The organism is Micromonospora sp. M51, assembly GCF_018070305.1.
Lineage (GTDB): Bacteria > Actinomycetota > Actinomycetes > Mycobacteriales > Micromonosporaceae > Micromonospora > Micromonospora parva.
Genome location: NZ_JAGPXZ010000001.1, coordinates 1 through 48,547, shown reverse-complemented (window position 1 = coordinate 48,547; position 48,547 = coordinate 1). Strand labels below are relative to the sequence as shown.

Sequence of the window (48,547 nt, the reverse complement as noted above, 5' to 3'; positions counted from 1 at the left end):
TATCGTTGGCCGCCGCCACCGCCGCGGCGCTGCCACTGCTACTGCTGGCAGACGCAGGGCCGCGGTGGCTTCTCCTGGCTCTGCTCCTCCTGCCCCTGGCCATAGTCGCACTTGTGTTTTCCGGGCGTCGGCTGTTAGATGACCCCGACTTCGAGCTGTCCTACTTTGTCCTCGCGGTCACGATCGGCCTCACCGCCCTGCAGGTGGCCGCTGCCGCGGTGAGCATCTACCGCGACGACAGGGGCCCGCACGCCATGATTCGCGAGGTCAAGCCCGTGAAGTACCAGGCGCGTGCGTCACTCGACGGGTCGCAGCTGCGGATTACCGAGGAGGTGACGCTCGACCCCGACCCGCCCAACAACCCGGTGCGGGCCATGGCCAAGGGGTGGCAGCTCACGCACGCCTTCGAGGGCAAGCTCGTCTACCGACGTGAACGGGTGGAGACGGTGGAGCGTCTCAATTTCGCCGAGTCCGAGGTTCGGCTAACCATGGACCTCGGCGTGACCACCAGAAACAGGGAGCTCGTGCCGGCCGACGGATCCACCCTCGAGATCACCGCACCCAAGGGTGCACTCGGGACGATGGAGCCGCCGGCGTCCCAGGTGGTCGACGTTCCACAGCGCCGGGAGATGGCGACGGTGCAGCTCGAACCGTCTGACGACCAGCTGGTGATCAGCGTGCGGCCATCCTGGCTGCGGAATCCAGCCGGGCGTTACGTCGACCCCATCCTGTCCTGGGGCCCCTGGGCCTGGCTCTTCGGAATTCTCGTCGTACTGGTGGTAACCGTCGTGGTTGGCAAGCTGACCACCGGCGCGGACAGCGCCCTAGGGCGTCTCCTGCGGCGTCGTCGCACGCCCCCGCCGGGCCCGCCTAGCGGTGGGCAAGCTGGCCCCGACCCGGCGCCAAGGCGCCTGCCGGGTGGCGGTGCCGGGCTTCTCGTCCGGAGGCCTCGCCGGGGCCCTTAGCGTCGTCCGCGATGCTGCTACACCCGTGCAGGTACGCCATCGTCGCCCTCGCCCGTGCCGGGCAGCCCGGCGAGCGGGTCGGCCAGGACGTCGGTCGGGGTGGGCAGCTGCGGCAGCGGGCTCTCCGGCTGGGCCGCGGGCTGCGCGGCCGGGTTCGTCGGCGCCCCCTGCTGGATGCCCGGCGGGAGGTTCGGATCCATGCCGAGACCGGCGGTCGCGGCAGCGATCTACGCGGCGAGCAGCTGGTCGTCGGCCCACTCGGTCATCATCAGGTTCGCGTCGCCCGGGCTGAATCCCCAGATGTGGATCAGTCGCGACCGCCGCGGGATGTCGTTGAGGGCCTTGCTCGCCGCGTCGGCGCGCTCGGCGAGGCTGAGCCGCTCCGGCGACGCCCACAGGGTGCGCAGCCTGGACAGGTCGGCCCGGTCGGGCTGGCCCATCTGCAGGAACGCGAGGCTCATCACCCGGGCCCAGGCGTGGCTGGTCCGGTCGATGCGGTCGCGGGTCTTGAAGACCAGGCCCTCCCTGGAGAGCGAGGCGCCCTCGGCGGACTGGTTGACGCCGGCCGGCATCAGCAGGTGCATCGGCGTGCGGGTCACCGCCGCGAGGTGCTGGACGTCGTCCTTGACCCCGTTGAGGATGCCGGACAGGTCGACGATGCCGGACTCCCACATCTTCGCGGTCTCCGGCAGCTGCCAGAGCGCGGCGGGGTCCGCCGTGAAGACGTCGGTGTAGTCGATCTCGTTGCCGTCTTCGTCCTCGAGAGGAAGACCCCGTTGAGCGGCTACTTCGACGAGCCGCTCTGCCAGAATCATCCGATGGCTAGCGACCTGGACATCGGCATGCTTTGTGAGCTCGTTGACGTCGTCGCCAAAACGATCGCCCATGCTGGCCGACACCAAGATCTGCCGGATCAGTTCACCCGTGTAGGTTTACCCGTACCAACTCAGGACGGCACCAAGACCGAGCGGGCGCAGCGTAGCGTCGCAGCGGTTTCCGACGAGCGGCTGCCAGAAATAGCGCGCCTGATGCTTGCCCACGGCTTGCTAAGCGCCGGCACCCGCAACGCGATCCAGGATGTGCTGTGGGCGGTCGAGGCGACCCCGGACATCCCGAAGCGGACCCGGCGCGAGATTGCCCGCAGTCTCGATATAGGTACTTTCCTTCCGGCCTACCCGCAGTTCAGGCGCATGCTCGAGGACCTGTGGGACCTAGATGCCAATCCGCTTGCCGGTTTTCTCCTCAACGACACAAGCCTCGGCGGGCAGATCGACCAGCACGTGCAACGAAACCCCGGTGACTGGACGGCCGAGGTACTGTTCGAGAATCTCGGCGCATTCGACTCGTTCAACAAGCGGTTCGCGTTGCTGCTGGAGGGGCTGGTCTCTGGTGAGACACTGCTCGACGAGGCGGCGCAGCGCGCACCGTGTCCCTTCTCAACCGGCATCTGCATGGCGCGGGGTTGCAACTACGTGAGACCGGGGAGGCTGACGGCTACCCGGTGTTCCATTTGACGTCGACCCGGGCGCATGCCGGCCGGGTCAAGAATCTGATTTTCGCGTCGTTGGGCAAGCCGGATCTGCGTCTCAGCGACGCGATAGACAACGAGATCGAGATCGTTGCTGGTGCCGACAAGGTCCTTATCTACGACCGGCGTGTCATTTCCGACGGCCTGCGCTGGCGGGATCTGCAGAGTTGGTGGAAGGACGCGCAGTCCCTCAATAGCGAAGAGGACCCGGTGGCGAAGGCTGCGGGATAGCTTGCCCCCTTCGTCCCCACCGCAGCAGAGGCTGTTCGACCTGTTCCACGAAATTCACGCCGACCGGGTATACAACCTGCCGGCGCTATTGCCGGAGGTGTGGCTGCACTGGGATCCGCAAACGGTACAAGCCCGCAGGGCGGCGGCAATGATTAACTTGCGCATGGACTTCCTCATGCTGTTGCCAGGCGGCCACCGGATCGTCCTCGAGGTTGACGGCAAGCACCATTATGCAACCGGCACGCTGGCAGACCCTTTCGTGTACTCAGCGACGATGCGCGGGGACCGAGACCTCAAGCTCGCGCGCTACGACGTGTTCCGCTTCGGCGCGGCGGAGCTTGAGGAGCAGGAGCCGGCCCGGGAGATGCTGCGTGCCTTCTTCGCGGACTTGTTCCGCACGTACCAAGTGGCCTGACATCAAGGTTGCTCGTCCGTCGAGTCCGCCACACGACGCCCGTACTATCCCCCGTGCGCTGCTGATATCCCTGCGGATGGGTTGACGCGTTTCCTACGCAGCTCCGTCGTCGAGCGGCATGCTCAGGCGCAGAACGGGCAAGTCCGCCGGGTGATCGAGTTCCAGGGTTAGATCGAGTCCTGTGTCGAGGATGGCTCGGACGTCCGCGTGATCCTGTGGCGGGATTGTGGCGACCATCTCGTCGGCTACGTACAACGCCAGCGGCTCGGGTGGCGCGTGGTCGCGGGCAGGTGCGAGATTCAGCTGAGCGTGTGGCGGTGCGATCCCGGCGGTGAGACCGGGCAATGTGACGGCAACAGTCCCGGTCTCCAGGAGAGTCTTGAGCAGGCTGCGACTACGAAGTCTTGTGATGTCCAGCAGGTCGAGAACCTCTGACGAGGATGCGTCGAAGCGCTCTCGCCATTCAGCGATGCCCATGCCGGCCAACCACAGGCGCATGTCCTCGTGAGTGGCTTGAAGATCAGACGGCAACGCGGCGACGATGGCGTGCGCCAGGCGCCGTGACCGGATACCGGACGTCATCAGCAGGAGGGCATGCGGCGTGTTGACGCCGTAGCGGATGTACCCGCCGAGTTCCGGGCACAGTCGCGCCTCACTGTCGGCATCGATGAGACGGGCGTTCACGAGTTCGACCATCGTGCTGACGGTCCACGCGAGGTAATGCTCGAAGTGCGCGGTCACCGCGCTCACCATCTGTGCGATGCGCGACGCCGGGTTCGTTGCCGCCGCAAGGTGTGTGTTAGCGAGGTCAGCTAGGGGCTGTCCGGAGATCCAGTCCCTAAGCAAGGCCGTGGGCTGGACGTCAATGTCGGCGCCTTGAGGGCTGACTCGGAACCGCCATTCTGGGGCTTCGGGGCGCTGAAGGAGTTCGGCGAACATGGTGGGCAGCTGGATGATGGCCTGCTCGGGGTCCCGCATGTCCGGCAGGCGCCCGTTCGCATCGGCGCGCAGTATCACCGCGGCAATGCGGGATGCCAGGTCGTCCATGCTGCGAGCCGTCCCGATCGAGGTACCCGTCCTAGGCCACCGGAGCCGAGCGTCCGGGGCGCTAGCCGCGTACGTGCGGCGCGTGGCTTCCGAGACGCGCGTCAAGGTAGTGCGGGCGTCAGCCGAGTGCGTGGCCGCGAGGGTGCAGCCGACGAGGGCGTCGATGTCCACTGCGGCCGGGTCTGTGCCGCGGCCTTCCTCGATGGCTAACAGCAGCCAGACGAAGCTGATGAAGTCGCCGACGATGTCGATGGCGGAGAACACGGCGTCGGCGTCGTCACGCAGCCGTCCTTCCATCTCCGCGAAGGACTGGAGCGCGATGTCCGTCGTGAGTGACGATGTGACGGCGAGCGCCTCTGGGCCGGGATCAAGGTCGCGGAAGTCCTGCTCTGTGGGCTCCGCGGCGCGAACCAGCACGATCCAGCCTTCGGTCTCCTTGCCTGCGCGTCCCGCACGGCCCATAGCGTTGACAAGGCGCGCGCCACGTAGCCGGCTCTCCTCGGCTTGATCTTGATACGTCTGGTCGTAGATGACCACGGTGCGAACCGGAAGGTTCACCCCATCGGTAAGCGTAGAAGTGCACGTCAAGTAGGGCAGGCTATCGCCGCGGACAGCTTCCTCGAGTGCTTCCAGCACCTCAATAGGCAGGCCGGCATGGTGAAAACCCACTCCATGCCGGAGGGCATCGACGAGGGGATGGTCGGCGCCGAGTTGCTGCCGTACGAAGTCCACGAGCGGTGCCAGTGTGGGCTGCTCGTCGCACTCGGCGGCCAGGCCCTTAGCGAGCAGTTCGGCTTGCTTTCGGGTGGTGGCCACGACGAGAACTGATCCGGCATGGCCCAGCGCGGTGATCATCTGGCTAGCGATGACGTACTGCTTTGTGGAGCGTGTCGCGTCGGTCGGTAGGCCGGTTTGGCGGCTGATGCCATCCTTGGACTTACGGACCAGGCGCCAGCCCGTGTCGCCCTGGGTGGAGAGCTCGGTGGTGTGGCCGTCCGCCAGGCGCAGCCGAATGCGGCCCTGGAGTTCAGTGGTGTGCCGGTACGACCACGTAGGCCCCGCGCCCCCCTGCGTCCGGGTTTCGTGCCAGATAGCCTTGGTATTGAAGGCAGCATGCAGGCGTCGCGGACCTCTCCATTGGGACTCGTGGCGCAGGCACTGCCCGTCAGGGCTGAGCCATTGCGCGATGGCCCCAGCGTTGCCCATAGCTGCCGAAATCAGCACGATTTGATGACCGGTGTCTCGCGTGAGGTAGTCCAGCACAGCGATCACCGACTCCAGTACGAAGCCGCGGCCGGACTCCTTGAGCAGCTGCGCCTCATCGAAGATGAACATGCCGAAGCGGTCGAGAGCCGCTGCCGAGTCATGGCGCAGTAGGTGACCAAGCCGTTCCGGAGTCATAACCTCGACATCGGCGGGCGCCGCCGGTTCAGCCGTTGCGAAAATGTCCCACGCGCTCGGGTAGTCGGGCTGCTCCGCGCCGGTCTCCTTCTGCAGGATGCGTACTCTGCTGGTCATCGCTCGGCGAACCTCGCGCCCCAGGCTGCGGGTCGGTGCGACATAGCAGACGCTGCGGTCGGTACGGGAGAGGTGCTCAACGGCGAGCATCTGCGCGACGAGGGACTTGCCGCCGCTTGTCGGCACGGCCAACACCGTCCGACGGACGCTGGGGTCGAAAGGTGATGGGCTACCGGTGACCAGGTCCCGTTGCGGCTCCCACAGCGTCAGCACCGGCGGGCTTCCGACGGTGAAGGCCTGTCTCACGAGCGCCGACACGGTGGGTGGCAGGACCTTTGGGTTCCAGAGCGACCCAAGCTCCGCCTCGCCTGCGAAGTTGAGGAGGTGAGCGGCGACCCACTCGGAGTGCAGGTCGCTGGGGCCGGCTTCGCCTGCCGCCACTCGGCGCAGGCGGGCGAGACCACTTTGCAATCGGCCGGTGTTGCCGCGGGCGAAGTATTGCAGGAGGTCCTCGGCCCCAAGGATCACCAGGTGGGTCGGTCCAAGGGCTGTGCTGCTGAGGTCGGCCAGCGCGGATTGCCGTGCCAGAGCGGAAAGTTGCCGTCGCCAGATGCCGAACCAGCTAAACAGCGTCTTGGTCTCGAAACCGAGGAACGCGAGGCCTGCCTGCAGCGAGAGCGTGCCGAGGTGCTCGGCGACGGCTGTCTGCACGTGGATATCGGCTCGCAACCTGTTGAATATCGCCGTGGCGTTCGGGTCGCGGCCACCGCGTCGGTAGCCGACCGCGGCTGCGAAGCCGAAGGACAGGCGCTCGGCAGGGGTCCAGTTGACCTGATTGAGGGCCAGGTCGAAGATGTGGGCACTGACGAGGAACGCTTGACGCTGTCGCGCAAGGGAGTAGAGCTCGCGTGCTCCATTGACTGAGGCGACCCCGTGCAGGTACCAGGCGGTCTGGAACAACTCCGGCGGCAGTTCGGGGCGCTGTAGGAAAAGTTGGGCTTCTACCCGGCCCATTAGCCTTTGGAGTTCTTCCGCCGCTGGTAGTCCGGTGCGTTCACTGAGGGCGCCTCGTAGCAGGTCAAGGTTCAGAGACCGCTCCACACGATCTCCCTCACTCGCTTAACGAAATCCGGGAAGTCGGGCACGGCAACAACGATGCCTTCGAGCTGGCCGGCGGTCTTGAAGTCGGGGAATGCGCTGCTAAGGGAGTGGAACGTGGCTGCGTCGGCGGGCGTGTGACAGTGGCACGTACCGACCGACACGCCGGCGCCGGCGCAAGGGTCCCGGTCGAACCACCGCTCCACCATGGTCTCGTAGAGCTGACCCAAAGGCCCGGTATGGGTGGTCGTTGCCGGAGCAGCGAGCTTGGCGAGGTACACGTGGCCACGCTCGCTCAACTGCTGGCTGGCTCTGTTGATCGTGCTGGACAAGACCTGTCCGGGCTTGTTGGGCGCAAACTTCTTCATCTCCCACAGCCTGAACACCAAGGTTCCGCCACGGTCCTCGTACACCACAAGTCCGTCGCCGCCCGGCTCCTTCGGATCCGGTTTCACAGGATGCGCTTGCACCAGTTGACGACCGTCGCGGCACGTCGTTCTCTCCTGGATGATCCGATTCCAGAGCAGTTCGGCCACGTGTCCTTGCACGTGGTTGTCGTGAGAGGGGGCACCCGGCACACCAAATGCCAGAGCTACGAACGTCTTGACAGCGGCCAGCCTGCTGCCCGTTTGGGCGGGACCGCCGTCACGACGGGCCCGCCAGTCCTGCAGCAGGGCCGAAGCGCCCATCGCGATGGTCATCGCATCGTCAGCAAGGATCTGGGCGGCTTCTTCGCGTGCCTGAACGTCGATCGTCGTGCCGCCGACGACGTACTCGACCTTCGAGTTCGAGGGGTTGTTGACGAGAGCCAGCAGAGGCGTCAAAGCAGAAGGGATCGTCACTGTTTACGCGGTCTCCCACGAGCTGGCTAAGCACGAAGATCGAGTCGTCGCGGTGACGATACCCCTTGGACCCCGGGCCGAGCTAGGTCTCGAGCGACCTCTCGCGCTACACACCGGCTTCGCCCTGACCAGTCGAGGTGCGGTCTAAGCCGACTACTCCCCCACCTTGGCGGTATTGCCGGCGGCGCCCTGACAGCTCCCGCCGGGCTCGGTGCGCCGAGCCCGCCGGTGGCCGCCAGGGTGGCGGAGGGAGGAGGCCGGAATATCCGGCGCAGAGCAGCACAAGGACTGGTGCGAGGAGCACGAAGAGGGGGAGGGGTGCGCCACCGACTGGGCGCCCCGAGCGGGGCACCCAGCTCCTACACCGGGTCTTGCAGCGGCCCGCGGAGGAGCCCGTGGTGCAGATCAACCTCCACGGCCCAGACGGGCAGGCGGTCGCCGAGTTCACCCCCTCGGCGCTGCGGAAGATCGCCGAGACCCTCGGCGGGGACGTGGAGATGGCTCGGGCACTCACCTGACCGCTTCCGCCGGGCTCGGTACGCCGAGCCCCGCGAGAACATCATCGTGATCGTCGCGGACTGGAACGAGCGGACGTCCCAGGTGGGGTTCCGCCGGGACGTCGTCATCGAGTTCAACGCGACGGTCATCCCGGGCGCGGACACGGTCGAGCTGGAGTTCGTCTCGGCCACCGCCGACGAACTGCCGGTGGACCCGCACAGCATCGTCGGGTAACCGGCCCGGAAACGACGAAAGAGGCCGCCGCTCCGCCCGCCCGAAGGCAGGTGGAGGCGGCCGCCTCGTCGCGGGTGCAGCTGTCAGAGCCGGTTCTTGACCGTGGTGCGTACGCCGTTGTCCGTGGCTTCGGCCTCGCAGGTGAGGCCGACCGACGTCGGGGTCTGACCGATGACCGCGGTGGTCATGGTGATGTTGGCGGTGCCGTTGACCGACCAGCCCTTGTCCGTCTCCCAGGTGTCATGGAGCTCGTGCGGCTCGTTTGGGGCATCATGTCCGGATGTACACACACCGATTCGTAGCTGCTGCCATGCTGGTCGCCCTGGCGAGCGGGTGCTCGTCGGCGGAACCCGAGCCCGCGGTCGCGCCGTCGCCGTCCGCGGCGCCGAACGGGGATGCGGTCGAGCCGACCGGCACTCCCCCGGTGACCGAGGGCCCGGCCACGGCCGGCGCGTCCTGGCCCGACGGAGTGAGCGCCCGACTGGTCGCCGTCCAGCGGGTGCCGAACGCCTGGGGCGTGGACGTGGCGAAGTCCCAGGCAATCGTCCGGCTGACGCTGGAGGTGACCAACGGCAGCCAGGCGACCCTGCCGGTCACGCCGGCGACCCGGGAGATGACGCTGCTGTACGGGCCGAACCGCGAGGAGGCGGACTCGGTGACCAGCTACTCGTACACAGAGCCGGCCGAGGAGCGCAAGAAGGCGCTGAACCTGGACGGCGGGACGCAGATCCCGGTATCCGGCGAGGCGACCTTCGTCGAGTCCGGCCTGGTGCCGGTCGACGAGCTGGACGAGTTGGCCGTGGTGGTCGAGGTGCCCACCACCGACGGCATCCGGGAGCCGTTCACGCTGACCGGCGTGGGCGCCCTGGTCAAGCAGGTGAAGTAGACGAGCTCGCACACCACGAAACCCCGGCGTCGCAGCCGGGGCTTTGTGGTGTGGTGGTCACAGGGTCTCGTCGGTCACCTCGATGCCGTTCGCCTCGGCCCACTTCACGATCTCTGGGTGGCGGCTGGAGCTCCAGTACCGCCGCCGGACCCGGCCGTCCCGTGACAGCTGGCCCATCTCGATCACGCCGAACGCGTGGCCCAGCTCGTCGAGCAGGAGCGCCGCGGCTTCGATAAGACCCGGGCCGGCCTGCGCTAGGTCGTCGACGGAGGCCGCGGCTTCGGCCGGGTCGGCCCTGACCTGGTACTGCTCGCCAGTGCGGGTCTCCCCCATGCCGTAGAACCGGGTGTGGCCGATCGTGGTCGGCCGCGATTCTGCAACCAGGTGCAGCTGGGCCCGGATCAGGGCGGTGCCGCCGGCCGCCGCCCGGTCGCGAGCGTGCTGACCGAGCTGGAGAAGTCCGGAGACGATACCCGTGGCGATCCCCTCGTCGGTGACCACCTGGCGCCCAGAGTCGTCAGGCTCGCCCCCGCGCTGCGCCGTAGCTCTCCGCGACCCCAGGTTGGAGACCGCCAACGCGAAGACCCCGGAGCCGTCCGTGTGCAGCTCCAGAGAGATGAACCGGGACTCTGCCGCGTAATTGCTCGTCCCGTCCGCCAGCAGTCGCCGGCGCCCGACACGCGTCCGGTTGATCCCGACGCCCTCGTTGGTGACGGTCGGCCGCCCGCGCCTGACCTCCATCTCCCAGTCCCTGGAGGCGTTCTGCAGGATCATGTCGCCGGGCAGGTCGGGCACCAGCGACACGACCACCCAGGCGTAGTCGTCGTCCATGGCGAGCCTGCTGATCGCCTCGCGCTCGATCTCGACGATCCGCTGGCCCTGCCGCTGCGCACTGGCGAACCGGTTGCGGTAGGCAGTAGCGATCTCGGGCTCGGAGAGGTAGCGAGTCGTGGCACCGTTGCGCACGGGGAAGCGCAGGCCGTCGTTGATCAGGACGGCGTGCGGCGTCCCCGGGCTGCGGGGTACTGCCACGACGATGAAGCCCTGCTGGATACCGTCCTCGCCGGCGTCGGTCGCCGGCTCGGGCACGGTGAGGATGTCGACCACGGGCATCGGCGCGACGAGTGACGCGATCACCTGGCGCATCCGGGCCACCTCGACATCGGAGATGGCGACGCCCGGCGCCTTCGTGGCGCGCGCCTGGTCGTCTTCCTCGACCCCCAGGACGATCACCCCTCCCCCGGTGTTCGCCAGGGCGGCGACGTCGCCGGCCAGCGCCCGCTTCTCCTGGTCCTTGCCGCCGTACAGGGTCTGCTTGTAGTCCAGGTCGAAGGCCTCTTGCACACCCGCGGTCACCAGTGCGTGGATGTGGTGTGAGGCGAGGGTGTCCAGCGGGGTACCGAAGACCGATTCCAGGCATCGAGATCGAAGGGCAACCATGTGCACTCCCTGCCGGGGAGGGGGTTAGTACTGCAACGGCAGTTGGTCATGGGTAGCCGTGTCGTCGGTAGTGGCAGGTTCGGGCTTGGTGTTGGCGTCGTCTGCGCCATCGGGACCAGGCCCAGACGTGCTCTGGTGGGTGGGTTGATCGGACTGCGAGTGCGGTGAGCAGTCTTCGGATCTCCGGTACCGTGTAGCCGATCATCATGTCGTCACCGAGGCTGGTTCCCCCTTTGCGGTGAGGGATCGGGCCACGGACAGCCAGGCGTGGGCGGCCATGGACAGGGTGATGTGGGCGTACCAGGCTCGCCAGTCGCGGACCTGGTATTCGTCGAGGCCGGCTTCGTTCTTGGCCTGCTGGAAGCACTCCTCGATCGCCCACCGGGCCCCCGCGATGCGGGCCAGGTCGAGCAGGCGGGTGCGGCGGGGTCCGTAGCAGACGTAGTAAGCGATCTCCCCGGTCGTCATGCTGCGACGGGCGAGCAGCCAGTGCCCTCGGCCGGGCTGCCAGCAGATCCGCACGGGCACCCGCGCCCACCAGTACTCGCGCGGTCCGTGGGCCCCGGCGCCGGCGGACAACCGGCACCACGCCCGGGCCGGCAGCGCGGCGATGAGTTGGTCGGCGCGGGCGGCGCCCATGCTGGTGGTGATCATGTCGTCGTTGCGGCGGGTCGCGACCACATAACCCACATCCCGGTGTTCCAACCAGACACGCAGGGATTTCGACTGCCCGTAAGCCTCGTCCATCGTCACCCACCCCACCGGCACCCCCGCATCCAACGCCCGGGCCAGCATCTCCCGCGCCATCTGGACCTTCGTGGCGAACTGCACCTCGTCCGGAATCCCCGCGGCCCGGCACCGATCCCGGTCATCGGTCCACGACGCCGGCAGGTAGAGCTGCCGGTCGATCAGCGCGTGTCCCTTCGCCGATCGGTAGGCCAGGAACGTCCCGACCTGGCAGTTCTCCGTCCGACCAGCGGTGCCCGAATACTGACGCTGCACCCCCGCCGACCGGGTGCCCTTCTTCAGGAACCCGGTGTCGTCGACGATCAACACACCGCTCGGATCGCCGAGGTGCTCGACGACGTAGTCCCGCACATCGTCACGGACCGCGTCGACGTCCCAGTCCGCCCACCGCAGCAACCGCTGCATCCCGTCCGGCGACACATCCCCAGCCTGCTCAGCCAGCGTCCAGCCGTTCTTCCGCCCCAGACCCGACACCAGCCCACACAGGTACTGACGCGCCCGCAGCCGCGGCTCCGATCGCCGAAACCGAGGCCCGATCCGGGCATGCAACCGGTCCGACTCCCCATGCCAACGATCGACATCAACGTCCGTCACAGGCAGACCAACGAACGCGAGCCGAACTCGATTCGCCTACTGCCGTTGCAGTACTAATCCGGTTCGGACGGTAGGCGAGACCCGAGGAGTGCGTGATGACCGAACCGGAGAGCCGGGACAAGGGCGCACGGGAGTCGCCGGCGCAACCGCGGGAGCGGGTTGACGGGCAACGCGACGCCGAGGAAGGCGCGGAATCCGCCAGGCCGGGTGAGAGCCGCAGTATCGGCACCGGGCCGACGGGTGAGAAGCCCGGCGAAAATCCCCTCGTCCGGGAGAGTGGTGCGCACGGCCTTCCTCAGCCGGCTGGTGTGCGCAGCAGCAAGACGATGTCAGACCCGGACGTCGTCCTCCAGATCCCGCAGGTCAAGGTTGAGCAGATCTACGTCGAGGTAGACGATCTGGACACCTCTGTCTCTCTGCGAGCACGGCTGGGCAGCCTGCTTCAGCTGGACGTGGGCGTTCAGGCGCATCTCGGCACGGTGAAGGTCGACATCAAGGGCGTCGAGGCCGAGGCGATGCTCGAGGTTCGGCTCGATGAGCTCCGGGGCATTCTCGACAGCGCCCTCCGCACAATCGAGCGGAACCCCCAGATCATCGAGTCACTGGCGAAGACGGTGGACAATGCCGTGAACCAGGTTGGGCAGACGGCGCAGGAGGCGCTGGGACCCGATGGGCCGCTGTCGCAGACGCTGCAGCAGGCAACCCAGCAGGTCGGCCAACAACTCGGGCAGGCGACCCAGCAGCTCGGACAGAGCACCCAGCAATTTGCGCAGAGCAGCGGGACGGTGGCTGGTAGTGGCATGGGGGGTCTCGGCAGCGTGCTGGGCGGGTCTCCGGCCCACGCCGCGTGGCAACGGATGAAGAAGATCGTCAACAGCAGCCAGCCGCTGAGGCAGGTCACGACGTGGCTGGCCGGACCGCAGGGGCAACAGCCGCCGAGCTGATCAACGTCCGCCGTGGTGGTGGCAGAGCAACTGACCAAGTCACGCCACTGCCCGCTGCCCGGGGGTCACGACTGGCCCAGATTGGTGACCAGGTTGACCGCGACGGCCAGGATGCCGGTTCCGAAGGTGTAGGAGAGCAGCGCGTGCCCGAGCGCGATCCGGCGCACGCGGTTGCTTGTCGGTTCGTTCTCGCCCGGGGCGTAGGACATGCCCACCGTGAAGGCGACGTACGCGAAGTCGGCGTACGCCGGTGGATCCTCTTGCTTGAAGTCGATGCCGCCATCGTGGCGGTAGTACAGCCGGGCGTATTTCAGTGCGAAGACCGTATTCACCAGCGCCCACGCCAGGACCACCGCGATGACGCTGAGGATCACCAGCGTGACAGCCACCACGTCCTGCTGGTCCGAGGCGCGGATGAGCGCCTCGGCCACAGCGGCGAGGCTGATGGCGGACGCGATCAGGATCGCCGCATCGGTGGACCGGGACTGCTGCTCGGCTTCGGCAAGCTGCTCGGTACGCCGTGGGCTCGCCGACCAGCACGCCCGCCACACCCAGACGAGGATGGTGCCGGCCGCGATCGTCCACATCACCAGCGGCGTCAACTCCGGTGCCCCGACCAGCGCGGTGGCGGCCCCTGCGACGACACCGACGGCTAACGACCACAGGGCACGCCTGACCGACAGCAGCCGTCCCCGCGCCGGTCGTCCCGATTGCTGCTCCACCCGCTCAGCGTTCCAGCTCGAACGGATCATATGGAACATACCCGACGGGATTACCGGTTCAGGTTGTCAATATGCCTGAACCGTGGAGGCACTCCTGGCGGACTGACCATCACCGTCAGAAGCTGCTCAGCCTCGCGACGCGGCTATGAGGGCTGCGGCGCTCGGCGGTCCACTCCGTTGGAGGTGTGCGCCGCGTCAACCGGCTTGGACTGCGAGGACCCCCCATGTCGCAGATAGATCGACAGGACGACCATCGAGGAGACGGCCAGTAGCTCCGACTGCCAGTTCTCCAGTGGGCGGTTCCAGAAGTCGGGCTGGAGGAGGTACCGACCCCAGGACACCGGGTCTTGGAGATTGCCGAGCCGATGCTCGTTGTAGGCGGCGACCCCGGTGATGGACTGGGCCAACCACGACAGCATGAAGATCGCGCCGAGAACCAGACCCAGCGAACGGGAGAACAGCGCCCGTCGTAGGCCACCGACCCGGGCCCACATCGGCGCGGGGGCGGGAGCGTGAGCGCCGACCATCTGCTCCTCGTCCGATTCGCGGCCTGCCTTGTCGAGCTCTTCGGATTCCGGTGACCCCTTCTGCAGCAGCCAGACGGTCAGGAGGATGTAGAGGAAAAACTGCAGGTACTCCGATTGCCAGTTCTCGGTGACGTCGACGGCGAAACTCGCCGACGCGAGGCAACGGCCGAGCGATATCAGTTGCAAGCCTTTGCTGAGTTGCTGCTGGTTGAAGTCGGCATGTCCGGCGAACGCCTGGCCAACCAGAGCGGTGAGGAACAGTAGACCGAACACCAGACCGAGGGAGTTCTCGTACAGGAATCTCTTCACCGGTGCAGCACCCCCAGCGCGCAGAAGTAGACCAGACCCACCGCCACCACGAGCAGCAACAGCACGAATTGGGCGCGCATGACTCAACCACCCTGCAGCACGCAGTCGTATGGCTTGTCGCCTCGAGCGGTGCACCCAGCGGCGACCACGCGCCAGCCCCCCGAGGAAGACGGCAAGGAAGACGCTGTCGCCGTCGAGTCGCACCTGATCCGTCACGGAAGACGGGGGCACTTCGAGGGCAACTTGGTCTGGGCGGGGCACCGTCCGCGGCGCCTTGAGCAGAGCCGCCGCAATCAGGAGATCACCGCCGACCTTGCTCGCCTGGACATCGCGGATTGGCTTGCCGAGCCCACCACTTCATGGGAGGAACGGAGACGGTGAGCCCTACCCGTCGCCCGCCGAGCAGGTGACAGCGCTTGCCGAAGAGATGACGCGCGGAGCCTGGCGGGAGATCACTACCGAACTCGACCGCGCCACCCCGGACGCCACCAGCGTAAAGCGCGACCTCACCAACCACGGATGGTGCGATCTCTTTATCGGGCTGGTCCACGCGATCGAGATGACTCGACGAGGTTTCGACAGCATCCCCAACAAGGCCAAAGCCCTGATCCTGGGCTCGGCACTACAAGGCAACCGACCGCACGTCACCGAAGCCGTTGCCAGTCTGATCGTTGACAAAGCATGGCACGGATTCCAGGCCGCAGCGTTCGCGGGCGCACCGCTGCTCGACCTCATCTCACAAGACGAAGCCTTGCGTGCACTACGGATCCTCGCCGTGTTCATCTGCCCCGCACCAGCACAACACCCCGCAGTACGGCAACACGCCCTGAACCCACTCGGAGAAGACGCCACCAAGATCCTCACCGACCAGACCAAGACCAGACTCGCCGAACTGTTCACCGACTGGCGCCATGACGGCCTTGCCCCGCCAACCGGATAGCTGCCCAAGGGCATGCTTCCCGCGACCGACTGCGCCCCATCAAAGCAACACACCACTCCCCTTCGACGAATCGGCAGACACCCGGGGCAGCATCAGGATGACCTGCCCGATCGTCATATCAGGTAGAGCGCGAGGTCGTCCCTCCGGCACGATGCCCGGATGATGTTGCTGGTCCCTGCGAACCCCCTACGGCCACGCAGGCCCGACGACCACTTCGCGCCCGAAGCCCACGCGGCCCGTGCCGCCGGGATCGACGTCGCGGTGATCGACCACGACGCGCTAACCCGCGACGACCCGCACCGCGCGATCACGGCCGTACCCGCCGGCGGCGTCGCGGTCTACCGCGGGTGGATGCTCCGCAGCGACCAGTACGCGGCCTTCGCCGACGCCCTCGCCGCTCGTGGCGTAACCCTGCTCACCAGCGGCGATCAATACCGCCGCGCCCACGAACTTCCCGGCTGGTACCACCAACTCGCCCCGGTCACCCCAACCTCCACCTGGACCACCAGCGCGGAACGGACCGTGTTCGACCAGGCACGCATCCGGCTCGGTACCGGCGCCGCAGTGCTGCGCGACTACACCGAGTCGATGAAACACCACTGGCACGACGCCACGTACATCCCCGACCTCACCGACCCGACCACCGCCTGGCAAGTCGCCGCCCGCTTCCTGGAACTCCGCGCCGACGACTTCACCGGCGGCCTCGTCCTACGCGCCTTCGAACACTTCACCACCGCCGAGGTACGCACCTGGTGGATCGCAGACACCTGCGCACTCGTCGGCGCGCACCCCGACACCCCCAACGACCTCCCACCCACCAACCTCGACCTCAGCACGCTCACACCGCTGGTTGCCGCCCTCGACCTGCCCTTCATCACCGTCGACCTCGCCCAACGCGACGACGGCATCTGGCGCGTCATCGAACTCGGCGATGCTCAGGTCAGCGACCGCCCCACCACCATCAGCCCCCACGACTTCGTCGCTGCACTACGTACGGGCGTCCAATGAACAAACGCAGCACCAGCCCACGGACCCGGTTGTCGACCGGCAGCCGGCCCGGCCGGGCATACGGGTAGGTCCATCGTCGGGCGACCAACTCCCGATGCCACCGAAGCAATGTCGCTGGGGTGACGAAGAACGCCGACCAGCGCGGGCAGGGCAGCAGCCGCGACAACACCTCCAACACCACCCGGTCGGCGGGTTGGAGATTTGGGCGGTGCACCTGTCGGCGCAGCAGCCCCACTTGATGCCGGAGCACCAGGATTTCCACGTCCTCGGCCCCACCATCGCGGGCGAGCTGGGACAACATCTGTAGAACCTGGCGAAGCAGCAGGTACATCAGCGATGTGCTCATGGCCTTCATCGTGTCGGCCAGGTCGATGTCGAGCGACCTGCAACTCAGCCGGCGAAACCCCATTCGCAAGCCCCACAGGCCCATCCGACGTGATCAGCTCGCTACAGGTTTCGATGGGTTTCGGTAACAAGCTGAGCTACATCAGTATGAAGAACATGCAGCTCACCCGGCTGCTGATCTAGCCGGCGAGGATCCGGGCGACGGCGGTGCTCAGCACGCGTACGCCGCGGGTCGAGCCCGCCTCCAGCCCGGTCAGGTCGCGCACCCGGGTCAGCCGGTAGTCGAGCGTGCGCGGGTGGATGCACAGCGCGGCCGCGGTGTCGAGCCGGTTCATGTCGTGCTGGTAGTAGGCGTCCAGCGTGGCGACCAGGTCGGGGCCTGCGTCGAGTTGCGCCGCCACCACCTGAAGCCACTGCCCGACCTCCGCCAGCCGGGCGGCGCCCAGCTCGGCGAAGACGTCGGTGACCGTGTACGCGTGGCGCGGCACGGCCCGCACCGGTGCGACCTCGCTGACCTGCCGGGCCAGCGCCACGGCGTCGCCGAACGCGCGCACCCGCCCAGGCGCGGTGCCGGCCGCGCACGGCCGGCCGGTCATCGAGGCCACGTCGCGGGCCAGCGCGAGCCCGCGCTCGAGCGCCGGCTGCCGGCCGCCCGGCGAGCTGGGGATCAGCGCGACCACCTCGTGCGGCTCCGGCCAGCTCAGCGGCATCCAGTGCGTCTTCAGCAGCGCGCCGGCGAACTCGTCCCGCGCCGCCTGGTCCGGCCCGGGCGACCCGCCGGCCACCCGGACCACCGTCGCGACGACGTGCTCGGGGACCGGCATGTGCAGACCGCGCGCCAGGTCGGTCGCGCTGTCGTCGCCGGCCAGCAGCATCACCGTCAGCAGCCGCACCTGGGCGACGGTCGCCAGCGTGCGCCGCTGCCCCTCGATCCAGCCCCGGGTGTACGCGCCCTGAGCGGCCAGTCCCGCGGGAGCCAGCCAGGCGAGCGTGTGCATCGTCGCGGCGATGTCGTTCGGGCCGGCCGCCTCGTACACCTCGCGCAACGTCAGCCGGGTGTGCACGAGCAGCACCTGCCGCTGCGCGGTCAGGGTGAGTCCCTTCTCGCCGCGCTGGCGGCCCATCGCGGCCATCAGGTCCAGATCCTGCACGTGGAACGGCGCGCTGTCCGCCGCGAGGTCGACCGTGCGCTGACGGAGGAAGACCGCGAAATCGAGCATCTCCGACCGCACCCGCGGCATGGCCGCGAGGTTGCGGTATTCCAGCAGCTCCTCCTGGTAGGCGTCCACCGCCCGGCGGGCGTTGTCGGCCACTCGCTGCCGCCACAGGCTGAACAGACCGCCCATGCCAATCAACGGTAATCGATGCGCTCCGGCCACACCGGCCGGTTGACGCGCACCGGACAGCCTTGCGGACATTCGCAAGAACCGGGGTACGCCGGCGGCCCAGTTCTCGCAATGTCACGAAGACCCGGCCACCGGCACCCTGGAACGCTTCGCCATGGACGTCAGACGACGGCCCGGCCGGGTCGGACGCGACCAGGTACGCGCCCCGGTATCCGCAGATCGCACAGCACTCGAGAGGTGGTTCTGGTCATGACATGGCGTAATCGGCCCTCCGCCGGAGCACGATCCGGCATTCTCCGCGCATCCAGTCTGCTGTTGGCCGCGACGGCGATGCTCGCCGCGTTCATGACCGCACCGTCCGCGGCGGTCGCGGCACCCGCGCCGAGCGGCGACGCGGCTGTCGCCGCCATCGGAGCCGAGCGGGCATCGGCGAGCTCCGCCGGCACGTTGAGCGTCACGACGTCGACGGCGGCCGCCGCCTCACCGGCGAAGGGCGGCGGTTTCTCGGTGATGTCGGGCTCCTGCCCGTACGCCGGGCAGTACATCGACCCGTGGCTGATCGTGTTCCAGGGCTGCACCCTCACCGGCCAGCCGACGACCGCAGTCAGCGCCCGGTGCTCCAACGGGGCCACCCTGGGCCCCGTGCACGTGCCGCCCGGCGTCTACGACATCTATGTCGACTGCTACCCGGCGTTCTTCAGCTCGCTCGCGTTCATCTGATCGGCCCACCCGGCACGGATCCCGTTGCGGGATCCGTGCCGGCGGCGCCGGTCTCAGGGCAGCGCGTCCAGGTGCGGGCCGACCGTGTTGGCGAAGCGGTTGCCGCTCGTCACGTCCCAGTTGACCGACCAGGTCATCGCGCCGCAGGGACCGACAACGGTCGGCCGCGTCCGTCGACCGCGAGGTGGATCTTCGTGCTCGGCCCGACGCGGGATCGACCGATGCCCTAAAGAACCGGGTGGACACGGTGTCGTAGTAGCCGACGGGTTACGCTGCCGCGGCACCGGCGCACCCTTCAGCGCATAGTGCACCGGGTCGCCGGCCGCGGAACGTCGCCGGACAACCGCCACCTCAGCCTGTCGCCATCATCGCAGCGCTCCGTCCATTGATCCCCGCGACCACCTGAACACGGCCATCGAACGACAGCGTGGCGAACCGCTCGTGGCCGAGCCGGCCAGCCAGGGTCTACCGCATCCGGTTGAGCTCCCACAACTCGTCGTCCGTCGAGGTCTCCCCGCCAGCCGGCCCCAAACACGTCCGAGCGGATCTCCAGGCGGCAGTTGGCGAGCAGGGGGCTTAAAGTTCACGGCCGTCCGCGCACCCTGCCGCTCGGTTCCCGACCACGCCAGAACGGGTCAGCTAGCCGACTCGGTACGCCGCATGGATTGGTCTCCCGGCTTCGGGCGTTGGTGGGAGCCCGTGCGCTGGCCTCGCCGCCCTGGAATGACCAATCCTCCAGGATCCAATATCACCTGGGAGCCATCATCCAAGCTTTACCGACCGGATTCCGCCTTTACTAACGCCCTCGCGACCCGTCCCCGCCTCATCGCCGTGGCCGTCGGGCCTGCGCCATCGCCCGCCGCCAGCGCCGCCGCGACCGCACCCGCCCGGCCGCTGCGGCCAGCGCCCGCCACGGCCCGAACTCGACGATCCACAGAATCAGCGACGCGCTAACGCCGGCACCCACACCGGCCGCGAACATCCGGTTCTCGATGTCGGCCGCCTTGTTGTCGTCCACGTACGTCACGCTGGGTGCCAGCGTCGCCGTGAAGTCCTGGTCCATCGTCCAGGACAGAGCCAGCGGGTTGTCCCTTGGCGGGCTGGCGTACTCCTCACGGGCGCCCTCCGGCGGCGCCCCGAGGATCTCGATCCGGTACGCGAGTTCGGGCCGCTCGACCGGACCGCCGTTCGCCTTGAGTACGTTGCCGAAGTCGTCGAGCGTCAGAACAATCGGAGGCCCAGCAAAGCGCACTTGGGGTATCAGCAGCTGCGGCGTCCGGACGAACGTACGCTCGCCGCGCTGGAAGTAGACCGGCAAGTCCGTGTCACCGAAGAGACGAGTCGCGTAGCGGTGACCCTCGCCCCGGGCCAAGACCTTTGTCATCGGCGCGGTCGTCAAGGTCTGAAAGCCGTTGAGGCCAGTCAGTACATCGGCAAGCGGACCGTCCCAGACGATCGCACTTTCCGGCGAGACCTCGACGGTGACGCTTCGGTCGACGAGCTCCCGCGCCGAATCGACGATGACGGTCAGAGCGTAGGAGACGCCGGTGAAAAAGCTATGGTCCAGTGACGGCATGACCAACAACGTCACCTCGACCTTGGACACGCCCTCCGGGGCGACGACCCGGATGTAGCTCTGTTTTGCTGGCCCGGAACCAGGGCGCGCCGTGTCGTACACGTACCAACTGCCGTACCCCGCGACCGCGGCGAGGGCTACGACGATCAGGAACGGGATCAGGCTGGCGCGACGAAACGGCTTCGGTCGCCTGCGAGATCGGGTCACGGCTGCCCATCGTCGCAGACGGGCGCAAGCCGTGCCATTGTCCAAAAGATCAACTAGCCAGACATGTGACGTATCTTCCGGTGGTAGCCGGTCTTGAGGATCTTCCAGTTCTTGACTCGATGGCGGGTCCGACGGCGGCGCGGAGCCGCTCCACAGCGACGTCCCGCCCAGCGCCGGGGGTCCCCGGATCTTGGTCATTCACGTACCGTGGTCCTACCTCGCCGTGGCGGGCGCATCACGGAGGGCGTTGACCGAGCAGGAAGCCGGGGGCGAATGCAGCAGGGCAGCAGGCATGAGCGGCTCGAACTGGCGAGTCTGGACTTCCTGGGCGACGAGTCCGTCTTACGCGAGCAAGCCGATCGTGCGCTACGCGAAACGGGACGTGACCTTCGACCCGAGGAGTGCTCCGGAACGGACCGCTCCGGCTCCGTCCGGGTCATGGTCGACACCCGACGAGAGGTCACTGATGTCACGGTCGCTCGCGACTGGCGCAACCAGCTCGGCCCCAGCGGCTTCGCCGATGCACTCTTCGAGGCATACAGCGCCGCCGTGCAGGCTGCCCTCGAACTGCCGGCTCTCCTTCATCTGCAGACGGAGCAGCGAGGTCCTGCCGCGCCGGAACGGGAGCCGCTCGGCACGAGACCCTATCGGGACGTTGACGAGCACACCTGGCTGCGCGACACCTGGCGGACGCTCGACGACCTCGACGCCGATTTGAACGTTGCCGCTCGCCTCACGACGCGGACAGATGAGTCGAGCATGTCGAGCCCCACCGGCTGCCTGACCTTGCGCGTCCGCGGAGGCGGCATCACCGGCATCACGGGCGACGTCCGGCGAATCGCACGAGTCGACACGGGTCAGCTGCAGTTCGAAGCCCGCTCCCTCTTCCGCGCGTTCGCCCTGGCCCGCTCCCGACGGACTGGATCGTGAGGCAGTGACATGGCTGACCTGAACGTCATCACCGACTCGCTCCGCGATGAAGGAAGTAAATGGCTGACGCTGTCGGACCGGATCGCCGCCATCAAGGTCGCCGCGGAACAGCTCCACCTCGACCCGTCGGCCTTCTTCATCGGTGACGCGAACGTCGTCATCCACTGGCTGGCATACAACGACTTCCACACCTTCATGATCGGCGTCCTGAACGGGGCGGTGACCGAATTCGAACAGGTGGGCAAGGCCCTGCGGCACATTGCCGACGAGTACGACCGGGCCGACGAGGTCGTCTCACTGGACCTCAACAAGATCTACAAGGCCTAGCGACCCACCGCGCGACGTTCGGAGAGGACACGGAGCACCCCATGCAGCCAGGCACCGCTGATCTCGAGTACGGGGAACCGTTCAACAAGGCGTTCGACCACATCCGCGCCGGCATCGACACGGCGATCGCCACGTTCAACGAGATCGTCGAGCAGGTACAGCAGTGGAAGTGGCTCCTCGGACCGGCAGCACTCTTGTGGATCAAGCACAGCTTGGAGAGCACCAAAACGGCACTGAAGGCCGTCCTCGACCGCGTCGAGCAGGCCCTGGAGCATCAACTGCCGGTGCTCTCGCTGATCGAGGTCAGCTTCCGCTGGGTCAACGACGTGAAGACCCCGGTCTCCGAGCTGTCCTCCGCCACCACCGACCCCGCTAACGAGAACCTGCCCAAGTGGACCGGCGACGCCGCGAGTGCCTACAACGCCAAGGCTCTCAAGCAGAAGGCCGCGGTCGACGAGTCCGTCGTCAAGTCGGAGTTCATCAGCCAGTGGCTGTTCACGATTGCCAAGGCGAACGTCGACTACGCCGTCGAACTCGCGAAGATCGTCACGGGCCTGGTCGGCAAACTGGTGCAGGCAGCCGGTGAAGGGGGAACGGTCATCGACCTACCGTGGGCCATCTCCACCCTCGCCGAGTCGGTCGGAGAGCTGGTCGCCGCCGGCCTGGACGTTCTGCTCACCATCGGCCAGCGTTTCGTCGACGCGGTGGGCAACGTCCGGGACATCGCCACGCAGGTCGGCGACCACTCGAAGCTACCCGGTGGGCGGTGGCCCGAGGCGGTCCGCGGATGACCGACGGGCGCATCACACCGCGGGTACGGCCGCCTGGGTCGCCTTGAGCAACGTCAGCGCCTTTGACGCGAGTGTTTCGGTGGCGGCGTATGAGGCACCGCCGACGGCCAGCCAGACCTTCACCACCAGGTTGCCCGTGCGCGCGCGGACCATGTACTCGGCGTACTTGAAGCCGGGCTCGGAGCGCCTGGTGAAGGCTTCGGCCTCGTCGCCCACGCCGCTGATGGCGCCGGCTGGAGTCATCACCGTCACCTGCGCCGTGGCCCGGTAGAGTAGCCGAGCCTCCTGCTCGCTGACTGGCGTGGCCGCCTCCACCCGCAGATTCGCCTGATGCCCGTCCTTCGTCCGCATCTCGAACAGACACGCCGCACCCGGCTGCCCCAGCGGCGGCTTCGGATCGGTGCGGGTCACTGTCAGGGACAGTTCCGCCAACGGCCGTAGATCAGTACGCTTGCACAGCTCCAGATCCTGAGCGCGATAGATGGGGCCGGCCGAGGCGGTGGGCGCGGTGGAGGCAGTGCTGCTCGTGGCCGGCCCGGCGGTCGGCGCATTCACCGGGGCCGAGGCACCGTCGCAGGCGGCAGTGGCGAGCACCGCAACGAGCGCCACGACAAGACGAGAAACATCGGCCAGCGCAGACACGTCTCGAACATACCGGCTGCGGAGCTGGCAGACTGCCCGAGCGACGAGCCACTATGGTGCCGGGTATGACCGCCGCAGAGTCCCCGGAGCACATCGCCCGGACCCGCATGGTCACCGCCCGCGCGGTCCTGCAGGGCCAAGCCGATCTTCGTACGTACCCCTATCGCCTCTTGGCGGTGGTCTCCCATCACGGCGTCAGCGGCGAGAAGGTCAGCGAAGCGGTTGCTGCCGCCGAGGTCCTCGGCCAGTTCGGCTGGGACCTCGTCAACATCTCGGAATTCGCCTCCAACAAGATCGTCTACGCCTTCCTGCGGCGACGGTGACGATGAGACCGACGCTTGCCCCTGCAGACGGGCGTTGACCTGTTCGACGGGCGGGAGCCGTCGAACAGGTTCGTCACCGATGGAGTAGACCTCCAGCCAGCACAGATAGCCCTCACCATCGACGAGTAGCACGATGCCGGCGGAGAACCGTCGCCGCTGATGTCAGCCGACACTGGTGCACCAGACAACACCGGAGCCGGCGTTGCGGCACGGTCCACAGCAAGGTTGACGGTCACACAGCCGCACCCGCACCGGCCCTCGACACTGGCGAACGGCAACTGCACGCGCAGCTCATCGCGCCCACGGAATGGCACGGACAGCAGCCGCGCGATGACGTCGCTGAGGAGGGCGAGTCGGACGTTCGTACGATGCGCTGGTGGCGGACGTGGCGGGGCGCTGGTGGAGCGGGATTTGGGGGCGTCTGGGCCGCCGGGATGTGTGGTTGACCCGCCAGGTCAGGTGAAAGGTCACCGCCAGCGCCGGAGATAGCGAAAGCGGCCCGGCACTGCGGTGGGAGTTCGACACCGAGGACGAGGCCCTCGCTATGGTCAAGCGCCTTCTCGCCGCCGGCGCGGGCGGCCAGTGGCGCAAGCAGCCCGCCCGCCGCCTCAGCAGGCGTAGCGTCCGGCTTGCGGTCTGCGACCCCGAAGGGGTGCGAACCGCAAGCCGGGCATCGTGGTCAGGAGGCGCAGGTGTTGAGCATGCTCTGCAGGGCAGACTTCTCTGACGTCTGCAGGGTGAGGCTCCAGTTGTACTTCACGGTGATCCACATTTTGCTGTAGGTGCACCGGTACGACGACAGGGGCGGCTGCCAGGTCGAGGGGTCCTGGTCGCCCTTGGACTGGTTGACGTTGTCCGTCACGGCAATCAGCTGCGGGCGGGTGAGGTCGTTGGCGAAGCTCTGCCGGCGGCTGGTCGTCCACGAGTTGGCGCCGGAGCGCCATGCCTCGGCGAGGGGGACGACGTGGTCGATGTCGACGTCGGAGGCGGCCGTCCAGGTGGCGCCGTCGTACGGGCTGTACCAGCGGCCTGATGTGGCCGCGCAGGCGCTGTCGACGACGACGGAGGTGCCGTCGCGTTTGAGGACCTGTTCGCGGGTGTTGCAGCTTCCGCTGATGGTGATCCAGTGCGGGAACAGGTCGCGCGAGTAGCCGCTGGTCGAGCCTTGGGTTGCCACGGTCAGGGCGTTGAGCTGTGACTGCGCCGTCGCCTTAGAGGGGATTCCGGGAGGTGTGGCCGACGCCGACTGCGCGTTAACACCGACCAGACCGGCGGCAGCAAGGACGGCTGCGGCGACGTAGCGCACGGCGCGCGGAAAATCAGCAGGGGCTTGGGATATCGGCATGGCGGCCTCCTCGACGTTGGTGGATGGCAACCGTCCCTGACCATCATGTCCATCAATGGGCTCACTTGTGAAGGGGTGGCGAACCGGCCACGAAGGTCTCAGAGCTGAGACCTCGCCCATTGAAGGCACCCATCGACACTCTCTGCCGGCAGACTCGTGGCGGAGCTCGCTGGCTGTTGAAGGTCTCGGCGCGACTGCGATCGACGTTTGTGGACCTTTCGAACGGCGGTAGGGGTGCACTCCTACTTGGCTGGAGGCCTTCTGCGGGCCGTTGCCGGCACCGGCCCGACCAGCAGAACTGATGCCTCCCGGCAGCGTGTGCTCGCATGGTCGACAGCGGCATCGGTCGAACTGCTCGCTTGGGGGTGAGCGAGGGCTACCAGCAGGCCGATGGGAACCGGCGGCCCGGCAAGGGGGACTCGGGCGGCCCTCAAGATCACCGGCGGCAACGGGAGCAACACTCCGCGTGTCGCGGCCTCTCCACGGTCCCGGCGGCGTAAATTGCATACGTCTGATCGCCCAGGGCAGGTTGGGAGTTGCGGACGGCAAGTGCATACCGCGTCTTGCTACCCCTTATAGACATAGGAGGAGCGCACTCATGGTGCGTTCACAGGAAGTGGCGGCGGGCCACGAGCTGGTTGTGGACCTCGCGCCTTCGCCACAGGTCGTGACCGTCGCTGAGTCGGACGGAGTCGGTTCGGCCGGGTGGCCCACCTACTCGGTCGGCGCCCGCGGACGGCGTGGGTCACTGGGCACCGTCGTGGCCGTGGCGGTGTTTGTCGGCACGCAAGTCGACGATCTGAAAGTGGCTGGTCTGATAGGACTCTTGGCCGTCATGGTCGAGTGGTTGGCGGCACACCAGCCCGTCTTCGTCACGCAGATTCGCGTATCCGCCGCGCTGGGCACAAGGCGGCTCAACCAGGGCGACCCGGGTATCGATGGTTCGCGAGTCGACGTACCCAATCCGCGGCACTCTCGGGAAAGCTAGGCGGGTGCCTGCTCCCGCAGAGAGGCACCAATGGTCTCGAGTAGGCGCCGAGCGTCGTCGCCCGCCGCCGCCTGGCGGTACAGATCCTCGAAGGAGCTCTTATAGCCGGCGACCACCGCGTGGTCCTCGACGAGTGCGACGTCGTCCGGCAGGTTGTCGAGGTAGACCACGTCTGGATCTACCTCTGACTCGAACTCATGCAGGGAGAACGGGCCGACAAGGACGGAGTTGGCGGCCGTGTCCCGGCGGAGAACCACGAGGTCGAGCTCCGGCAGTCGGGACAGCACCTGTTCGATCTGTTCGAGCATGAGGTCGGTGTTCTCCACGGACTTGAGGGCTCGTTCGTCGAGGACGATCCGTACCTCACATCGCCTCGACTGGGCGAAGACACGCCTCTGACGTGCCATGCGCAACTGCGCCCGAGCGTCTGCCGCCCGATTGTCGACGCGGTATTGCGGTCCTGTGGTCACCACCAGCCGGGCGTAACGCTCCGTCTGAAGCAAGCCCGGCACAAGGAAGGGGTGGTATTGGCTGATGCGCCACGAGTCGTCCTCGTAGCCCAAAAAGTCCATATAGGACGGGGACACGAAGTCTCGATACTCTGCGGCCCAGTGACGCCGGCGTGCCAACCTTGCTAAATCGAGCAGGTCGCGCACTTGATCAGCGTTGCGCACCTGGTAGAAGTCAAGCAGGGCCCGCAGGTCGTTGACGGAGATGCTGACCGAGCCGTTCTCGATCCGTGTCACCTTTGACAGCGACCAGTCCATCTCTTGGCGCACGTCCTCAAGCGAAAGCCTGCGGTCGAGGCGCAGTTGGCGAAGCACGAGGCGCAGGCGCCGTCGATTCGTGGTAGGCCCTTGCCCGCCCGTCGTCACGTCTACGCCCTCCAGTCGGCAACTGCAAAAGGCAAAATGAATGAGGAAACTTGCCTAGAGCAATTCTCTTTTGGCTGTCGGCTTGCCGCTGAGGGAAATAAGCTATCAGACCAGCCCTTCGGACACCGAGTCGGGTGAAAGAGCCAGACATTCATGGCCGAACTGGTCATGGCCCTGCTACCGTACTTACATAGCGCGACACAACCGGAGACGGTCCGTAAAGCTCTCCTCGCGTCCGAGGCTCGGCTCGGCACGCAAGCAAAGGCGATTTCTGCATGAACCGTCATCAGTACCGCGCTTCCATTCGTCGAAACCGCCGAAACAAAACGTCAACTCAAGGAGAATCGGAAAATGGAAGAAGATCGTAACTCCCACCCCATCTGGACCCGTCGCAGCTCCAAATGCCAGAACGATCACTGCGTCGACGTATCTCGTTACTCCACGACGGTTGAGGTGTGCAACTCGGCCGCCGCCCACACGCTCCTTTCGTTCTCAAACGATGCCTGGCGAAAATTCCTCCACGCCCTAGGAAGCAACACGCTTCAACTGCCGAACACGTAACCGACTAAGGCCGACATTCGTCACGACCGACGCCATGAATACCTTTCAGCCTCGGCAATTTGTCGGGAAGCCGACACCTGCCGCGCTGGAGCTCGGGTGGCACCACCGTGCTGCACCTGCCTTCCCAGCCTGCACCTGCTGCGTATCGGTAGTGGGCCCGGGAAGCCAAGGCACACCAGCGCACCCTGTCGCGGCCTGCTGGTGGGACTCTACGAAACCCCGAGCGGTGGGTACAGGCGACACGGCGAGCCCGAAGCACCTCGCCCACTCAGGCGCCTCCTCCACGCAATCGACGGGTTGACAGCTCGCCCGCGCATTCTTCCCATTAGTACAGGCGCTTCACACATGCCGATACCGAAAAGGTGTTCCTCCTTGGAGGAAGCTTGCATAGATGCCAAAATCTCGCCCGAAACGGTGGAACCCGTCTACTCGGCGTCAGGGGCGGCCACCCGCCCTGATCATCAAGAACAGAGTGTGTGATGAAAGGCGGCCTACACAAGGACGGCTTTCTCGATTGCGCGGCTGCCCCGGCGACCTGAGAGACGGCCGCCGAGACCAGCCCGCCGACACTCGCGGGCTGCTAGCCAACGATTCTTCGGACGCCTATCCCCGATACACGGGCGACCTCGTTTTCCGAGCGACACGTACCCCTGTGTGGATGCCAGGTGTCGTGCTCGACACTGCCGTGCGCTAGACGAGGTCACCGCAAGGTTCGTTTGAAGCCGCCAGCGGCGTGCTGGCTTCGGCATCCTTCGGTGCGGGCAAGTCGGGGCCGCACCCGACCGCGTTCTTGATGCCGACAAGTAGAGGTGAAGGTCCGCTCATGCGTCGACCGAAGTCCCTCTGGCCGTCTCCGACGACTTGTAGGTGACCGGCTTCGTCTCCCACCACTCGCGGCAAAAACAGCATTCTGTGCGGCGGCATTCCTTTAGGTAAGCGCGTCGGCGCCGCATGGCTGTCATTCGACGGGCATCCTGCGTGGAGGGTCGCGCCTCGACGAGATCGCGGGCGCATCCAACGCTCCTAACAGCCGTTGACCGAAGTGCAACTGTCGTGCGTCGAGTGCCGCCCAGCTCCGGCCCGACGGTGCCTGGAGGAGCCAGGAGACCGCAGGATGAGAAGCCAAAAGACGCGTCAGGAGCGCCTCGCGACGTTGGTCGTGATGGGCGTTCTGCTCACCGGATGCGCGAGGCAGGGCCATCCGGAGGCAGCAGACCCAAAGCCGTCGGTCACGGGCACCACCGGGGCCGCAATGTCGATGGCGCCGGAACTGCTGATCGGCTCCTGGACGCTCGTTGACGTTGCCGACCCCGGCGCGGGCACGATCCTGCGCCTCGCAGCCGGTGATCTGCACCTGATCGGCAGCCACTGCGGCACCCTGGGCGGGTCCTGGCGGGCCAACGATGAAGGTGTGTTCCTCGCCGACGTCTGGTCGGCTTCCGCGGTCGTCGTCGAAAGCACCCCTGGCTGCGAGAAGGCTAGTCAAGAGACACCCGGGTGGCTGCGGAGCGTGACCGCCTACCAGTCCGACGGGGCGGGGTTGCCCGTACTCCTGGACGGACGTGGGCAAGCGGTCGCCCGCCTGATTCCCGGGGCGACACCGCCCCCCGAGCCCGACAAGGCCGACTCCGTGCTGGAGCCCCCGGTGGTCACCGACGAAGCGCGACGTGCCCTGGCACCAGCAGTAGCACTACCGACGATGCTCGTTCCCGCCGATCAGCGCCAGCCGATAGGCCGTTGGGTGCCCAAGAGCGGACACAGCGCGGCCTACCTGGAGTTAACGGCGGACGGCGAGTGGCACGGATCCGACGGCTGCAACGACCAGAGCGGTCGGTGGATCACCGCCGCAGGCGGCACCCTGCTCGCAACCGCGAGAGCAATCACATTGGCGTTCTGCGCTGACAGCGTGCCGATCGAACAATGGGTCACGACGGCCAGACGAGCCGGTCTCGACGGCACGGCACTCGTGCTATTCAACGCACGCGGAGACGAGACAGCCCGGCTATCCCCCACGAGCTGAACGCCGCCCCGCAACCGCCGTTACGACAGCTTCACGGGCCGCTTGCCATGGTGCCGATTCACCGCGCCTGGACCACCTGCTCCGGCGGCGGGCAGGGCGTAGCGGCATAGCGGCAGACCCGACGGCGCCGACCACGCGGTCGTCACGGCCTCAGCGTCGCTCGGCCTCGTTGTAGGTAGCTGACACCATCGGGGGTGGCCACTGCGATGAGACGGAGGTCCCGTGAATTGGGAAATGGGGTTATCCACTGCTACCGGCGTTCTCGTGACGCTGCTGGGTGTGGCTGCCGGCGGCTGGATGAGCAATCGCAGCCAGAGTCGAGCTTGGTCCCGCTCGGTACTAACCGATACCTCTGCAGCCCTGTTACAGGAGCAGGCCACGACCTACATGGGGCTCGTGCGTTGGCGGTCCAAAGAGCTTGAGCGCGTCGACTGGGCGGGATGGAACGCAGCTCTCGCTCGGGTGCAGTTGGTGGGACCTCCGAGCATCGTAGAAGCGGCCCTCAAGTTAGACGCGGCCTTCTGGAGCATCGGCACTGGCATCCGGGAGAACGTCGACGAGGTCGGTTGGTGTCAGTTGCGCGATGAGGTTGAGTTGCGGCGCCTTGAGTTCGTCAACGCCGCTCGGCGGGAGCTTTCGCCGTCGGCCGCTTCGCTACATCGCCTCGTCGGTAAACCGGATCGGGCAAACCAGCCCGACCAGCAACGTCCATAAGGGTCATTATGGTGCGCGGCTTTTGGCCGCAGAGTCGCCAGCAACTGCGTGAACGATCAGTAGCGGCGGCGAGGAGGACTCGGGTGAGATTGCGGCGGAGCCTGACCAGGCGGCAAATAGGCGCGCGAGCACAGCAGTCGTGGGATCGACAGTTCCCGCTTGGAGGCCCAGCGCATGGGGCGCTGTAATAATCGTCTACTGCTACTGCAAGAAGGTACCAAGGGGTGACAACAGTAGCCGGCCGAGCGCCGCGGTGGAATCATCGAGGCGGCTGCGCTCGGTGTCTAGGGCGATGGTGTCGTGACGCACGTGCCAGAGTCTCTGCGCGATGCGCCAGGCAACGTCTCGGGTGTACTCGATGAGTTCGCCTTGGTACAACTCATCGATCTCGCCGTCGATCATGTCAATAAGAAGTTGCCATCGTTCCAGGTAGCCTCGGCGCAGGCCCGGGACCCTGTCAGCAAAGAGGTTGATGAGTTCCAGGTAGTCATGGTGCTGAGCGCTGCCATCCACCGGTTCGGAATTGAGGTACTCGAAGGTGGCAACGAGCGCGAACGGCAGGTCGAAATTGAGGTGGGCATTCACTCCGGCCGCCGCCGAGGGCAGCGGCCGCGCGTCCGGGCCACGCATCCGCTCAAAGAGGCAGGACCACGCCTTAGGGGTGTCTGGGCTCAAGTCGGTCCACGATCGCAGCGCATCGAGGTAACGAGCGGCGAACTCCACGTCGAGGCGCGAAACGAACAACGGGTCAGCGAAGGTAGAATCGTTGAGCCCCTCCAATACCTTATTGCTAATGGTTAGATAGAGCTTGTTGAAGTCTGCTAGCGGACTGCTTGCTTGCAGCGGGGGCAACTGCTCGACAACATGCTGCAGTTTGACGAGATGGTCGACGACTGCGGGAACGTCGGCGGGAAAATCACGTAACAAATTCTTCATGTCAAGTTGGACTGGTCCCCATGGCGAGACGTCTTTTGCGGGCGGGATACCGTGGGGTGAGCGCTCGACTGTGCTATTAATTAATGTGCGGGCCTCTGCGCCTGGTGCCGCCGGGGGTAGCTTTGCATCTTCCCGGAGGCGAGAGAGCGCCCTGTGAGTGCCAGCGACGGGAGAAGCGGGGGTGGCCTCTCGCTCGCCAACGGCGACCGTGACCAGCCAGCCACAGTCCGGAGCAATCGCCACCGCGCTCACAGAACCGTGGTCTGTCATAGCAACGCGTTGCTGGCCGCTGGGAACGTCCCAGATGCGTGCAGTGCCGTCGTCGCCAGCAGAAGCCAGCCACATGCCGCCGGGCGCAATCGCCACCGCCCGCACCGCACCAGCATGACCGGCCAACACCATTCGCGCCCGGCCAGTCGCCACGTCCCAAATACGCACCACCCCATCGTCACCAGCAGAAGCCAGCCACATGCCATCGGGCGCAATCGCCACCGCCTCGGCAGAGTTAGTATGTCCGGTCAAGGCGCTGCGCTGCTGGCCAGTGGCGGCGTCCCAAATGCGCACCGTCCCGCCCTCGTCGCCACCGGCCAACCATGTGCCGTTCGGCGCGACCGCGAGCGCCTTCAGGGAAATCCTGGAGTCCGTCAGAGCTCTTTGCAGCCGACCGGTGGCGGCGTCCCAGACACGCAACGCCCCGTCGCGGCTACCCGTAGCGATCCAGGTGCTGTCGGGCGCAATTACCACCACCCTCTCAGCGCCCGCGTGACCCATCAGAGTTCTTCGCTGCTGCGCTGTAGCCGCGTCCCAGATGCGCACCGCCCCGCCGCTCGGAATAGATTCCCCGATGGCCAGGGATCCTGGCAGGTGACCTGGCAAGGACGCTGGCTGGCTCGTTCTCGCCGCAGAGCGCTGGTTATCCACCCCGAGTCGCGGGTCGACTCCGAGTAGCTGCAACACTTCGGCTGACGCGCTGGCGAAAGGCTCCACCGTCGAGGGCAGATCGGACCCGCCCGTAGAAACACGAACTACAGCAGGGAAGCGGACGATCAAGCTTGACTTGTCATTGACATACCGGCTAAGCACCTCATACATCCGCCATACGTCGTCGACGCTTAAATGTTGCTGCAGATATTCGCGCACCCCGGCCCGGAACGTGAGGATGACTATGCCGCGATCACTGCTGACATCGAAGAGTCCACCGGCGATGACCTCTCCCATGTCGTTGGCGTCCGCCTCAGGCAACATGCGGGCGGCGATGAGCCGGAATACCGGCAGGCTGAGCTGAGCGTATGCGGCGCAAAGCACAGCGAGCCGGCCGGCCACCGGCGTAGCCATGCGCAGGAAGGACCTAATCTGGCGCTCAATGTTCGGAGACTCGTCATCTTCATCGTCGAACTCGGCCGGCTCAGCCGGTAGGCGGCCGTCATTTGCCACGAGGACGGCTTCGCACCCTGCTGGGTCGCCGCGCATCAGCATCGACGCAAAGCGGCTGAGCGCGTGCGGTGTTAGGGCGATCAGGGGTAGGGGCAACCACTCTTCGTTGTCGTCGGCAAGCGCGCGGAGGACTGGCGGAACGTCGAAGCGTAGTGCAGAGTTGCGGCTTCCGGGCGACAGGGCATGTACCCGTGTGGAAGGCAAGTCGAGGGCGACATGGTTCCAGAACTTCGACGATAGCGGGTTTACAAGAACCGTCGCGGTCGATTGTGACCATGTACGCAGGGTCTGCCAAAGCGAACTACCCTGCCAACCGCGATGCGCGCAATCCGAGAAGACGAAAATCATTCGACGGGCATCGGGGGCATGTAATTGCCGGACTGCGGCGGAACGCCCGGCCGGATCTCGCAACTCCGGCTCGGGACTCCCGGCCAGCAAATGCCAAGTTCGGACCATGCGGAATGCTCCAAGCTGACATAACAGCCGCTGAAATTCGCGGGCGGCGTCGTCCCATACCACCATTCCTGGAGCGTGGTCGAGCACCAAGGCGGCCTCGTACCATCGTTCGGGTGCCGACCTCAAGGCGGGAACGAGCTCACCCGTTTCGGCGAAGCCTCTGACGGTGGCATCAACGTCAAGCTGCAGCCGGTGCCCTGACGGCCAAGGCCGCTTGAACGGGCGTAGGGCGCGGGCGAGCTCTAGCGAGCGCGGCAATGAGGTGGCAACACTGACGCCTACGCGGCGAGTCGCGGCGGTCCGCCTGCCACCGGGTGCCAGGTCGTGCAGTGCTCGACCACGGTCAGCAGAGGGCGCTCTGTGAGAGTGGGCCGCAGTTGGGCGGTCCGCCTTAGTATTCACCGCCTCCCCCGCTTGGGCTCGGATGGCGGCGGCCGTGTCCGGCGCACCCGCAGGAGATGCCATTTCAACGCCCTTGGTCGCGGACAGCCATATCGCCTCGGCAAGGCCGGTTTCGTCAATCGAAGGAGCGGCATGTCGAATCGACGCGACGATTGGTCCGAACGGCTCAGACACGGGACAGTTCACGCATGACTAGCCTGCGAATGCGGTCCCGTTGCTCACCCTTCGCGGCACCATCGCCGGCCAGCAGGAACACGACGCTGAGTAGCTGGTCGACCGCCAGGTTTTCGCCCGTCCGCACCCGCGTTACGAATTCGCTGACCAAGTCGGCGACGGCTTGACTACCCGCCGCGGCTCCAAGGTGCGCCGCTACTATCCGTCCGGTCATGTCAACCGTCGGTTCCGGCATCGCGAAACGAACGCATCGACGCAGGAACGGTGCCGGAAAGTCTCGCTCGCCATTACTCGTCATCACAATGAATGGAAATTCAGTACAAGCAACTTGACCACGAACTATGGCATGCCGTGTGTCACCGCCCCATTCTCGCACATTGACAGCGTCGCGGTCGTAGCGGGCCAGTTCAGGAATTTCGAATGCGCCCCGCTCGAGCACATCGAGCAGATCGCTGGGCAAGTCTAGATCGCTTTTGTCGATCTCATCGATGAGCAGTGCGCGCGGTCGCGACGTCGGCAGTAGCGCCGTGCCAAGCGGGCCTAATTGGAGAAAAGGTGCGATATCAATCGCCGAGTTCGACGCCCGATAAAACCGGCGCGGAAGGCTACCGTGAGAGCGGCCAGAGCCACGGGCAAGCTGCTGGGCGTGGATACGGCCGAGGACATCGTAGCGATAAAGCGCCTCGGCAAGAGTGCTGCGTGACGTAACGTGCCACCGCAAAACACGTCCCAACTGCAGCTCAGCTGCCACCGATTCGATTAGCGTCGACTTTCCTGCACCAGGAGCACCCGTGACCAGTAACGGGCGGCGCAGGCACAAAGCCGCGTTGACAGCGTCGGTAAGGCCCTCCGGCGGCTGGAAGGCAGTGCCCAAGGGGCGGCGGGGAAAGGTTCGCCAGGGCGGCGGCTCTGGCAACTTAACCCCTCGCGGCACACCATCACCCCGGTAGCACGATTCCCAAGTCATGACGTGCCCTTCTCGATAATAACTCCCGGTCGCATGCGTCGGCAGAATTTCAGCCACGCTTCGTCATCCCAAACTGCCCGTAGCTCGGCTAAGGGATCTGACGGCGCGTGGTTACGCCAACGGTTGCGGTAGGCTTCGGAAAGTCCGGCAGGAAGGCCGTGCCATGCCTCAGCGAGTTGCCTGCGCAGATCGCTGGCGAGCGTCGAGCCCTCCGGCCAGAGGACGATGGGCGTATAGGACAGCAGGAGTCCTAGCACGTCGGCGCCCCCACGGGGTTGGCAATGAAGGGCAACGGCGCCGCCGTACTGGTCATTGACGAGTCGCGCCCGCAGCTCTTCGATTTCGTACAGGTCCGTCTCGCCGAGCCAATCGACCAGGCAGGTCTGGTCGACCATAGCGCTGTCACTGAGCTTCCGCCGTGCCCGGGTGTTGATCCAGCGTAAGTGAGGTGACGGGTTAAGCCGCTCGCTCCAGTGCATGATCACGTCGAAATCCAGTCCAAGCCGCACTCCCCGCTCGATTTCTTCCGGGCGCCACTGCAGGAGCAGGCCGGCCGGGACCGCTATTTCAACGGTTCGCAGCTGCAGATCGAGCATTTCGGCGTGCTGGTCAGCCCAATCAACAGCCTCTATGACGGCTGCGGTGGTGTCGGCATGTGTTGGCAGGCAGGCAAAGACCTCATGCTGATAGTCAGCGTCGTCGCAAAGCAGCCAGACGACTAACTCCTCAGGCCAGTTGCCCGCCATAGCGCCGTGCAGACTGACTATGAGGCGCAGCCGACGAGATGATTGGCGCATGCGCAAGGCGGCAGCGACGTCGTTGGCCAACACGGTTGCACCCAAATCAGTAACCCACTGCCGCAGTTCCGGAGCGTCCAGGCTTCGGCCGGCATCCGACGCGAGCGTGAGCACGAAGCGCACCAGCTGCGCCCGGCCGTCGGCGTCGACCACCGGATGGTTTAGCGCCAAATACGAAACCACATCTGCTTCATCAAGCATGTTACTGGCCCACTCAGATGGCAGCGGGATCGGTGCTGCTCGTCGCAAACGAGCAGCGGTTAAGGCATCGGACAACCACGACTGGAGGAAGCGGGTGGTTTTGGCTGCCCAGGACAAATTCCCGAGGACCGCGTGCGCTTGTGCACGGCTCGTTGAGTTGGGCACTCGATCAAGCGCGGCTGCCACCGACGATAGATCTTGGCCTTCCAGCAGGGTGCCTCCGCTTATGACAGAAAGCACCCTCCTGATCAGCGCGGCCTCCCCCACAGCGCCGATCAGAGCGCGCGGCGCTGCCTGGCGCACGTTCCGAGCCAGCCACAACCCCTCCCCAGGGGAGCCGCCATCATATAGGGACCCGGTAATGTCTTGACCACTGACGATGCGCTTGAGCTCTGTCACTACAATGTCAGGGGTCAGCAGTAGGGCGGCACCGGGAACACCCGTGCGCAGTAACTGAGCCACCGCCCGGCTCATTGCGAAGTCATAGGCCGACCGCCCCACGGCCGACGCCATCACCACCCACACCCTGGTATTTCCACCGCGGATTCCATTAGACAGGGCGGTGAACGATGGTTGCGCGGCAGCAGCGGTGCAAGTGTCGATGAGTGCTATAACCCCCGCAATACTTTGCCGGTCGGCCGCCTCGATAAGAAGGTTCGGCACGTTTATCGCTTCGTCACGTACGCCCTCTCGCGAGCCGCCTGCCATAAGGTAAAGGGTAGGGTCTTCACCAGGTGTGAAACCATGCCCAAGCAGAGCGAGCACTAGGGTTGCTGATTCTTCCGCTGCATACGCGATGGCCGCACGAATCTCTGACTCGATAACTGATCGTTCGAGATTTCCGGCAAGCAACGCAACACCATCCCGCGAACCGGACTGAAGGCTTCCAATCGCATCGTCGGTCAACACGCCGAGCAATTCTTCTGCCACAGCGGACAAATTGCTCAAGTTAGGCATATTTTTGCATTGCGTCGCAACGACAAGCACGTGCCGACGATTCATAACAGCATGCTACTCTCGGCGAGCGCCATCGCCTCGGCGACCGGGCCCGCTACGTCAGGCTTTTGCAGATACTTGGTTGCCGTATGCACCCACAGACCATCTGAGTCGGTGCGGTGACTTTCGGGCCGTACGCCGCCAGCATTGGACTGGATGTCCGCCTCTAAGCGTGGGCGGGCGACGATTATGTCGTCACGGTCCCAGAAGTTCAGCCACTTGCGCACCGTCGGCGGGGTAACGGGTGGAGCCGGCACCAGATGGGGCCACACCACGGAACGCATCGCCAGTGGGGAGCCAAGCGTAACGAAAAGCGGCACCTCGTGGCCGTACTCGTGCAACGACTCCCACGCGACCACTGAGCCGAGAGAGTGCGCCACAAGCACCAGCGAACGCCCACCGAACGCCCTATGGAGCCGCTGGCGGATGCGGACATCGAGGGCGTGCGCCTGCTCGTTCGCTTCGCCTCGGCCCAGGTAGCGGGCGACTTGGGCGAGGTCACGCACCAACAACTTGCCCCCGAACCATTGCCCGCTCCTGCTCAGTGGACCGTAGGACAGCAGCGTCGTAGCGGCGTTGATCGCCCGCCGGACGGGTTCGCCGACCCCCTGCGCTTCCGCCGGCGACTGCACTTCGACCAGGGCCCGCCTCAAGGTCTGGCAAAGCTCAAGGTCCTCTGAGTCCGACATCTGCTCGTCGATGAGATCAACAAGAAGCTGTTGCACCAACTGGGCTTCGCCGCTGCCGAGATCCTCGACACCGTAGCCCTGACTATGAGGGCGGGCAAACAAGTCGCCGTAGTACGCGAAATCGGTGTCTACGGATCCGGAAACGAGGTCGGATGCAAACGCTGCATGTCCGGCCCGGCGGGCTCCTTCGGCGAGGGCCGCGGTCCACGTCGCCAACTCTTGCTCAGCCTGACGCGGAGCACCGATGCCATGGACGAAGATCAACCGGGGTGCCACAGCACTCCTCCAACAGCTGGCACTGCTTTCGAAACTGGAGGGTGATCCTTCCGCACCTCCAGGTATCGAGCAACGATTGCTGCCCCCGCGGTCGGATATGCGACTCAGCGCCGCGATCTCGATACGGACTATCGGGCAATCATCCCGCAGTGCTGCTCTGCAGCACGCCTAGGAACAGCGCGAGTTCGGACGGGGTGAGCAGCAGAAACCGACCCGCGGCGGCGCCTGCGTGACGAGCGCCGCTGACGACGTCAGCATGAAGTCGCCACAGTGGAGGTCCCGGCGCGTAGATGCAGCTGTTCGACCATTGCACGGCGCAAAGCCGCCCTGTCTATAGTGCTGACGCTCATGGGCTGCTCCCTCCGGTAGGTACAGACCACCAAAGTTCCGGCGGCGCTCCTGCTTCCAACGATCGACCGGCGCTTTGCCACTGGGGTGTGGAACTGACGGCTGGCCAGCTCCCTAGCTCTCACACCCACTCTTCGAGGCCCTAGGTGTTCTGCCCAGAGAGGTTGGGGACGCGGCTGGCGGGTGGGCCGCCGAGTGCGGTGTGGTGGCGGTGGTGATTGTAGGCGTCTAGCCAGGCGGGTAGGGCCGCTCGTCGGGCGGTCCCGGATCGGTAGGGCTTGGCGTAGGCCCATTCGTCGGTCATGGTCCGGTGGAAACGCTCGACCTTGTCGTTTGTTTGGGGTCGGTAGGGGCGGGTCTTCTTGACGGTGACGCCGAGCTGGTTGCAGGTGTCGTGCCAGAGCCGGGATTTGTAGCAGGAGCCGTTGTCGGTCAGGACACGGCGGATGGTGATTCCGGTGGTGTTGAACCATGCGTGGGCGCGTTGCCAGAACTCGGTTGCGGTGTCTTGGCGTTCGTCGGGAAGGATTTCGGTGTAGGCCAGCCTGGAGTGGTCGTCGATGGCGGTGTGTAGGTAGGAGTAGCCGAGTCGGGCGCCGCCCCACGCCTCGGTGGTGTGTGCCGGGGGTGGCGGTGCGGTTGAGTTTGCCTTGAGCGCAGCCTTGGGTGCGCCAGACGCCGCCGTCGGGGATGTTGCCGAGCTTCTTGATGTCGACGTGGACCAGGTCGCCGGGATGGGGGTGTTCGTAGCGGCGGATCGGTTCTCGGGTAGCCCGGCCGAGATGGGCCAGGCGGGCAACGCCCGCGCGGCGCAGGATCACGTGGCATGCTGAGGCGGGCAGATCCAGGCGTCCGCCGATGCGCGCGGGTCCCCAACGCCGGCTCGTTCGTAGATGCAGCACTTGACGTTCTACCTGCGGGCGGGTGCGGTTCGGGCTGTGGTGTGGCCGGCTGGAGCGGTCTTTCATGCCCGCGACGCCTTCGACGCGATAGCGCTCGGCCCAGCGTTTCGCTGTAGTCGGGCTGACCTGGAACCGTTCCGCGGCCCGGCGCAGAGGCCACTCATCGTCGACGACGCAGCGGGCCAGACGCAGTCTGCCGCGTTCGGTCAGGGGTGCATTAGCGTGGGTCACGAGGACCTCCCGGGTGATGCGGAACCTTCGACAAGCTCCACCTCACCCGGAGGTCCTCACCCATTTCAAGATCTACGCCCTGTCACCAACGTCCATGGACAGAACACCTAGGGAGTATTGCCGGGCATGCGGACGAATCCGGTGTCCGCATGCCAGGCATCCACGGGGCGGATGGGTAATCAACTTCTCCTAGGCATGCTTGGTTGCATCGCACCGAAGGGTGCGTGACCGTAGTTGGACGGTGTCTACACTGCTGGCCGCCGTCTGAATTGGAGAGACGACCCGAGGAGGCAGTGCATGGGTCAGGCCCCCCGGGATCTCCAGCCATCCCTGTCCGAGCGCCACTTCTTCGGTGCCGAACTTCGCCAGCTGCGTGAGCGGGCCGGTCTGTCTCAGGCACGCTTGGGTGCAACAATCCGATTCAGCGCTGATCTAGTTCGTCGGGTCGAGACAGCCGACCGGTTTCCCTCCCGGGAGTTCGTTGAGGCCTGCGATAAGGCGCTAGAAGCCGGCGGGTCCTTGATGCGGCTGCTGCCGTTGCTTGAAGCGAGCCGCAACAACGTGCGCGAGCCGCCCACCGGCCACCCTGGCGTAACCACCCTGCTGCCCACCTACTCGGCGCAACGGTCGGGAACACCTGACATGCTCGTGCGGGTTCCGTTCCAGCCCGGGGTCCTTGATCGTGCCGCTCTGGACTGGTTAAACACCACAGCCAGCCCTCTTCCGCCAATGGCCGAACGGCCCGGCTCTCCGGACCAGGTCCGGGAAGAGGATCTCTTCTCCGCTGAGACCGCCCTGACGATGTTCAGACAACTGGACCATACACATGGTGCTGGTCGGGTGCATGCCCAGGTGCAGCGCTTCATAGAAGATGAGTTGAACCGTCTGCTTGCGAAGACGCCCGGCTCGGCGGCGATTGGGCGGCGCCTCAACACGCTGGCAGCGGGTTTCTTCGAGTTGTGCGGCTATCAGGCGGTTGATACAGGCGCCTACGGTCTCGCACAGCGTCGCTACCTACGCGCCCTGCGGCTGACGGAGGCCGCAGACGACCGCCTTTACGGCAGTTATCTGCTCGCCGTGAACATCGGCCACCTCGCACTGCACTGCGGTCATCCCGCGCCAGCTCTGCGGATGGCGCTCACAGCAGTGCAGGGGGGACAGACGCGGGCGACGCCCGCAGTGCGCGCAGGGCTGCACGCCGTGGTCGCGCGGTCGCACGCCCGACTCGGACAACAGGGCGAGTGCCTCGAACACCTCGCTATCGCGGAGAGGCAGCTGGCCCGCAGCCGACCTGAGGACGAGCCGACGTGGATCGGCTACTTCACGTCGGCCTACTTAGCTGATGAGATCGCGCACTGCTTCCATGACCTGGGCAGACCGCAGGAAACCCAACGGCACCTGCGGGACGCTCTCGCCGCGCTGAGCCCCACGCATGTTCGTCGTCTTGCCATCGATACCGCGCTACTGGCCTCGTCGTTGGCCGCCGCTGGCCGCATCGACGAAGCCTGCGCTGCCGCTCGGCAGGCGGTAGATCACACGGCGAAGACCGCTTCGCACCGCTGCTTGCAGCGCGTCGTTGAGGTCCAAGCGGACCTTGAGCCCTACCGGTGCGAGCTCGAGGTACGTGAGTTTGGCGAGTATGTGCGGGATCAGCTGCCTCATGCGGCAGTGTGACCCCTCAACTGGTCGCCGCAGCCGCCACCGCAGCACGGTAATGAGCCAACTCCGCCTCCAAAGCGGCACCGGCGCCCGTGGACGTCGCCACGTAGTGGCCGACGTCAGAAAGAAGCAGCAGCTCATGGGGAACGCCTCGGGCCGCCAGATGATCGGCTAGCTCGCATACATCCCCCATCACTGCCACTTCATCGGCGGTGCCGTGGATGAACAACACGGGTCGCCGGACAGCAGCGGCCTCGACTCGCCCGGCACCGCCGCGAAGCCTCAAGGCGTGCGCACGCTGGAACCGAGGTACCGTCTTCGTCCATCGGTCAGGATCCACGATCGCTGAAATGGCGGTAGCAGCGGCGAAGGGGCCGTGCTGTGCCACCGCCTGCAGCGCCGTGTATCCGCCAGCGCTGGCACCGCGGATGAAAACCTGCCCTGGCGTGGCTTGCCCTGCTGCTAAGAGGTGGTTCGCCACTGCTGCACAGTCGTCAACGTCGTCCAAGCCCCACCGGCCATACAGGGCTTCCCGGAAGGCCCGGCCGTACCCCGTGCTGCCGAGGTAGTCCACATCAACAACAGCGAATCCGCGACTGGTGAAAAACTGCGCCTGCCAGTCCAGGCGCAACAGGCAGGACGCGGTTGGCCCAGGGTGCGCCCGAACGATCACGGGAGCCCGCCATGACGCCGGCGAGCCCGCCGGTGGATACACCAGCGCCAGCACCTCACGACCGTCTGTGACGCGGACCCGCAGCTCCGTCGGCGTCGACACCTTAACCCTGGCAAGCCCGGCATGTTCCGACTTGGCAAGCACCTCCACCTGCGGGTCGTTATCGCCCAGGTGAACGAGAGCGATCTGAGGTGCCACCGTCGGTGACGACCCGATCAGCGCCACCGCCGTCCCCAGCGCAGCCAGGTAGGGCTTGATCGACGTGTACGGCAGCTCCACAGAACGGACAGCGCCGGAAGAATCGATGAGAACGAGTCGGTGTCGCGGCCCGTCCTGTACTGCCACGACGATTCGACCGTCTTCAAGGAAGTCGTATGACGCGTAACCCAGCTCCCACGGCTCTGCGGCGCACTCACCGATAATGGATGCCACCGCCTCGACCTTGTCTCCATCCCAGCGGAACAGATTCCACCAACCGCTGCGGTCTGACATGAAGTACAACGCGCCATCGGGTCCCCACCGAGGCTCGATCGCCGACTCGTCGGCACCGCCGGCGACCTTCACCGGTGCCTCGATGTGCCCGTGCGGCGAGTAGGACGCCACCCATACCTCGCAGGCGTCCCAAGGCATGTCGCGCTCGCTCCAAGCAGACCAGGCCAGGGAGCTGGGACCTGGCCGTGGTGCGCTGAGGAAACCTCTGCTCGCGACGAGGGTTCTCCGCTGTCGTGTGCCCGTTAGCGAAATCCCGATCAGCTCGTCGCCGTGGTCCGACTCTCGCACTGCCAGCAACTCGCCGTCGCCGAGTGTCAGATCTCCCAAGGAAGCCTGGCTGACCAGGTCGAGCTCACCGCCGTGACGACCCTCGTACAGGCCACCTTCGCCAGCGCACCACAGCCATCCCTCGGCGACCGCGAAAGATCCTCCACCGTACGCGTGGACACTGTTAGTCACGTTAAACCCCGCAGGGCTGGCATCGCGTACGCCCTCGCCGCCCCGCCAATACGTCAATGTCGTGACCCCACCTGCGTCCGGGCGAGTTTCTAACCAATAAAGCGCGCCGTCTGAGACGCGCAGCTGGTCGTAGCTGACGGACGCGCCGACGGCATCGCCCAGCGAGACAGCAGCGACAGACTCCGCCACGTTCACGGGCCCCTCCTCGAACAACTCTGCGTAGCCCGCCCGTCGCCGGACCGGCACGAGTGCTCCTCGGACATCGGCGACTCTACGCCGGAGTCCTCCGCCCCAGTCGCTGGACGCCGTATGCCGAACCGGGCGCAGGCCGGGTCGCCGTGTCATCGCCCTCTTCATGCGGACAACTCCCCTGTCCGCATTTCCGGTATCGACCCGGCTATTCAATCCGAGCGACCCTTTCGAAGCGGAAAGGCCCACAGGCCTGGCCGGTAAAGATGTCCCCGCCCAATCAAGACTCAATCGGATCGGAAGGGCTGCAGTGCATTTGCAAGAGGGCTTAGCGCGTTACGGGTACCACCAGGAGCTGGCCCGAAGGCTGCGCTTCCGGGATCTGGTGGCGTACGGCTTGGTGTACATGGTGCCGATCGCCCCGATGGCGATCTTCGGCAGTGTGTACGTCGGCTCCGGCGGGCTGGTCGCCTTGGCGTATGCGATCGGTGTGGTGGCGTTGGTGTTCACGGCGTTCTCCTATGCGCAGATGGTGAAGGCGTTCCCGATGTCGGGCAGCGTTTACAACTACGCAGGGCGCGGCATCAGCCCGCCGGTCGGGTTCCTCGCCGGCTGGGTGATCCTCCTGGACTACGTGCTCGTACCGGGCTTGTTGTATCTGGTGGCGTCGGTGGCGATGCACGCCACGGTCCCGTCGGTGCCGGTGTGGTTGTGGCTGCTCGGGTTCGTCGCGGTCAACACGATCGTCAACTCGGTCGGTATCCGCATGACCGCGGCCGTCACGCGGGTGATGCTGATCGGCGAGCTGATCATCCTGGCGGTGTTCCTGGCCGTCGCCGGCTGGGCCCTCGCCTCGGGTAGGGGCCGGTTCAGTTGGGAGGCGTTCTACAACTCCGACACCTTCACCTGGTCGGTGGTGGGGGGTGCGGTGTCGATCGCGGTGCTGTCCTTCCTCGGTTTCGATGGCATCTCGATGTTGGCCGAGGAGACCAAGGGCGGCTCTCGGCAGATCGGCCGCGCGATGGCCGCGGTTCTCGTCTTGGCGGGGGTGCTGTTCGTAGCGCAGACATGGCTCGCGGCGATGCTCGTCCCCGACCCGGCCGCGCTTCTCGCCGAGGGTGATCCGAACGGGACCGCCTTCTACGACGCCGCTGCCGTGGCTGGCGGGGGGGCGCTGGCGACCCTGTGCGCAGTCGCGACAGCCATCGCGTGGGGGTTACCGAACTCGATGGTCGCTCAGGTCGCGACGTCTCGGCTGCTGTACGCGATGGCCCGGGACCGGCAGTTGCCGGCGTTTCTGGCGAAGGTATCGATCCGGCGCAATGTGCCGCTCAACGCGACGCTGCTTACCGGGGCGGTGTCGCTGGCGCTGGGCCTGTACATGGCGACTCGTGCGGATGGGATCAGCCTGCTGTCGTCCCTGATCAACTTTGGGGCGATGGTCGCGTTCCTGGTCCTGCACGTCTCGGTCGTGGTGCATCACCTCATCCGGGAGCGCAGCAGTAACTGGTGGGCACACCTGGTCATGCCCGCCGTCGGCTTCGCCATCTTGATGTGGGTGGTGGTCAACGCCAACATCGCCGCCCAGCGCCTCGGCCTGGCCTGGCTCGCCCTCGGCAGCATCGTCCTGGCTGGTCTGTACCTGTCCGGCCGCCGCCCTGCCCTCTCGGGGTTGGCGCCCGCGCAGCCGCAGGCGCGTCACGTGGAGCGGGTGTGACCGGCATGGACACGTTCACCTACCGGCCCGCCCGAGACGAACTGGCCTACACCTTCGGCGGTCGGATGCCGGTCGCGCACGTGCGCGGCGGGGACGCATTCACCGTCGTGACGGAGGACTGCTTCGGTGGTCTCGTTCGGGGGCCGGCGGACCTGCCGTCGCAGGTCTGCCGCATGCCGTACCTCAATCCGGTGTCCGGGCCGTTCTTCGTCGAGGACGCCGAGCCCGGCGACACCCTCGCCGTCCACCTCGCCGCCATCACCCCGGCCCGGGACTGGGGTGTGTCCTCGACGTTCCCGCACTTCGGGGCACTGACGTCCACCTCCCACACCGCTACCCTGCAGCCGGCGTTGGAGGAGCGGGTGTGGGTGTACGGCATCGACCGGCAGGCCGGCACCGTGCGGTTTCAGGCCACCCGCAGCGACCACAGCGTTGACCTGCCGCTGGACCCGATGATCGGCACGATCGGTGTCGCCCCCGGCGCGTTCGAAGCCCGCTCCACACTCGTGCCCGACACACACGGCGGGAACCTCGACACCCCGCACCTGCGCGCCGGCACCACCCTCTACCTCGGCGTGAACGTTCACGGGGCGATGCTGGCCCTCGGCGACGGGCACGCCCGCCAGGGTGAGGGCGAGGCCTGCGGCGTCGGCGTGGAGATCGCCACGACCACCACCCTCGCCATCGACGTCATCAAAGGCGTCACCACACGGTGGCCGCGGTTGGAGACTGACCAGGACATCCTGACCATCGGGTGCGCCCGTCCATTGGAGGACGCCTACCGCATCGCCCAACACGACCTCGTCAGGTGGGTCAGCGCCCTGACCGGCCTGGAAACCCTGGACGCCTACCAACTCGTGTCCCAGGCGGGGCGGGCGCCGATCGGCAACGTGTGCGACCCCAACTACACCGTCCTCGCCGCCATCGACAAAACCCTGCTCCCCGCCCCGGGTACCGCATACGGCGGGGCACACGAGCGGCTGCGGCGGCTCACCACTGGGCTGCGGTAGGAGCCCGGACGATGACCGCGTCGATCCCGCGCCTGCCGCTGCGCGATGAGCTGTTCCTCCTCGGCCACGACGACGACACCGGACACCCCCACGTGCACCGGCAAGCCCTCGCACTCGGGCTCGCGGGCGCGGTCCTGATCGACCTGTACCTGGCCGGGCGGGTGACCCTCGACCCAAACGACCACACCCGCCCGGCCACCCACCAACGGATCCACCTACACATCGACCGGCCAATCGGAGACCTGATCGCCGACGCCGCGACCGCCACCATCCGCCACACCCACCCACCCCTACGGGCGTGGCTGCGCGGGTTCTCCGACGAACTCTACGACCGCACCCGCGCCGGCCTGGTCGCCGGCGGCATCCTGCGCCACCACACCCGACGGCGCCTCGGCCGCCTCATCCGCGCCGACACCTACCTGCCCACCGACAGCAAATGGGCCGTCATCGCCCGCTCCCGCCTGCGCTACCTCGCCGCCGGCCACGAACAACCCAACAACCACACCGCCGCCCTCGCCGGCCTCGTCGCCAACCTCGGCCTCACCCACCACCTCTACCTCGATGACGACACCCCAGCCCTGACCGCCCGATTGAAAGCCATCGCCGGGCAGCACTACCAGTCAGTACGCGACATCACCGCCGCCGTGGACGCCGCCGTCGGTGACCTCGCCACCGCCGCCTACCGCTAGCCCCAATTCACCTCACCTCAAGAAAGCCCACCGTGAACAACCTGCCCCACATGCGACCTCCGACCGACAAGCCCCACCCGGTACGTAAAGGTCCCTGCCGCCGTCTGCGCGCTCGGCCTGCTCGCTACCGCCACGGCCATTCCGATCTGGACGGGCACCGTCGTACCGGCCTTAACCGCACCTTCACCTTCCAGCGCCACCGCGTCTCTCCCAGCCGTGGCGCAGCCGTGTCCGTCGCCCGCCGCCCTGACGGTAGCCCAGCTCAAGACACGTGCCCAGCAGACACTCGAACCATCGCCGACGCGTCTGCCGGCGTCGACCCCTTCGCGGCAGGCTCTGAAAACCGTCGCGGTTGGGCCGTCCGGCTCCGATGCGATCTCGGGCCGGTTCGCCTACGTCCACCTGCTGCAGTGGGCTACGGACACCACGATCGCGGGCAACAGCACCACCACGCGGATCGTGCTGTTCGAAGAGCAACGTTGGCGTGCCGACGACGCCTCCGGACGCGCCACCCGCAGCCGCTACCCCACCGGTCAGCAGCCCACCGACGACAGCACCTACAAACCCGGCGAGCTGGGCGGACCCATCGGTCGATCGCCGCCGACCCGGCAGCGCTCACCGCGCACATCAATGCCAACCGGTCGCGCCAGCCGCGGTTCCTCGGACCCACCGCCGTCATTCGCGGCCTCGTCAGCCTGCTCGGCTGGAGCACCCCCAACCAAGCCGCCCGCACCGCGATCCTCACCGTCCTGCGCGACACCCCCGGCATCACCTACCACGGCCCGGTCACCGACAGGGCAGGCCGAACCGGCATCGGCGTCAGCGCCACCTCTAACGACATCCGCTTCCTGCTGATCCTCAACCCCGCCACCGGCGAACTACTCGCCTACGAAAGAGCAGCACTCGCACCACCGCCCGGCAGCGACCGGATTGGCCCGTCGGTCGACGACTACCAACTGTTCCTCGTCCACAGCCGCGCCAACAGCAGCAGCTCCTGACCCCGCAACCAAGAGCCTTCTAAGGAACCCCCGCCATGGACACTGTCCCGCGTATCCGCGCCGCCCGCTGGGCGGACAAAGACCACGTCGCCGCACTCATCGCCGACGCCCTCGATCCCAGCCCTCTCGCAACCTGGCTGATCCCCGACCCGGGCCCACGACGTCGAATCCTCACCGACGTCCTCGGCATCTGGGTCGAGCACGCCCTGTTCTACGGCGACATTCACCTCACCGACGACGCCACCGCCGTCACCGTCGGCTTCCACCGATACCGGCCCATCCCGCCACCAGCGAACTACCCCACCCGCCTCGGCGACGCCGCAGGCGCCCACAGCGATCGCTTCGACCTCCTCGATCGGCTACTCGCCACAGATCGACCCAATGAGCCCCACTACCACCTCGCGTTCCTCGCCGTGTCGCCCACCGCCAGGCGGTCAGGACACGGCACGTCCCTGCTCAGCCACCATCGCAGCCGACTCGACCAGGTGAACCTACTGTCCTGGACGAGCACCACCCCCGACGCCGAGAGCCTGCACGTCCGGCACGGCTACACCCCCGGATCGATAATTCAATTGCCCGACGGCCCGGTCATCTGTTCCATGCGCCGCAACCCTCTCCACGGCGACATCCAGCCAACCAGGACGACCACCACCGAGGACCAAACCAGCCATCCGATTCTGCGACCATGACCCATCCGCCACCCGCGAGAACGGGACATGAGACCGCCTACCGGGTGGACACCGGACTTCGGGTGGCGAGGCTGAATCCTGCTGTCTGCCGATCCCGTTTCAGCTGAGCAAGTAGCAGGGAAGACAACCGATGCGTAAGGACTGGACCGCTCTGCCGGAGAGCGTTACGGCAGCGATCGCCGAACGGATCGGCGGAACCCTGGACGTCACCCCGGCTTCCAGTGGCGACCGCGCTGAAATCGCCTCGACAGTCACCCGACCAGCCGGACAGATCTTCGTCAAGGCGGCCTCCGGCGAGTTGAGCGTCCGGTCGCTGCGCTACGAACCGGCGGTACCCGCGCCGTCGACCGGTACGCGCCCGCAGTCCTGTGGCAGTTCCAATCCGACGGCTGGTGGGGACCGAGCATCTGCCCGGTCCCCACCCCGACCTTTTCACCTGGCAGCACCGACCTCGACCTGCTCCTCGCCACACTGACGGCAGTTCAAAATACGCCAGCGCCCGGCGAGGCGTGGTTCACCCCAGCAGCCCGACTCGGGTTTGCACACCCCACGATGGACGGTGAGGCACTCATCCACTCTGACCTCAACCTGACCAACATGATCGTGACACCGGTCGGCCTACGCTTCGTCGACTGTGCGTAGGCAACCAAAGCCGCCGCATGGGTCGAACTCGCGTTGCAACGAATTTCACGAGCGTGTCGTAGGCCGGTCGAGCTCGGCCGCGAAGAAAGCCGACGCGGCCTTCAAGACCTCATTCGCCCGACGCAGCTCGGCGTTCTCCCGCCGCAACCGCTTCAGCTCCGCCGACTCCTCTGACGTGACCTGGGCCGCTGGCCGTCATCGACCGGCGCCTGCCGGACCCGCTTCCGCAATGTCTCGGCCGTGCCGATTGCCAGCCGGGCCGCCACCGCGGTGATCGCCGCCCAGTCAGACTCGTAGTCCGGCCGCACCTAGGCGACCATCCGCACCGCCCGCTCCGCAACTCCGCGGATACGGCTTCGTCCATGCCATCTCTCGATC

41 protein-coding genes and 4 pseudogenes are annotated in these 48,547 nt (G+C 66.4%); 23 read left to right on the top strand and 22 right to left on the bottom strand.

Features of this window, described 5'->3' with window-relative positions; all coding sequences use genetic code 11:
* Nucleotides 1–965 (top strand): hypothetical protein (locus tag KBX53_RS00225; RefSeq protein WP_210857390.1); only part of this gene is annotated, 965 nt, incomplete at its 5' end.
* A 17-nt stretch (nt 966–982) separates the two neighbouring features.
* Here the strand turns inward: KBX53_RS00225 and KBX53_RS00220 are convergent.
* Together KBX53_RS00220 and KBX53_RS00215 are read right to left on the bottom strand one after the other, a co-directional pair.
* On the bottom strand, nt 983–1,165 hold the full coding sequence (locus KBX53_RS00220; RefSeq protein ID WP_210857389.1) for a hypothetical protein: 183 nt from the start codon (nt 1,163–1,165) through the stop codon (nt 983–985).
* Between the two features lie 27 nt (nt 1,166–1,192).
* Nucleotides 1,193–1,780: a hypothetical protein gene (locus KBX53_RS00215; RefSeq protein WP_210857388.1), complete on the bottom strand. Its 588-nt coding sequence runs from the start codon at nt 1,778–1,780 to the stop codon at nt 1,193–1,195.
* Nucleotides 1,781–1,783: 3 nt separating this feature from the next.
* Here KBX53_RS00215 and KBX53_RS00210 point away from each other — a divergent pair.
* Nucleotides 1,784–2,724, top strand: a pseudogene (locus KBX53_RS00210) (hypothetical protein).
* 1 nt (nt 2,725) lies between these two features.
* Nucleotides 2,726–3,139, top strand: coding sequence for a hypothetical protein (locus KBX53_RS00200; RefSeq protein ID WP_210857385.1), 414 nt, complete (start codon nt 2,726–2,728; stop codon nt 3,137–3,139).
* A gap of 93 nt (nt 3,140–3,232) precedes the next feature.
* Here KBX53_RS00200 and KBX53_RS00195 read toward each other — a convergent pair whose 3' ends face one another.
* Together KBX53_RS00195 and KBX53_RS00190 are read right to left on the bottom strand one after the other, a co-directional pair.
* Nucleotides 3,233–6,745 (bottom strand): DEAD/DEAH box helicase, encoded by a 3,513-nt coding sequence (locus tag KBX53_RS00195; RefSeq protein WP_210857384.1) that lies wholly within the window; start codon nt 6,743–6,745, stop codon nt 3,233–3,235.
* Entirely contained in the window at nt 6,730–7,584 is an 855-nt protein-coding gene (locus KBX53_RS00190; RefSeq protein ID WP_210857383.1) for a hypothetical protein, read from the bottom strand. The genes KBX53_RS00195 and KBX53_RS00190 overlap by 16 nt, the downstream gene beginning before the upstream one ends.
* Nucleotides 7,585–8,148: 564 nt before the next feature.
* Here KBX53_RS00190 and KBX53_RS00185 point away from each other — a divergent pair.
* Nucleotides 8,149–8,316 (top strand): hypothetical protein, encoded by a 168-nt coding sequence (locus tag KBX53_RS00185; protein ID WP_210857382.1) that lies wholly within the window; start codon nt 8,149–8,151, stop codon nt 8,314–8,316.
* A gap of 280 nt (nt 8,317–8,596) precedes the next feature.
* A complete protein-coding gene (locus KBX53_RS00180; protein WP_210857381.1) occupies nt 8,597–9,202 on the top strand; it encodes a hypothetical protein in 606 nt (201 codons plus the stop codon).
* A 57-nt stretch (nt 9,203–9,259) separates the two neighbouring features.
* Here the strand turns inward: KBX53_RS00180 and KBX53_RS00175 are convergent, their stop codons facing one another.
* Complete coding sequence (locus KBX53_RS00175; RefSeq protein ID WP_210857380.1) at nt 9,260–10,642, bottom strand: helix-turn-helix domain-containing protein; 1,383 nt, start codon at nt 10,640–10,642, stop codon at nt 9,260–9,262.
* A 204-nt stretch (nt 10,643–10,846) separates the two neighbouring features.
* Complete coding sequence (locus KBX53_RS00170; protein WP_247674884.1) at nt 10,847–11,938, bottom strand: IS701 family transposase; 1,092 nt, start codon at nt 11,936–11,938, stop codon at nt 10,847–10,849.
* Nucleotides 11,939–12,078: 140 nt separating this feature from the next.
* Between KBX53_RS00170 and KBX53_RS00165 the strand changes: the two genes are divergently transcribed.
* Nucleotides 12,079–12,927 carry a hypothetical protein gene (locus KBX53_RS00165; RefSeq protein ID WP_210857378.1) on the top strand — a complete coding sequence of 283 codons (849 nt, stop codon included), beginning with the start codon at nt 12,079–12,081 and terminating at the stop codon, nt 12,925–12,927.
* Nucleotides 12,928–12,992: 65 nt separating this feature from the next.
* On the opposite strand, the gene KBX53_RS00160 is transcribed toward KBX53_RS00165, so the two are convergent.
* On the bottom strand, nt 12,993–13,649 hold the full coding sequence (locus tag KBX53_RS00160) for a DUF1345 domain-containing protein (protein WP_309140677.1): 657 nt from the start codon (nt 13,647–13,649) through the stop codon (nt 12,993–12,995).
* A 143-nt stretch (nt 13,650–13,792) separates the two neighbouring features.
* Nucleotides 13,793–14,485 carry a DUF6766 family protein gene (locus KBX53_RS00155; protein ID WP_210857376.1) on the bottom strand — a complete coding sequence of 231 codons (693 nt, stop codon included), beginning with the start codon at nt 14,483–14,485 and terminating at the stop codon, nt 13,793–13,795.
* Between the two features lie 406 nt (nt 14,486–14,891).
* Here KBX53_RS00155 and KBX53_RS00150 point away from each other — a divergent pair, with 406 nt between their 5' ends.
* Both KBX53_RS00150 and KBX53_RS00145 read left to right on the top strand, forming a co-directional pair.
* The gene (locus KBX53_RS00150; RefSeq protein WP_210857375.1) at nt 14,892–15,425 is read left to right on the top strand and encodes a hypothetical protein; all 534 of its coding nucleotides are present in this window, start codon (nt 14,892–14,894) and stop codon (nt 15,423–15,425) included.
* A 159-nt stretch (nt 15,426–15,584) separates the two neighbouring features.
* On the top strand, nt 15,585–16,433 hold the full coding sequence (locus tag KBX53_RS00145; RefSeq protein ID WP_210857374.1) for an ATP-grasp domain-containing protein: 849 nt from the start codon (nt 15,585–15,587) through the stop codon (nt 16,431–16,433).
* On the opposite strand, the gene KBX53_RS00140 is transcribed toward KBX53_RS00145, so the two are convergent.
* Both KBX53_RS00140 and KBX53_RS00135 read right to left on the bottom strand, forming a co-directional pair.
* Nucleotides 16,387–16,779: a hypothetical protein gene (locus KBX53_RS00140; protein ID WP_210857373.1), complete on the bottom strand. Its 393-nt coding sequence runs from the start codon at nt 16,777–16,779 to the stop codon at nt 16,387–16,389. The genes KBX53_RS00145 and KBX53_RS00140 overlap by 47 nt on opposite strands.
* 178 nt (nt 16,780–16,957) lie before the next feature.
* Complete coding sequence (locus KBX53_RS00135; protein ID WP_210857372.1) at nt 16,958–18,124, bottom strand: CdaR family transcriptional regulator; 1,167 nt, start codon at nt 18,122–18,124, stop codon at nt 16,958–16,960.
* A 249-nt stretch (nt 18,125–18,373) separates the two neighbouring features.
* Between KBX53_RS00135 and KBX53_RS00130 the strand changes: the two genes are divergently transcribed.
* Nucleotides 18,374–18,844, top strand: coding sequence for a hypothetical protein (locus KBX53_RS00130; RefSeq protein ID WP_210857371.1), 471 nt, complete (start codon nt 18,374–18,376; stop codon nt 18,842–18,844).
* A gap of 148 nt (nt 18,845–18,992) precedes the next feature.
* Here KBX53_RS00130 and KBX53_RS00125 read toward each other — a convergent pair.
* Together KBX53_RS00125 and KBX53_RS00120 are read right to left on the bottom strand one after the other, a co-directional pair.
* Nucleotides 18,993–19,067: pseudogene (locus KBX53_RS00125) on the bottom strand (IS5/IS1182 family transposase); the annotation flags it as partial.
* Between the two features lie 600 nt (nt 19,068–19,667).
* Entirely contained in the window at nt 19,668–20,825 is a 1,158-nt protein-coding gene (locus KBX53_RS00120; RefSeq protein ID WP_210857370.1) for a hypothetical protein, read from the bottom strand.
* A gap of 75 nt (nt 20,826–20,900) precedes the next feature.
* Between KBX53_RS00120 and KBX53_RS00115 the strand changes: the two genes are divergently transcribed.
* From KBX53_RS00115 to KBX53_RS00105, 3 genes are read left to right on the top strand one after another with little or no spacing between them, the layout of a single operon-like run.
* A complete protein-coding gene (locus KBX53_RS00115) occupies nt 20,901–21,557 on the top strand; it encodes a hypothetical protein (protein ID WP_210857369.1) in 657 nt (218 codons plus the stop codon).
* Between the two features lie 9 nt (nt 21,558–21,566).
* Nucleotides 21,567–21,884 carry a hypothetical protein gene (locus KBX53_RS00110; protein WP_210857368.1) on the top strand — a complete coding sequence of 106 codons (318 nt, stop codon included), beginning with the start codon at nt 21,567–21,569 and terminating at the stop codon, nt 21,882–21,884.
* Between the two features lie 41 nt (nt 21,885–21,925).
* Nucleotides 21,926–22,675: a hypothetical protein gene (locus KBX53_RS00105; protein ID WP_210857367.1), complete on the top strand. Its 750-nt coding sequence runs from the start codon at nt 21,926–21,928 to the stop codon at nt 22,673–22,675.
* A 12-nt stretch (nt 22,676–22,687) separates the two neighbouring features.
* Here the strand turns inward: KBX53_RS00105 and KBX53_RS00100 are convergent, their stop codons facing one another.
* Complete coding sequence (locus tag KBX53_RS00100) at nt 22,688–23,317, bottom strand: hypothetical protein (RefSeq protein ID WP_309140676.1); 630 nt, start codon at nt 23,315–23,317, stop codon at nt 22,688–22,690.
* 65 nt (nt 23,318–23,382) lie between these two features.
* Here KBX53_RS00100 and KBX53_RS00095 point away from each other — a divergent pair, with 65 nt between their 5' ends.
* Complete coding sequence (locus KBX53_RS00095; protein ID WP_210857366.1) at nt 23,383–23,640, top strand: transcriptional regulator; 258 nt, start codon at nt 23,383–23,385, stop codon at nt 23,638–23,640.
* Between the two features lie 679 nt (nt 23,641–24,319).
* On the opposite strand, the gene KBX53_RS00090 is transcribed toward KBX53_RS00095, so the two are convergent.
* A complete protein-coding gene (locus tag KBX53_RS00090; RefSeq protein WP_210857393.1) occupies nt 24,320–24,985 on the bottom strand; it encodes an HNH endonuclease family protein in 666 nt (221 codons plus the stop codon).
* 598 nt (nt 24,986–25,583) lie between these two features.
* Between KBX53_RS00090 and KBX53_RS00085 the strand changes: the two genes are divergently transcribed.
* Entirely contained in the window at nt 25,584–25,973 is a 390-nt protein-coding gene (locus tag KBX53_RS00085) for a hypothetical protein (RefSeq protein WP_210857365.1), read from the top strand.
* On the opposite strand, the gene KBX53_RS00080 is transcribed toward KBX53_RS00085, so the two are convergent.
* Nucleotides 25,970–26,848: a DUF5753 domain-containing protein gene (locus KBX53_RS00080; protein WP_309140675.1), complete on the bottom strand. Its 879-nt coding sequence runs from the start codon at nt 26,846–26,848 to the stop codon at nt 25,970–25,972. The two genes, KBX53_RS00085 and KBX53_RS00080, sit on opposite strands and share 4 nt — an antisense overlap.
* A gap of 351 nt (nt 26,849–27,199) precedes the next feature.
* Here KBX53_RS00080 and KBX53_RS37245 point away from each other — a divergent pair, with 351 nt between their 5' ends.
* From KBX53_RS37245 to KBX53_RS00065, 3 genes are all read left to right on the top strand, one after another.
* Nucleotides 27,200–27,409, top strand: coding sequence for a DUF397 domain-containing protein (locus KBX53_RS37245; RefSeq protein ID WP_081883944.1), 210 nt, complete (start codon nt 27,200–27,202; stop codon nt 27,407–27,409).
* 1,162 nt (nt 27,410–28,571) lie between these two features.
* Complete coding sequence (locus KBX53_RS00070) at nt 28,572–29,429, top strand: META domain-containing protein (protein WP_210857364.1); 858 nt, start codon at nt 28,572–28,574, stop codon at nt 29,427–29,429.
* A 222-nt stretch (nt 29,430–29,651) separates the two neighbouring features.
* Entirely contained in the window at nt 29,652–30,143 is a 492-nt protein-coding gene (locus tag KBX53_RS00065) for a hypothetical protein (protein WP_210857363.1), read from the top strand.
* Between the two features lie 201 nt (nt 30,144–30,344).
* Here KBX53_RS00065 and KBX53_RS36015 read toward each other — a convergent pair whose 3' ends face one another.
* The 6 genes and pseudogenes from KBX53_RS36015 to KBX53_RS00040 all read right to left on the bottom strand — a co-directional run bounded on the left by KBX53_RS36015 (nt 30,345) and on the right by KBX53_RS00040 (nt 38,952).
* Nucleotides 30,345–31,079: a DUF5995 family protein gene (locus KBX53_RS36015; RefSeq protein WP_247674889.1), complete on the bottom strand. Its 735-nt coding sequence runs from the start codon at nt 31,077–31,079 to the stop codon at nt 30,345–30,347.
* A 309-nt stretch (nt 31,080–31,388) separates the two neighbouring features.
* A pseudogene (locus KBX53_RS36945) lies at nt 31,389–33,545 on the bottom strand (SAV_2336 N-terminal domain-related protein); the annotation flags it as partial.
* A complete protein-coding gene (locus tag KBX53_RS00055) occupies nt 33,538–34,512 on the bottom strand; it encodes an AAA family ATPase (RefSeq protein ID WP_210857392.1) in 975 nt (324 codons plus the stop codon). The gene KBX53_RS00055 and the pseudogene KBX53_RS36945, both read right to left, overlap by 8 nt.
* Nucleotides 34,509–36,512 carry a hypothetical protein gene (locus KBX53_RS00050; RefSeq protein WP_210857361.1) on the bottom strand — a complete coding sequence of 668 codons (2,004 nt, stop codon included), beginning with the start codon at nt 36,510–36,512 and terminating at the stop codon, nt 34,509–34,511. The genes KBX53_RS00055 and KBX53_RS00050 overlap by 4 nt, the downstream gene beginning before the upstream one ends.
* Entirely contained in the window at nt 36,509–37,471 is a 963-nt protein-coding gene (locus KBX53_RS00045; RefSeq protein WP_210857360.1) for a hypothetical protein, read from the bottom strand. Before KBX53_RS00045 ends, KBX53_RS00050 begins: the two co-directional genes overlap by 4 nt.
* A 490-nt stretch (nt 37,472–37,961) precedes the next feature.
* Nucleotides 37,962–38,952 (bottom strand): annotated as a pseudogene (locus KBX53_RS00040) (IS481 family transposase).
* Nucleotides 38,953–39,249: 297 nt separating this feature from the next.
* Here KBX53_RS00040 and KBX53_RS00035 point away from each other — a divergent pair.
* Nucleotides 39,250–40,626 (top strand): helix-turn-helix transcriptional regulator, encoded by a 1,377-nt coding sequence (locus tag KBX53_RS00035; protein ID WP_210857359.1) that lies wholly within the window; start codon nt 39,250–39,252, stop codon nt 40,624–40,626.
* Nucleotides 40,627–40,630: 4 nt separating this feature from the next.
* Here KBX53_RS00035 and KBX53_RS00030 read toward each other — a convergent pair whose 3' ends face one another.
* Nucleotides 40,631–42,430, bottom strand: coding sequence for a prolyl oligopeptidase family serine peptidase (locus KBX53_RS00030; RefSeq protein WP_309140674.1), 1,800 nt, complete (start codon nt 42,428–42,430; stop codon nt 40,631–40,633).
* 304 nt (nt 42,431–42,734) lie between these two features.
* Here KBX53_RS00030 and KBX53_RS00025 point away from each other — a divergent pair, with 304 nt between their 5' ends.
* From KBX53_RS00025 to KBX53_RS00005, 5 genes are all read left to right on the top strand, one after another.
* Nucleotides 42,735–44,141: an APC family permease gene (locus KBX53_RS00025; RefSeq protein WP_210857358.1), complete on the top strand. Its 1,407-nt coding sequence runs from the start codon at nt 42,735–42,737 to the stop codon at nt 44,139–44,141.
* On the top strand, nt 44,138–45,151 hold the full coding sequence (locus KBX53_RS00020; RefSeq protein ID WP_210857357.1) for an acetamidase/formamidase family protein: 1,014 nt from the start codon (nt 44,138–44,140) through the stop codon (nt 45,149–45,151). Before KBX53_RS00025 ends, KBX53_RS00020 begins: the two co-directional genes overlap by 4 nt.
* Nucleotides 45,152–45,162: 11 nt before the next feature.
* The gene (locus KBX53_RS00015) at nt 45,163–45,840 is read left to right on the top strand and encodes a GPP34 family phosphoprotein (protein ID WP_210857356.1); all 678 of its coding nucleotides are present in this window, start codon (nt 45,163–45,165) and stop codon (nt 45,838–45,840) included.
* Between the two features lie 479 nt (nt 45,841–46,319).
* Entirely contained in the window at nt 46,320–46,838 is a 519-nt protein-coding gene (locus KBX53_RS00010; RefSeq protein ID WP_210857355.1) for a hypothetical protein, read from the top strand.
* A 35-nt stretch (nt 46,839–46,873) separates the two neighbouring features.
* Nucleotides 46,874–47,527 carry a GNAT family N-acetyltransferase gene (locus tag KBX53_RS00005; RefSeq protein WP_210857354.1) on the top strand — a complete coding sequence of 218 codons (654 nt, stop codon included), beginning with the start codon at nt 46,874–46,876 and terminating at the stop codon, nt 47,525–47,527.
* Nucleotides 47,528–48,547: the final 1,020 nt, after the last annotated feature.

Excerpts from the sequence above, each read along its gene's own strand:
- KBX53_RS00220 (WP_210857389.1), bottom strand. The coding sequence starts at position 1,165 with ATGGATCCGAACCTCCCGCCGGGCATCCAGCAGGGGGCGCCGACGAAC.
- KBX53_RS00215 (WP_210857388.1), bottom strand. The coding sequence starts at position 1,780 with ATGATTCTGGCAGAGCGGCTCGTCGAAGTAGCCGCTCAACGGGGTCTT.
- KBX53_RS00180 (WP_210857381.1), top strand. The coding sequence starts at position 8,597 with ATGTACACACACCGATTCGTAGCTGCTGCCATGCTGGTCGCCCTGGCG.
- KBX53_RS00175 (WP_210857380.1), bottom strand. The coding sequence starts at position 10,642 with ATGGTTGCCCTTCGATCTCGATGCCTGGAATCGGTCTTCGGTACCCCG.
- KBX53_RS00165 (WP_210857378.1), top strand. The coding sequence starts at position 12,079 with ATGACCGAACCGGAGAGCCGGGACAAGGGCGCACGGGAGTCGCCGGCG.
- KBX53_RS00145 (WP_210857374.1), top strand. The coding sequence starts at position 15,585 with ATGATGTTGCTGGTCCCTGCGAACCCCCTACGGCCACGCAGGCCCGAC.
- KBX53_RS00140 (WP_210857373.1), bottom strand. The coding sequence starts at position 16,779 with ATGAGCACATCGCTGATGTACCTGCTGCTTCGCCAGGTTCTACAGATG.
- KBX53_RS00135 (WP_210857372.1), bottom strand. The coding sequence starts at position 18,124 with ATGGGCGGTCTGTTCAGCCTGTGGCGGCAGCGAGTGGCCGACAACGCC.
- KBX53_RS00130 (WP_210857371.1), top strand. The coding sequence starts at position 18,374 with ATGACATGGCGTAATCGGCCCTCCGCCGGAGCACGATCCGGCATTCTC.
- KBX53_RS00120 (WP_210857370.1), bottom strand. The coding sequence starts at position 20,825 with ATGACCAAGATCCGGGGACCCCCGGCGCTGGGCGGGACGTCGCTGTGG.
- KBX53_RS00115 (WP_210857369.1), top strand. The coding sequence starts at position 20,901 with ATGCAGCAGGGCAGCAGGCATGAGCGGCTCGAACTGGCGAGTCTGGAC.
- KBX53_RS00110 (WP_210857368.1), top strand. The coding sequence starts at position 21,567 with ATGGCTGACCTGAACGTCATCACCGACTCGCTCCGCGATGAAGGAAGT.
- KBX53_RS00105 (WP_210857367.1), top strand. The coding sequence starts at position 21,926 with ATGCAGCCAGGCACCGCTGATCTCGAGTACGGGGAACCGTTCAACAAG.
- KBX53_RS00095 (WP_210857366.1), top strand. The coding sequence starts at position 23,383 with ATGACCGCCGCAGAGTCCCCGGAGCACATCGCCCGGACCCGCATGGTC.
- KBX53_RS00090 (WP_210857393.1), bottom strand. The coding sequence starts at position 24,985 with ATGCCGATATCCCAAGCCCCTGCTGATTTTCCGCGCGCCGTGCGCTAC.
- KBX53_RS00085 (WP_210857365.1), top strand. The coding sequence starts at position 25,584 with ATGGTGCGTTCACAGGAAGTGGCGGCGGGCCACGAGCTGGTTGTGGAC.
- KBX53_RS37245 (WP_081883944.1), top strand. The coding sequence starts at position 27,200 with ATGGAAGAAGATCGTAACTCCCACCCCATCTGGACCCGTCGCAGCTCC.
- KBX53_RS00070 (WP_210857364.1), top strand. The coding sequence starts at position 28,572 with ATGGGCGTTCTGCTCACCGGATGCGCGAGGCAGGGCCATCCGGAGGCA.
- KBX53_RS36015 (WP_247674889.1), bottom strand. The coding sequence starts at position 31,079 with ATGAAGAATTTGTTACGTGATTTTCCCGCCGACGTTCCCGCAGTCGTC.
- KBX53_RS00055 (WP_210857392.1), bottom strand. The coding sequence starts at position 34,512 with ATGACTTGGGAATCGTGCTACCGGGGTGATGGTGTGCCGCGAGGGGTT.
- KBX53_RS00050 (WP_210857361.1), bottom strand. The coding sequence starts at position 36,512 with ATGAATCGTCGGCACGTGCTTGTCGTTGCGACGCAATGCAAAAATATG.
- KBX53_RS00035 (WP_210857359.1), top strand. The coding sequence starts at position 39,250 with ATGGGTCAGGCCCCCCGGGATCTCCAGCCATCCCTGTCCGAGCGCCAC.
- KBX53_RS00015 (WP_210857356.1), top strand. The coding sequence starts at position 45,163 with ATGACCGCGTCGATCCCGCGCCTGCCGCTGCGCGATGAGCTGTTCCTC.
- KBX53_RS00005 (WP_210857354.1), top strand. The coding sequence starts at position 46,874 with ATGGACACTGTCCCGCGTATCCGCGCCGCCCGCTGGGCGGACAAAGAC.